Origin of the sequence: Bacillus sp. 2205SS5-2 (genome assembly GCF_037024155.1) — a bacterium.
Classification (GTDB): Bacteria; Bacillota; Bacilli; order Bacillales; family Bacillaceae_K; genus Bacillus_CI.
Genome location: NZ_JAYKTS010000001.1, coordinates 57672 through 115342 on the forward strand (window position 1 = coordinate 57672; position 57671 = coordinate 115342).

The following is a 57671-nucleotide window of genomic DNA, read 5'->3' on the forward strand; positions in this document are numbered from 1 at the left end:
ATGATTGAGTTGAGCTTAGCTCGAGTCACACTAGTGATGGGCGGGGAGATAGAAAATGGAAAATGCACAGTTTTTTTGGATTTTTTTGATGATTATGAGCTTGTTTAGTTTTTTTCATGGAATACGAATCATTCTTCAAAAAGGGGTGGTCGTCGAGCCTGTTTATCTTTTGGTTATTAGTTTTCTGTTTACCATCCTACAATTTTTGCTATTAATAAAAGAGTTTTACTCGATCTACCTGTATATTGCAATCATTATTTTTACGTTGATTTTCTCTTGGAAGAAAAAAGGGAAAACACTTAGCATACATAAAACTACGGAACTTGAACTCTTACAAAAACTAGAGCGACTTTTACATGAGAAGAATATTGAATATAAATTAATTCAGGAACCTTTTGAACAGCCCATCATTGAGCTGCCGGAAGAAAACGCAAAGATCAAAATAGAGTATCATGGAGAGAAAGAAAAAAAGAGCAGGTATCAATTAACCTTTCTACAGTGGTGGAGAATCTATTTTCTTGAAGAAATCATCTTCGAATTAAAAGAAGAATACCAAAGAGAACGTGTAAACGAAAATTTTTGGAAGTCTGGTATGATAGATATCTCATTTGCAACGGTTCTCCTGCTTGTGTCTGTGTATTTCTTTTCACAGTATTTGCAGATAACCAATTGGATATTCTAGATACAAAGTTATAAACTCGGCTAATAGGCGTAAGAATTTATCTAAACAGTCTGGCTGAGGAAATCCTACCTGATAAGGTGAAGTTAATCATACGACAAGGTTTGAACAAGTCTGGTGAGAATCCACCGAAATATAATGACACGGATAGAAAATGATCGAACTTTTTTATGAAAACCAACATTCATTCTACAAGAGAAAAAGCCATTTTGATTAATCTATATTCAAAATGGCTTCTTTTTGTTTGCAGTAATATAAAGGTTTGTCAAATGTTATTGATCACACTTCATTTCTTTGGACTCTTTTTTAATGGCTCTATTCGTATACTTTATTGCTATTGACACAAAGAAAAAACAGGTAGTAAGGTTTTTTTGACTGACTTCTTACTTTTCATCTAGAAATGGAGAAGTTTTCATGAGGAAAAGAGCACGAAGTCCTACAAACCAGGAAATATATTCCTATTCTAAAAGCCACAATCTTTGCGAAAACAACCTTATTAATCGAGGAATTAGAAAAAATACCAACTTAATAGAATTTGTCATATGATTCACATGTAAGAGCCCTCAGCAGTGGTCTGAACGGTCACTGCTGAGGGCTAATTTATAACATTACCAAACCACGGATAACCACTTTATTTTGATAATGGATTTTGAACTTTAACATATGTGTAGTTGTGTGCCTCTCCAAGCATTCTCATTGTTGTTACAGCTTTATAATCAATTTCTTTGTTAAAGAAATTGATTCGATCTTCAGCTACTCGCTCTTGCCAAACACCTTCTTCTTCAATACGATTAAAAACTATATTAAATCTTTCTTTGACTATGGCCCAAAGGGAATACTCATCTAGCTCTAATTCTTTGACCAGATGCAGAATCAATTCACCAAGATGATTTTGAACGACAGAATAAAATAATTTATTTCGAACCGATTTTAAATCTGTTGTTAAAATTCGTGATTTATTGTGGAATTTCGATAAATCAAATCCAGCTTTGGATAATCTTTCCGTATCAATACGAATTCCTTCCCAATCACGGATAAGGATCTTAACCGGGGTGCCATTTTTGTGAAATACCGGTACTGTATTTTGGAGGTGACCTTCTAAGCCTATCCCGTACTTTACAAGTAAAGGGACAACTCCATCGACTAAATTTTGTACGTATTGTTTTAAAAATAAATAGGCAGCTTCTTTTTGTGTTTTTAGCTGGTTTGTTTGCTGAAATCGTTGGATTAATTCAATTATCACTGATGTGTCCTGATCTGAATTAGAAGCTAAAAGAGCAGAACCGACAATTGGGATTTCATTTGGCTCAATATAATGATAAAGATTTTCTCTTATAACACACGCTAAATTCTCACTGCGATCTGTTTTTGATGGTTCATCATCCAGCTCATTGTAATAATGTAATCCACCTAATTCAATAATTGGAATAAATATTTTTTCATCAATAAGGGAATCATTTTTTAAAATATTTGCTAGTATTTGACTCATTAGTGGACCATTATGGATGGTTTGCTCGGATAATGTTCGAACCTCTCCAGTTAAATGTACATTTGTAGTTAATTTATAATGTGGTTTTAAATCTTCCATCTCCATCGGGAAAAGTGTTCTAAAGGACATACCAGCATAATAAAAGCACTTGTCATATGGAATCTCAATAATTTCCATCTTATTTAACTCCACGGAAAACATTAGCGGTATAGTATTTACCATTTGCCAAGGATGGATTGGTAGGACGTAGAAATCCCTAGCGTTTTTATCAAGTTGTCTTAATGTCTTTTCATAGGCTATTTGTAAATCCGGTTCTAGTGAAAAAATCAATTTATTCCAATTCCCCCCAATAGTAGCGGTACATGCCAACGTTTTATGTAAGGCAACAAAAGAGATTTTGACTGGATTTTGGAATTCTGATGAATACTGATAATTCTCAGAAGCAGAAAGACCTTTCCTCATTTTGGCTCCTGGATGGCAAGGGTGTCCCTCCGTAACGGATTGCTCTAAGATTGCATAGGAGTTTTGATTACTTTCCACCGTCTCTAGTAAGGAAACTGTATCCAATGATTGTTGATAATTTTTGTACGCATAGGCAAGTGCTAAATTAGCCGAACTGTTGGAAAGATCATTCTTAAACGATTCCAATGGCTCTGAATCTTCATCCCAATCCTCTTTTGATAGTATTTCAAGTACCTCCACAGGATGGGTAATCCACATTGGAATCCCTTGTTCAGATATGAGCGCAAAGGGACCAACTACTTCCACTCTTCCAAATGCAAACTGTTGGCTAATAGGGACTATTATAAAAGACCTTTGATTTTTAAAGGGAAGAATAGAAATCTTATTGAACTTATCATAGATTTCGTATTTGCTAAGTAAAAATTCTCGTACTGATAGTGGAAGGGAGGTTTCCCATTCCCAACTGCTCCTTGATTTAAGTAATTTAATTTGTTTTTTCCTCATCCCCAATATATTCTCACGAAAAATGGAGGATATTAAACGATTCATAATTCCGTTTCGACCCTTTTGGATACTAGCAGTATAGTAATCCAATAAATGCTGATTTTCTTCCTTTAAGTAGGCAATGATTTGTGCTTCTTCTTTATCATGACCATTGTTTTTTATTTTATTAGGACTTAATATCCCCGTCTGCTTACTCATTTTTCCACCTCGTATGTTTAGTTATTTACAAATGTACATCCCACTCGTATAATCTTAATTGATACTGATAATCATTTTCAATGATAACAAATATCAATAAAACTTCAATAGCACTTTAGGAGGTGATTTTATCGCTAAATGGTTTTTCGGCAGCTCTTTTTTCCTGTTTTTAGGGAATTGGATTGGTATTGTTGCGTTAAACTGGTATGTCTTTGAACAATATCAAAACCCGGTTTATTTAGGATGGGTAAACTTTGTAAGACTAATCCCGGTTTTAGGTTTAAGTCTATATGCAGGAAAGATGTGTGACATTTATTCCCGTTCTTTTTTAATAAAATTATGTGGCAGTCTCTCATTTATTTTAACTGTTGTATTAACAACGACTGTTCTTGCGTTTGATCAGCTGGAGTTTTGGGTTATTTTATCGTATGCATGTTTAAGAGGTTGTGTAAGTGCTTTTGAAACGCCAGTGCGAAATGCTATCCTTCCCATATTTTCAGCAAACACTAGTAAAAGTAAGGTGGTATCAAATTATTCGCTTGTGTTAAATATCTGCAGATCTATTGGACCAGCGATTGCAGGATTTTTACTTGGGTTTGGTTGGATTTCTTTAACCTTTGCGTTTCAGTCTTTTTGTTTATTTATTTCGTTAATTTTAAGTTTACCTATTAAGGTTCAACCAATTGAAGGAAGCTTAAGAAAAAAGAAATCCTTTGCTCTTAAGGAAGTTAAAAATTATTTTTCCAAAGACGTGACCGGTCGAAATTTGTTTCTTGCCTCCCTAATTGCAATGGTATTTGGTTTTTCGTATACAACGATCCTTCCAGTTTTAACTGATTTTTATTTTCCAGGTGAGGCGGAAGTGTTCGGTATAGCTATGACGCTTGCAGCGTTAGGAGCAATTGTCGCTACGTTAACTTTGCCAAAGATTTTAGTTCATGTTAAAGAAGAAGCCATGTGTTATATGAGCTTATTGTTCTTTGCTTTTAGCCTTCTTAGTGTACTTATTCCTATAAAGGCGTTTTTATTTATTTCTTTATTTTCTATTGGTTTGTTTGGACAATGGACTCGATCTTCCAATCGCATTTATTTTCAAAATAAGGTTCCTGAAGAAAAGAGGGGTAAGGTGTTAAGTGTAGTATTAATGGATCGTGGCATGATCCCATTAGGTGCGTTATTAATAAGTTTTCTAGTGGGCTGGAAAGGAGTTATCTTTGCTTTTGTAGTAATGGGAGTAGGAACTTCACTATCAACAATAAACTACTGGAAATTAAAAATACACAAATCGAAAAAGAGGGTGAATCGTCTTGCTAATTGAAAAAACTAATTGCACAACAAAAGCAGATACTGGAATTATGAATAGACTAGCAAACAGTATTGTGAGAGAAAATCTGTTGGGGGAAAAAGCAAAGATCTACATAGAGGGTATTCACGATCAAATGCCAAAACTCACTAATATTATCTTTTTCTATGTATTTGAAAATCAATTCGATCATTTAAAACTTTATCTACCCGTTAAAAGAATGGGAGCATTTAACAGAATCGAATTTGCACATGAATACCATTTGTTGAAAAACAACCAGTGGGAAAGGATTACAAAGGTCTCGACGTTTATCGATTTACTTACAGACAATTTTTATATGTCTATTACAAAGGAGCTAAAGAAAGAATTACTAAATAGCCGCAATAATTTAGTCGCTTCCTTTGAGGCACTTAATGGAAAAAAGAGATGGATGAAGCAGCAAATCCAGACCACATTTCATTTTTATCAATTGGAAACCCCAACTACTTGGCTTCAATGGATTGAACAAATTAAAAAAGTTCGAATTTTTGATGAATTAACTTATTCGGAAAGTATGGTAGTTGAGGGACATCCTTTACACCCATCCACCAAAACGAAGCTTGGTCTAACAGATGAAGAGGTTAAACAGTATGCACCTGAATTTGAACATGACATTCCATTACTAATTGTTCTTGTTAAGAAAAGTCTTGTAAACGAAACAAGATCTCGTTCTTGGGAGAGCCAATCATTGTTTGGCCTGCTACCTTCGATGGAAGAAACAAGCAAAGAAATTGTTCAGTCGATGGGCCAACCCTTAAATGAGTATAGTCCATTTATTGTTCATCCGTGGCAATATGAAAAAGTTTTACCGGAGCTATATAGTAATGAATTTTCCAAAAGTGATATTATAGCCGTTCCATATAAGGTACCATCCAAAGCAACATTATCATTTCGAACTATGAATCTACTTGAATTGGATTATCACGTAAAACTACCTATACGAGTACAGGCCACAAGTGCAGTTCGAACCGTTTCACCAGAGATCACCGTGGATGGCCCTCTATTGTCGGACTTATTTAATGAAATTTCCCTTCAAGATAAATATAAGTTAAGACAACTTATAATCTTAAAAGAACCATATGGTGCGTTTATCAACTCCAAGCATGACGACGAAAAGCAGACAAAAGGAAGAAATTTAGCGTTTATATTGCGCGAGAAACCAAATGTCCACCTAAAAGAGGGGGAGACCGGCTTTGTGGCAGCTAGTTTAACAGCTGAAAACCCTTATTCACAAGACCCAATTATTATTGAATTAATAAAAGAATATTTTAATGAGGACAAAATAACCTTAGAAATGGCACTAGATTATATGAAGCACTACGCTACTTGTTTGCTCGCTCCTTTGATTCATCTCTTACAAAAATACGGAATAGCTCTTGAAGGACACATGCAGAATACGATTGTCTGCATCAAGAATGGGCAGATTCACCGAATGATGATTCGTGATTTAGGAGGTATACGAATTCACAAAGAGACGTTACAAAGTCGGTTCCCAAATTTCCAAGTGAAAAATACCAGTGTTTTGACTGAGAATATAAAAGATGTTTCTCGCAAATTTCATCATGCGGTTATTCAAAATCACCTCGGTGAGTTAGTTTTTGTTCTTAGTGGATACTTAGCTATCGGAGAGTTGAAGTTTTGGGGATTAATCAGTGGAATCATCGAGGACTCTCTAGATAAGGAGTTAGTTAATTTCCCCCTTACTTATAGTGAACTTTTTTCAAAGAACATTGAAACGAAATCATTACTATCAATGCGGATTCATAACCAGGCAAAAACGTATTTATTCTCAAGTTTCCAAAATCCTTTACTGAAAGGTGAGGAACAATAGTGCAAATGTACCCTCTTTTAAAGGTTAATTTATCAAAGATCAAACATAATGCAGCCTTTATTTTAGCTAGATGTGAGGATCGTAGGATGGATGTTTATTTAGTAACAAAGGGTATCTCTGCTGATCTTCAAATTATTCAATCATTCATTGATTCTGGATATACGCTATTTGCAGATTCACGTATACAAAATATTGCTGAAATGAAGAACAAGTATCCAGATGCCGAGTACATGATGCTTCGAATTCCAGGGAAAAGTGAAGTGGAATCGATTGTAGACCTATGTGACATCAGTTTAAACTCAGAGTGGGAAACCATCCTGTCTTTAGATAAAGTTGCTGAGAAAAGAGGAAAAAAACACCGTATTATCTTAATGATTGAGTTAGGTGACTTAAGAGAAGGTGTTTCTCCCGATTCCGTATTAGAAATGGTAAAAAAAATAAATCGATTGAAAGCAATTAAGCTAGAAGGGGTCGGTGCAAACTTTGGATGTTTTGGTGGAGTGCTACCAAGTGAGACATCATTTCTGCTGTTAACGGATATTGCTCGTAACATTGAGAGGGTATTTGGAAGAAGCCTTCAGGTTATCTCTGGAGGGAATTCAAGCGCATTGCCGTTAATTTTTGAAAGAAAATCTATCGGTAGAATCAATCAGCTTCGAATCGGTGAATCTATTTATTTAGGTGTGAGTACAGTAGATGGTAATGCAATAAAAGGACTTTATCAAGATGCTTTTCAATTACAGGCAGAAATTGTAGAGATACAGGTGAAGTCTTCTGTGCCAAGAGGTACTCAGGGCACAGATGCATTTGGAGATAAGAAAATATTTCCTGATATTGGTTGGCGACTTAGAGCCATCCTTTCTTTAGGTAAACAAGACGTCGATTTTAATGATATTCATCCGATAAATCCATGTATAAAAAAACTGGGAGGTAGCAGTGACCACCTTATAGTGGACATTACGGAGGCGAAACCAATGGATGTAGGTGATAAAATATCTTTTAACCTTTCATATGGAGGCCTATTAAGAAGCATGTCGTCGGCGTATATCGCAAAACATTATACGAATGATGTGTTACTGGAAAGGCGTTTGGCCACTTAAATTGAAAATTGGGGTGGACAAAGTAAAAAAGCTATATTATTATTGAAATTGATAATCATTCTCATTAATAGTGAATATTATTATTAATTACATAAGGCTGTTTTCGCAAAGATTGTGGCTTTTCGAATATGAAGGAATCCCTTGACTTGTATGACTTCGTGCTCTTTTCCTAATGAAAAATTCTTCATTTCTAGATAAAAAGGAAGAAATCAATCGAAAAAACCATACTGCCTGTTTTTTCTTTGTGTCAAGAGCAACAATGTATACGAAAAGAGCCTTACATAATAACAAGGGGGAAAAAAGATGTTTATTAAAAAGAGAAACCTTGCAGTTTTCATCATGATGCTTTTGCTCATCGTTGCTGCACTAGTAGCTTGCGGATCAAAAGCTTCGGAGGAAGAAGCTACAGAAGCAAATGGAAAGGAAAAAATAGAAAAAAGTGAAGAAATCGTGATTCAACATGATTTAGGAGATACAACGATTCCGTTTAAACCTGAAAAAATTGTCGTACTTGAATACTCTTTTGTTGATGCCCTTGCCTCTTTAGGAATAACACCAGTCGGTATCGCTGATGATGGGGAAAAAGATAACATCATTAAGCCAATTGCTGAACAAATGGGTGACTTTACTTCTGTGGGTACACGCAAACAACCAAATCTTGAAGTGATTAGTTCTCTTAAGCCGGACTTAATTATAGCCGATACAAAACGTCATAAAGGAATTTACGAGGATCTTACAAAGATAGCACCGACAATTGTTCTTCCTAGCTTGGCTGGGAATTATGAAGATAATATTGAGGCATTCCCAGTTATAGCAAAGGCAGTTGGTCAACCAGATGAAGCTGAAAAACGATTAACAGAACATCAAGATAATATGGCATCATTTAGAGCAAAAATCCCTGCTGATGAAAATCGGACAGTTCTGCCTGCAGTAGTTACAGACACTGGGTTATTCGGACACTCGGATAAATCATACGTCGGGAGCTTATTTTTCAAATTAGGTTTTGAGCATGCGATTACCGCAGACAAGGCGAAAGATTTACCAGAGTACTTGGATTCCCCTTATCTAAAAATGAACTTAGAGCAGTTAGTGGAGTTTAATCCTGATATATTATTTTTAATGAAATCAGGGGATGGTACAGTGGATGAGGAATGGAAACAGGACCCACTATGGCAAAGCCTTTCGGCAGTGAAAAATGACCAAGTATATGAAGTAGATCGAAATAGATGGGCGAAATCTCGTGGATTAATTTCATCAGAGATTATTGCTGAAGACGCGATAAATGATTTGTTTAATGGAACATCGGTAGAATAATAGGTTGGTTAATCATTTTGAAAAGTGGGACAGGTCGTGTGCTCACTTTTTCTTTAAAAATATTTTTAAAGGGCTGTTTTCGCAAAGATTGTGGTTTTTCGAATAAGAAGAAATCCCTTGACTTGTATGACTTCGTGCTCTTTTCCTAATGAAAAATTCTTCATTTCTAGATAAAAAGAAAGAAATCAATCGAAAAAACCCTACTGCCTGTTTTTTCTTTGTGTCAAGAGTAACAATGAATACGAAAAGAGCCTTTTAAAAAGAAAATGAAGTTGTTTCACTAGGATGTGATTAATTGTGGATTCAGGCTATATGAACACCCGTTTGTCGTCAATAAAACATACAGGCAAAAGGGGATTTAGAGCATTTTTATTTGTGTTTAGTTTAATTTTATTACTTATTGGTATGATGGCAAGTATTTCTGTTGGTGCTGTAGATACCACTTTCAGCACAATTATTCATGCCCTTTTTTCCAATGATCAGACGAAGGAAGTCATGGTTGTCCGTTCTCTTCGTTTACCTCGTGCAATCTTGGGTGCAATAATTGGGGCAAATTTAGCCATTGCTGGTGCCCTTATGCAAGCTTTAACACGAAATCCACTTGCATCACCACAAATTTTTGGTGTCAATGCTGGTGCCTCATTAGTTGTCGTGGCTTCAGTAGTTATTTTCCCAAACATGACTCCGTCTTCCCTTGTGTATTCGGCCTTTATAGGTTCAGCTTTAGGTGGCGCAATTGTATATATGATGGCAAAAACAGGTGGTGGTGTATCAGCTGTCAAACTAGCATTGGCGGGAATGGCTGTTCACTTATTTTTTTCATCTATTACAGAAGGTATTATTCTATTTAATGAACAATCGACAGAAACGGTGTTATATTGGCTGGCTGGGGCAATTGATGGAAGCCGGTGGGAAGATGTTACCATTATCCTACCATGGACGATCATAGGTATTTTAGTTGCCTTTATTTTATCCCGTTCTATTTCAATTTTTAGTTTGGGAGAGGATATTGCAAAAGGGCTTGGGCAGAGAGTCGAATGGCTTCGATTATTAACAGGAATAACAGTAGTGATATTGGCAGGAGCTTCCGTTTCAGTTGCAGGACCAATTGGCTTTATTGGATTAATTGTCCCACATATCGTTAGACGTTTAGTTGGTGTAGACTACAAGAATATCATTCCATTTTCCGCTTTATTTGGGGCTTTACTTTTAGTGTACGCTGACGTTGTTTCTCGTTTTATCTCCTATCCTTTTGAATCTCCAGTAGGTATCGTGACAGCATTCATGGGTGCACCCTTCTTTTTATATTTAGCACGTAAAGGCGGTAAACTGTCATGATCAGGGGTCAAGCTAAAAGGTTCAAAAGAAAATTAACTCCAACTGGTTGGATTATCTTACTTGCAGTTCTAGTCGTGTTTTTCTCAGTAATCAGCATCGGGGTGGGCTCAGTTTTTATTAGTCCAGTTCGAGTTCTATCCGCATTATTTAGAACAGGTGGAGAGAGTGACTGGTTTATTATTTTTAATTTTCGATTGCCACGAATCGCTATTGCCCTTTTGGTTGGTTCTGGTCTTGCTGTGTCTGGAACAATTCTTCAGGGGATCATTCGAAATCCCTTAGCTTCACCAGATGTTTTAGGTATTACAAAAGGTGCAGGTTTGGCGGCGGTTATTGTCATTATACTATTCCCGAAATCACCTTTCATTGCATTGCCGATCTCCGCATTTATCGGGGCAGCGATAGTCGCCGTGGTACTTTATTTGTTTGCCTACAAAAGAGGAGTTCAACCCGCCACACTCGCACTCATTGGAATCGCACTTGGTGCAGTTTGTAATGCGGCAATCCAATACCTAATGATTAGATTTCCGGTTGATGCTAATGCTGCATTAACCTGGTTAACAGGTAGCTTATGGGGACGTGGTTGGGATGAAGTAATTGGAATATTGCCATGGATTATTGTTTTACTTCCTATAACTGTGATATTAGCAATCAAACTTGATATTTTAAACTTAGGTGATGATGTTGCGGAAGGTTTAGGTGAAAACATCGGTTATACGAGGTTACTCATGCTTGCTTTATCTGTTGCTCTTGCTGGAGCTAGTGTAGCTACAGTTGGTTCGATTGGATTTGTGGGATTGGTTGCTCCTCATATTGGGCGGCAGCTTGTAGGCGCAAAACATAAACATCTTCTCCCTGTTTCAGCACTAATTGGGATATTGCTGGTATTATTCGCTGATGGTTTAGGAAGAGGCTTATTACCTCCAATTGAAATACCGGCCGGGGTCTTTACAGCTGTGATAGGAGCTCCCTATTTCTTATACCTATTAAGGCGTGAAAGTAAGGTAAAGGAAATTTAATGAATATTTATAAAAGGCTATTTTCGCAAAATTTGCAGCTAGACCCATCTATTTTTGGTGGAAATCAACAGTGAAATGGAAGATTTAATCAAAAATATGATGAAATAACCACAATCTAAACGAAAAGAGCCTAAAAAAAAGGACGTGAGTATATGGTACGGTTAGCAGCGAAGGAACTATCATTAGGTTATGAATTCGTTTCTGTTGTTGAGGATTTAACAATCACCATTCCTGAAGGAAAAATAACGGTATTGATTGGTGGAAACGGGTGTGGCAAATCTACCATTCTACGATCGCTTGCTAGACTTTTAAAGCCGCAAAAGGGAACAGTTTATTTGGATGGCAAAAAAATTGATAATGAGCCGACAAAAGAAGTTGCCAAAAAGATTGCAATATTACCACAAGGCCCACAGGCACCTGAAGGTTTAACAGTAAAAGAACTATGCTACTATGGACGACATCCACATAAAGGTCTATTGTCAAAACACACAAAAATAGACCATGAAATAGTAAGTTGGGCGCTTGATGCAACACGAATGCATGACTTTGCCGAAAGACCACTTGATGCATTATCAGGAGGACAAAGGCAAAGAGCATGGATCGCCATGGCACTCAGTCAAGGAACAGACTTACTCCTTTTGGATGAGCCAACGACATATCTTGACTTAGCCCATCAAATTGAGGTACTGGAGTTATTAAGAGAATTAAATAGTGATTACGGCCGAACAATCGTAATGGTCCTCCATGATCTTAACCAGGCAGCACGGTATGCAGACTATTTAATTAGTATCTCCAACGGGAAAATATACAAAGAAGGACTTCCAAAGGATATTTTTACAGAAGAAATGATTAATGAAGTATTTGGATTAGAATGCCGTATTATTGAAAACCCTGTAGAAGGGTCACCAATGTGTGTACCGATCGGCTTAAGTCCAGGAAAAAAGAAGAAAAAAGTTACTTCCGTTTCTTGAAGGATATCAACTATGAAATGATCGATATACTCAAAAATCAGATAAGCAACAATATAGATGAAATGAGCCTTCAGAAAATAGGGCAATTGTTCAAAAAACTACTTTCATTCCTAATTTAGAGCTAGAATGTTTTGAAATGAAAAGGCGCAGCAAATTGACGTTTTCACAAGAAAAATCGAGCACATAGCCTCAAAGATAAAAGAAACACTCCCATTGCGTTCATCCGCACCGCTGGTAAATTCACTTTAGTGATGGGGACAACTCGCTTGATTATTACTAGAGTAAAAACTGCCAGAAGGAAAGAAAACACTCTAAATAGAAAACTTACCCAAGTAAAACAAGCCAAAGTAATAGCCGTCATACAAAAAAGAGGTATCGATAAGGGCTAGTTTTCCGTATCATCATTATTTGAAGATTGGACTTCGACGCAACTACCAGTAGGAACTAAAATTTCTCCATCAGATCTAGTGATGTATTTAGCAAAAATAATCCCTTACATGTATCAAGAGAGGGTTAATTATGTTCATTGAGATTCTCTAGTTATCTTTTAGCCTAGTAAACAACTAATATGGTAACTTTCTAAAGGATTCTATTTCATCATTGACACTCGACTTTGTCCATGTATACAATGAGAATAGTTATTAGTAAATAGTAAATTTTCAGATATAGAGGTTTTATATGAAGCAGAATAATAAAATTGGGAAGCAAGCCGTCTTACTAGTGACCTTAGATGAAGAGGAAATACTGATGTTTTCTTCGATGTTCACAACGGTCTCCTATTGCACAGGCAGAGTGGGATCAATGAATATGCAGAAGGTCATTTCTGCAGTGGAAACGGCAGCGAAGCGAAGTGGACTGATTCATGAGAACTACTACCGTGAAACACATGCATTATATCATGCAATTTTAGAAGCAATTGAAGGGGTGACACGAGGTCAGCTCGCAATTGGCGATATGATGAGAACGGTTGGCTTACGCTTTTCAGTTGTTAGAGGTCGTCCGTATGAACAGAAAGAAGAAGGCGAATGGATCGCCGTCTCCTTTTATGGAACGATTGGGGCTCCAGTGAAAGGCTTAGAGCATGAAACGATTGGTCTTGGAATCAATCATATATAAAAAATCATGGCCTAGAGATTTTAGTGAATAGGAGGCGATGGTGGCATTTGTGATGCCATTGTCGCCTCTTTTTGTATGGAAAAAAGGAGGAATCTTCATGATTGAGTTAACAGGAAGTTCATTAACAGTGGAAGCCATTCGGCAGGTTATTGAAGAGAATAAACTGATATCTGTTTCGCAAAAAAGTATGAAAAAAGTAGAAAAAAGCCGGATAGCTGTAGAGAAAATCGTATCAGATGGAAAAACAGTCTACGGTATTAATACCGGGTTTGGAAAGTTTTCCGATGTGACCATTGATGAAAAGGACGTCAATATGCTTCAACTTCATTTGATTCGTTCGCATGCATGTGGGGTAGGTGAACCTTTCTCGACTGACGTGGCGAAGACTATGATGATATTACGTCTAAATGCATTAATTAAAGGATATTCAGGAATTCGCAGTGAAGTCATTGAGAGACTCGTGGTGTTGATAAATGAAAACGTTATACCAGTTATACCACAGCAAGGCTCTCTAGGTGCATCTGGCGATTTAGCCCCTTTATCACATTTAGCTCTCGTCCTTGTCGGCGAAGGAACCGTATTCTATCAAGGGGAAGTAAAGCCATCATCCGTTGTATTAAAAAGCCTTAACTTAGAGCCGGTTGAGTTAAAAGCTAAAGAAGGTTTAGCTCTCATTAATGGCACACAAGCAATGACTGCAGTTGGAATAATGAATTATCTTCAAGCTGAAAAATTGGCGTATCAAAGTGAGTGGATTGCAGCGATGACGATGGAGGGACTGCAAGGAATAATCGACGCCTTCCACCCTGCAATTCATGAAGCAAGAGGCTATAAGGAACAGATGGATGTCGCTAAACGGATGCGTCATTTATTAGCGGACAGTCAACTGGTTACCTCACAAGGGGAAGTTCGTGTGCAGGACGCGTATTCCTTGCGATGTATACCTCAAGTACACGGAGCAACGTGGCAAGCGTTAGCGTACGTGAAAGAAAAACTTGAAATCGAAGCAAATGCTGCAACCGATAATCCACTCATTTTTGATGATGGAGAAACGGTGATCTCAGGAGGGAATTTTCACGGGCAGCCGATTGCGTTTGCAATGGATTTCCTAAAGATTGCGGTAGCAGAGCTCGCCAATATTTCTGAACGTCGAATTGAGCGACTGGTGAATCCGCAATTAAATGATTTACCTGCCTTCTTAAGTCCCCAACCAGGACTACAGTCGGGTGCGATGATTATGCAATATGTTGCTGCTTCTCTTGTTTCCGAAAACAAAACATTAGCACATCCCGCAAGTGTTGATTCTATTCCATCTTCAGCGAATCAAGAGGATCATGTCAGTATGGGCACGATTGGAGCACGTCATGCGAGCATGATTATAGATAATTGTCGTAGAGTGTTGTCCATTGAAGGGATTTGTTCATTAGAAGCAACGGAGTATAGAGGTCTAAACAAAATGTCTTCAAAAACTAAAGGATTTTGGAATCAGGCGAGAAACATTGTGCCAAGCATTAAAGAGGATCGCGTTTTTTCTGATGATATTGAACGGTTAACAGAATGGTTAAAAATGGCGAATTTCCCATGGGATTCCGCAGCTAATTTTCAAGATACTAAAGGAGGAATAAATCATGACAACAAACACCAACCGCAATATTAGAGCAAAAAAAGGACTAAGCTTAGAATGTAAAGGCTGGGAGCAAGAAGCCGTTCTTCGCATGCTGTATAACAACTTAGATCCCGAAGTAGCGGAAAAACCAGAAGAATTAGTCGTCTACGGGGGAATCGGTAAAGCCGCACGAAACTGGGAGGCGTTTGATAGCATCGTCGCAACGCTTCGACGTTTAGAGAATGATGAAACTATGCTTATTCAATCAGGTAAGCCAGTTGCTGTTTTTCGCACTCATGAAGCGGCTCCACGTGTGTTGCTTTCTAATTCTGTTCTTGTTCCAAAATGGGCCAATTGGGAACATTTCCATGAATTAGATCAAAAAGGGTTAATGATGTATGGCCAAATGACCGCTGGTAGCTGGATTTATATTGGCACACAAGGAATCCTGCAAGGAACGTATGAAACGTTTTCAGCACTCGCTAAGCAACATTTCAATGAAAGTCTAACAGGAACATTGACATTAACGGCAGGTCTTGGGGGCATGGGTGGCGCTCAGCCACTGGCCGTTACGATGAACGGCGGAGTTGTCATTGCCGTAGATGTTGATGAGACGCGGATACAAAAACGTCTTGACACAAAGTATCTAGACAAAATGACTGATTCGCTTGATGAAGCCGTTTCAATGGCTTTACTAGCGAAAGAAAAAGGAGAGGCATTGTCCATCGGTCTCGTTGGCAATGCAGCCCAAACGCATCATGAACTCCTAAAACGAGGAGTTCCGATCGATATCGTTACAGACCAAACATCCGCTCATGACCCACTCAATGGCTATGTGCCTGAGGGAATGAGCTTATTGGAAGCAGATAAGTTACGCGAGAAAGATTCTGCCTTATATGTAAAGCGCTCGTCACTATCAATGGCCAAGCATGTAGAAGCGATGTTGAAATTCCAAGAAAATGGGAGCATTGTGTTTGATTACGGAAACAACATCCGCCAAGTGGCCAAGGATGAAGGCGTTGAGAATGCGTTTGATTTCCCCGGCTTTGTTCCTGCCTATATTCGCCCGTTATTTTGCGAAGGCAAAGGTCCCTTTAGATGGGTCGCACTATCAGGTGATCCAGAGGATATTTATAGAACGGATCGCTTAATCAAGGAGTTATTTCCTGATAATGAACCTTTGCAGCGTTGGATTGAGATGGCAGCAGAAAACGTGGCGTTTCAAGGTTTACCTTCAAGAATTTGTTGGTTAGGTTACGGTGAACGAGTCAAAATGGGCTTAGCAATTAATGAATTGGTGAAAAACGGTGAATTAAAAGCCCCAATTGTCATCGGACGTGATCATTTGGATTGTGGTTCCGTTGCTTCCCCTAACCGGGAAACCGAAAGTATGAAAGACGGAAGTGATGCGGTCGGTGATTGGGCTATTTTGAATGCACTTGTTAATACGGCAGCAGGTGGATCTTGGATTTCCGTTCATCATGGTGGAGGAGTCGGTATGGGGTATTCCCTTCATGCAGGAATGGTTGTTGTCGCAGACGGAACGGAGTTAGCCCAATCTCGTTTAGAAAGAGTGTTAACGACGGACCCAGGAATGGGCATTGTTCGTCACGCGGATGCGGGGTACGAAAAAGCAGAAGAGATGGCAAAAGAGCAGGGTGTCGATATTCCAATGTTATAAGCTGGTGAGGGTGAATCGAGTACAAATAAAACATTAGTCTTTATATAGACTCTTTTTGTATATATTGTGGCTATTTCATCTGATTTTCGATTAAATCGCCCATTTCCCTGTTGATTTCCATTAAAAATAGACGAAATGATGCTCGAAACAAAGCTATATAACCGTCTATAAACTGGTGCGAAACAGCCTTATAAAGAAACAGCATCCGATTATATACTCTTCTTGAAATAATAATTCTCGGTTTATATCTCACTTTCCGCACATCGTTATTCTATTGAAAAATAATATATACTACTTAGTCATCCATTCACGAAATAAAGTGAATAGTAAAACATAATGACTTGAAATAGCCTTATGTTTTCATGAAAAAATGGATTCTTTTTGTCAATCGTGATTCAAAATTTATAAAAGAATGTTGAATAGGTGCACGTGCGGAAAGTGAGTTATATTAATCGGTCGTTTGATTTTTTTTCATACCCACAGGCTGTTATTTTAAAGATTTTGGTTTTTCTCATAGGCTGTTTTCGCAAAGTTTGTTGTTTTTCGAATTAGTCTCTATTTCATGATAAAAAATGATATCGGGCATCTTTTCGTATTTTTCTTTAGTCGAAATGAGGAAAGAAAAGTGTGTTTCTATCCCTTTTTATATGCTAGAGCCACAAAGAATACGAAAAGAGCCTTCTCATAAGAGTGAAACCCTTTGCTGGTAAGACCTCGTGCTCATTTCCAAACGAAAAACTTTTTATCACTAGACAAAGTGTATGAAAACAAACACAAAAAGAGCTTACCTTTACCATAACTTAGGTTAATCAATGAATTATAAAAAGAAAAAACGCAATAATCGTTATCAATAAATGAACTTTCATTAAAAAATTCAGCTTCTAAAATCATCAAAATCTATTATGTCGAACAAAACCAAAAATGGAAAGTGGATTAATCCGCTTTCCAACGCTTAAATTTATAAAAAAGGTTGTTTTCGCAAAATTTGTGGTTTTTCGAATCAGTTTATCATCTATGTTGTAGCTTTTCACGTAAAGCGAAAGTGGCTCGCCTTGAGGCATCAGGCAAATGAACCAACAAAGAGGAAATCCTGATTTCCGGCGGGTTGTGGCATTTGACCCGAGCCTCAAGCCACTACAGCTAGATCCGTCTATTTTTGATGGAATTCTACTTTGAAATTGAAAATTTAATCAATAATATGATGAAATAGCCACAATGTATACGAAAACAGCCATTAAAAAAGGAGACCCATTATGCAGTGTGATGTACTTTTTACAAATATCGGACAACTTATTTTACCAAAAGAGTCAACTTCTCCGTTAAAAGGCGAAGACATGAAAACGTTAACCATTCTACACGATGCTGCGATTGCCATCCGCAACGGCATCGTGTGTTGGATCGGGTCTACAAACGATATCGCAATGATGGAAGCTAATGAAATCGTGGATGTCAAAGGGCGACTTGTTTCACCAGGGTTGATTGATCCACATACTCATCTCGTATTTGGTGGATCACGTGAAGAGGAAATGAGCTTAAAGCAAGCAGGAGTTCCTTATTTGGAAATATTAAATAGAGGCGGCGGGATTCATTCGACCGTATCCGCAACAAAAGCTACGTCAGAAGAAGAGCTACGCCGGAAAGGTCGTTTTCATCTTGAACGAAGTTTATCCTATGGTGTGACAACACTTGAAGCAAAAAGTGGATATGGACTTGACCGAGAGACAGAATTGAAACAGCTTCGTGTGATCAAACAATTACAGCAAGAGTCACATAGTACAATTGTAGCCACTTTTTTAGGTGCTCATGCGGTACCGAAAGAATTCAAAGGAAAAGAGGATACTTTCTTAGATGAGATGCTTTCTCTACTCGATCAAATTCAAGACGAAGAGTTGGCTCAGTTTGTTGATATTTTTTGTGAAACAGGTGTTTTCACCCCAGAGCAATCCAAACGCTTTTTACAAGTAGCCAAAAATCGAGGTTTTTCATTAAAAATTCATGCGGATGAGATTGACTCGCTTGGTGGAACGGAGTTAGCTGTTTCCTTAGGAGCTGCTAGCGCTGATCATTTAGTGGCGGCAAGTGACGAAGGGATTCGAGCTCTGGCTCAATCTGATACTGTCGCCGTTTTACTACCAGGTACGACGTTTTATTTAGGGAAAGATGCTTATGCAAGGGGAAGAGAAATGATTGATGCTGGAGCTGCTGTTGCTCTTGCGACAGATTTTAACCCAGGAAGCTGTGTGACGGAGAATCTCCAATTGATTATGTCACTGGCTGCACTGAAATTAAAACTATCTCCTGAAGAAATTTGGAATGCAGTCACCATAAATGCAGCTTGTGCCATCCACCAACAGCATGAAGCTGGTGTTCTCGCTGTGGGACGTAAGGCGGACCTTGTGATATGGGAAGCAAAGAATTACAAGTACATCCCATATCATTTTGGCGTGAACCATACAAAAACGGTGTATAAAGAAGGCAAAATTGTATGGGAAAGAGAGAAAGCGTATGAATTTTCCTTATCTTAATCCAGGTAAATCAGCAAAATTTACTGATCGTCATGTGAAGAAAGTCGCAGAGTTGTTCACACCTTATCAAGCTGGAAGCGAAGGAGAGATTGGCGTCATCGGTCTTCCTTCTTCTCGCTCTTCCATAACGATGAGCATGGCTAGTGATGCCCCGGTGGTGATACGTGAATGTTTTCAATCGTTTACGACCTACTCCCATGATCAGCAGCAGCAATATAACAGTACTCGCTTTATTGATTTTGGGGATGTAACCATTCATCCTACATCTGTGGAAGAAACTCTTCAGCGGCTTTATGTGAGCGTAAAAGGCATGCTGAGTGTAAATTCATGTCCAAAATACTTAATGCTCGGTGGGGATCACGGTGTTAGCTTTCCTTCTATTCGGGCATTTTCTGAAAAGTTCGGTCGCATCGGTGTCATTCAATGGGATGCACATCATGACGTTCGGAACTTAGAAGACGGTGGTAGAACAAACGGGACGCCTTTTCGCAGTTTAATTGAAGGGGGACACATACGAGGTGAAGATCTGATTCAAATTGGAATTCGAGATTTTAGCAATGCGAAAGCGTACGATGAGTATTGCTCAGAGCAAGGAATCACTATTCACTCCATGAATGACGTTGATGAAAGAGGCATTCGTTCGATCATTGAGGAAGCACTTACGGAACTGCAAGATCGGGTAGATATGATTTATTTATCCGTGGACATGGATGTCGTTGATCAAGCATTTGCACCAGGTTGTCCAGCGATTGGGCCAGGTGGTATCACCAGTAGAGAATTGCTATCGAGTGTGAAACTTGCCAGTGCTCATCCGAAAGTAAAAGCGATGGATATCGTCGAAATTGATCCTAGTCAAGATTTTCGAAAAATGACGAGTCGTCTAGCCGCTAATACTGTCCTTCAATATGCCTTTAGATGAGAAAATCGCCAATTAAGATTAGGAGTAAATAGTGATATGTAGGTAGTTTGGTTGTGAAGTAAAAAGAAAATCCGCACTCCCCTTAACAAGAATTATCACGTCGAAAAACGCAGAGGGATTTAAGGAAACCTTTGCGTTTTTTTGTATTTATTAGGCACTTTGTAATGAAAAAATAATATTAAGTCATCGTAATATTATTTAGCTTGTTCTAAATAGATCGTATTTTAATCAACAGTTGGATAAAAATAGATTTCTTCCGTATTAGCCGTTGGCGGTGGTGGCGCGACATGGGGGTTTTTCTTTTACATTGTGGACATTTCATCTCCTATTTAATTGACTCCTTAATTTTCTTTTGATTTTCATCAAAAATAGACAAAAAAAGACCAGAAACAAAGCTATATAAAAGATTTTAAACCGTACGAAAAGCAACAATCTTTGTGAAAACAACCATTAAATGGCTCGTTCTTCAATTAACGGTCCGAGATGCAAAATAAAAGGAGTTATATTCTGTTGGGACTAAAAATTGCAAACTTTTTATGTACTAATAAATTGTATTACTTTAGGTCGACTATTTACTTTGTATCAGCAAAATATTTGAACGAAACGGCTACTTCACCTTTCCTTGCTACACGTCACACTACCACATCAAAGAAAATTCAAAAACGTATTGTTCGAAGGAGAAAAATTTGAAATAATTGGTACTAATCCGTTCAAAAGATAGAAAGAAGTTTGGTCCACAATAATTAGTCACAAATGTTTTTAGGAGGGAAAGTCGTTGTGAACATAGGGAATGCGAATGCCATTTCGGTAAGAAAGAATAAAGTTAAAGACATAAACTCATTCGTAAATTGGTTTGATGAAAGGAAAAAGACCTTTTATAAAATGGCTTTAGCCTACTTAGACACCCCTCAAGATATCGAAGAAGTGTATTACCAAACGATTATTAAGGTACACGAGGAGCTTCACTTTTTAACGGAGGATGTATCCATAGAGCCACGGGTTCTATCCATTTTTATTGAAAACTGTCGGAGGGTAGTTAAAAATAAGCAAATTACAAAATTAAAAATTTCAGAGGGAAGTAGCGATATTGAATTACAGCAAACTATATTTCATTCCCTTCAGCTACTAGAATTCACCTATAAAGATCCAATTGTATTAACCTATCTTATTGAATTACCTCAGGATGAAGTAGTTCACCTTCTTCAAATTTCAGAAGAGACATTAAAAATGCGATTACTTACCGGAATTCAATTTTTATGTAAAGAAAAGAATGTTGATAACCATCTTCACGGCTGTGATGGTTATCATGAAAAATTTTTGGATCATTTAGGAAGAAAACTAAGCCGGTCTGAAAAAATTGATTTAGAAATGCATTTACATAATTGTCAAGCCTGTCAAAATCAGTTGACATCCATTCAAGATGTCATTTTTTCTCTTATTAGTAATTTGGACAATGAGAAAATCCCCCCTCAGTTTATGGAGAGAATCAAAAATAAGGTTATTGAAACAGAAAGAATCATAAGAAAGACTAAACTGAAGCGCAGAAAATTGGTGGTTGGTGTTATAGGTATTTTGAGTCTCATCGTTTATTTAGGAGTAGTCACAAATAGTTTTACAAACCTCTACTATTCTTGGCTTGGATGGGTCGAAAATGAAGATGAACAACTGATTGCATATCTCAAAAGTGGCTTGGGTGAACCGTTAAACTTAGAGTCGGAAAGCAACGGGGTGAAGGTAACCATTAAGAGTGCAATAGCTGATGAAGTTCAGACTTTAATTTACTATGAAATCGAAAATGAAGTTAATGAAAATCTATATAAAATAGATTATTTTAAAGGGGTAGTAATAGAAAATATGCTTGATATTTTACATCATGATCCACTGTACATCCCCCCATACAGTGAAGTTCCGAAAAAGAAGGAAGAGAAGGAAGTGTATAAAGGTCGCATCAGTTTGCCACCTACTATAGCAAATACTGAGACTATCAAACTTAGACTAACGCAACTCGAAAAATTGATACTGAATGAGCCAGATTCTAAAAAAGTTGCCAACGAACTTCCACATTTTATTCAAGGAGATTGGCATTTCAACATTCCTGTAACGAAGCACCCATCCACTGTGCATTCATTGGATTTAGAAACTGAAATTGACGGGATTCCAATAAAATTTGATAAACTAACGATTGCCCCAACAGCAACTCTCATTCAATATAGTTATCAGAATACGCTAAAAGATAAGCGGATTGATTTTATCAATATGGCAATTATTGATAAAGAAAAGGAGAAAGTAAAGACCGACATCTATAGAGAGAGGATGTATTACGAACCATCCTATGAAAATTGGATTACCTATCAATCAATCTTTGAACCGATAAATTCAGAAGAGCCGAAAGAGATTAAGGTTCAATTCGGATCCCTAAAAATGTTTATTGGAGATGAAAAAATTGTTGACATCGAAAAGTCGAGTAACTTTCCTCAAACTTTCAACTACCAAGGAAGTAGCCTATCCATAAAGGAGGTAAAGATTGGGAATCCAACAGAAATCTCGATTAGTGATGAATTAACAAAAGATAGAGAGTATGAAAGATTAGATATTCAAGTTAGTCCTTTTAATGAATCAGAAGAAATTTCAACAAGATCTGACGGAATTGGAGTTCTATTTGATCAAAGTGGTAAGAAAATTGATACGGATAGTTATCATTTCGACCAAACAGATCAACTAAATCAGCCACGTCATTTCTATACAAATTACAATCTGAAAGTCCGTAATGTGACTTCGAATGAAAAGATAATTCCGAATAAAATAAAGATTCTAGGCTATTTTACAACAAAATACCTTGAAGAAATAATCGACATACCTTTGGATTAAGTGTCCCGAACCACCTGAAAATATCTTTTTGTCAATCCAAGGGGAGTAAATAACTATATTCTAGTCTAACAAACTTTTGTTCAAAACCGACTTCTAACTTTTTTTATAGAGAATTGTTATGAAAAGCAACAAAATTTCCGAAAACAGCCTCGACAAAAATCAAAGACGATTGTGAAAACGCTGAAATTATAGCACAGACGGCGATTCTCCTTGAATATAGTTTTCAACATGTACAACAAGACATGATGTTGATTTTATTAACTTGGCAACAATTAAAACAAATTCAAACTTCTAAAGCGGGCAAATGTTTATCCACACATTCTTAGACAACGTAGATTTTGGTCAACGAACAAAAATTTAAATAACTGATGAATAGTATGAAAACAGAGTGTATAAAGTTATGCAATTTCTAATCGAAGCAGAAAATCACGGATCAGATTATCCACTGTGTATGAGTAGGGAAGGGAGGGTGTTCGATAAACAAGGGGAAGAATATTAATTGAATGATGTCTATTCCAATTTATTACAATAATTTAGTGACCACCCATTATGTAAATGAAAAGCCCCGAAACTAAGTTATATCAGCGGGTATAGACGGGTACTAAAAGTAATAAACTTTGCTGAAACATCCCTATTTAATGCGGTTTAAATACAATAAATAAATCTCGATCGAAAAAAGTAACTTTACATCTCTTCGGTTTTGTTTCAAAATAAGATGATCAGGATTAAACTTATTTTTTTAAGTATCGTTCTTCTTCAGATAAGTTGTTGTGAGAGTACGAGGTGAATGTATATGGGAGAGAAGGTATCAAGCACAAGGTGGTTTGGAGTTGCACTTCAAGCATTAATTGTTTTAGCAAGTACCGAGGAAGTATGTCCAAGTGGGGTATTAGCTGACAAGTTGAACTCAAAATCTGCTTTTTTGCGTAAAGTACTAACTCATTTAGTCAAGGCAGACTTGATCCAGGCAAAAGAAGGACGCGATGGAGGGTATTATTTATTAAAAGATCCCTCTGATATCACGTTAGAAAAAGTATATGATGCGATGAAAGCAGAGCCATTTCCAAAAGGATTTTTCGATGTAGAAAGTAATGAGTGCTTTGCTCCAACCACACGAGAAGCATTATTTGATTTACGAGATGATTTGGAAAATTGGGTAGTGGAAGGGCTAAAACAAAAAACGATCGCTGATTTATTAAACAAAAAAGAGTAAGGACGGAACTTTATGTTTCGTTCTTTTTTTAGATTATATATCCGCGGGTCGAGCATATTCTACATTTCGTCAAAGCAACTGTTCTTGACATCCGAACAGTTCTGGGGTTATACTGTTCTTGTAAACAGTACAGTTTAAGGGAGAGAATACAATTGACTAAAAAAACAATGACTAAAGAAGAATATTTAACCAAAGTGAAGAGTTTAGATACAACGACTGAAAAACCGAAACAACTACAAGATTCAGATTTTCTAACCGTTGCCACTGAACGTCGCTCAGTTCGTTCTTATGACCCAACATATAAGATGGAAGAAAGTGAAATTCGTGAGTTATTAGAAACAGCTACTTTAGCTCCGTCTTCTTCAAATCTTCAACCTTGGCGCTTTTTAGTGATTCAAGACCAAAAAGACAAAGAAACATTGTTACCTATAGCTAATAACCAACAACAAGTTGTCGAGGCATCAGCTATCATCGCTGTACTTGGCGATCTAAATGCATATAAAAATGCTGAAACTATTTATGGAGCGCTTGTGAAAAAAGGCCGTATGACTGAAGAAATCAAAGAGATGTACGTGAATAGTGTAATCGAGGGGTATAGTAATTTCCCTAAAGAACGTTTATCTAAAATTGCCATGATTGATGGCGGACTCGTGTCTATGCAACTGATGCTTGCCGCGAAGGCAAAAGGCTTGGATACCGTCCCAATGGGTGGTTACGAAGTCGACCAATTTATCGAAGCATTTAACGTTCCAGAAAACTTGGAACCGGTGATGTTGATCGCTTTAGGTAAGGGTGAGAAAGCTGGATTTGAAAAAACTCGCTTACCTTTAGACGATATTCTTCAATGGAACAAGTACTAGGATAATGTAGAAAGATGCGTCATTGCAGTTATGCAGTGGCGCTTCTTTTTTTAGGGATCGATGTTTTCGTTAGGCTCTTTGTATGAAAAAAGGTATTTTTAAGCATCTCTAAATTAGTAAGTTTGATCCGAATTTATCAGGGTTATACCAATGAAGAGGTTGAATTTGCTTTTTTTCATGATAGGCGGTGGTGGCGTAACGTGAGCGCTGCCATCGAGTTTTCCGTATACATTGTGGCTATTTTTGGGAAAACACCCTTTCTTAATGATTGTAGATTTTCATAATAAAAGATAATTCTTGATGAATTAGACATAGGGGGTTACTTTCGAATCATTATTAATCCGAAAATATGGAAAAGGAAGGTGTTTCCATTCGTTTTATATCCTAGAGCACCAAACTATGTGAAAAGAGCCTTATGAATTAGAGTAATTTCGCTATTTCAGTCATAGGGGCAAAAAAAAAATACGAGTCCTTTAGGCTCGCTTAGTTAAGCTTCATCATCAAATATTCCTTGCATTCGAATACACGTAGATTGAGGTTGATTCATACATCTTTCTTTCTTAATATACACCTCCAGCCAATCACCTTGGTACTTCGCATTGATGTGATGCTGTTTAAGCGAAAAGGGGAAAGGGATGCTTCGTTTTCTTGCTTCTTGTTCTTTTTCACATTTCAGAGAAATGTTCAAATTAGCATCACTTTTACTTATTTCAATCTCTTCAATTTCCATTTCACTCGTGAAAATCTCTACGATATACTCATCGGTTGTATCAAATAAATCTATTCGAAATTGATTTTCATCTAAATAGTTCGTAAAAGGATCCAGTAAAACTCCCTTTAGTAATTGCTCCCATTTCTCTAGATTGTCATCACTTGATTTACTCATGTTCATAAGACCCCCATTTCTTTTTCTTAGTATATTCTGGAGAAAAAGTAAAGGTGAACTTAGTGATAGGCAAGAGGATAGTCGCATATCTCAAAGTGGGTTGAATTTTTTTTATTATTTTGGTCTATCACTTCTTTATTATCTTAAAAATAGTATAGTTCAATAAACTGAATCTTATGATAACTACAATAAAGAAACTATACTTTATTATCTTGGACTAAATTGAAGACGAGAATATGAATTCCTTGAAATAAAAAAACATACAAATGGAAGTTGATGATAAATTGAGCAGATGAGAGATTTCGTCGCTAATATTAAATACAGGAAAGATTTATTAACAAGAAGTTGCTTTCGAAGAAAAACAACCCAAAAGCAAGATGGCTTTTAGGTTGTTTTGAAATAGTCCTTCTTCATTATTTCATGTAAATTCACTGCACCCTACATATCGTGAGAGCTATTATGCTTAGCACGACTATGCTTACTGTTTTTCACTTTATGAGAACCACTTAGCGGTGCTGGTTGTCCAGGATTAGCTCCTTTAGGTGCATTTTTACGAATATCCTTCGCATCATTTTTGTTCATATCATCCCTCCTACCAAGTAAAATGCGCAAATTTTTCAAAAACATACAGAATAAAAAGAAAATAATTGGGCATGATAAATTTACGAATGCGAAAAGGAGTGACAACTATGCCCTATCATAAGGATAAACAACAAGCATTCCAAGCAGCACAACAAGGGTTTGTAGAAGCCCAAAATGCAGTAAATGAATTAGTACTTGACGGATCAAGCTATGGACAGCAGCTATCTCATTTGAAAACTGAAGTAAATGAAGCCTATCAACAAATTGAAAATGCTCTTGAGGTCGCCTCCGAGCACCAGCGTGGCCAATTAGAACAGTTCAAAGCTGATCTTGGTTCCATTTTAACCGACGTCAATAACTATCAATAATTGCTTGGAATGTTTAAACCCGCCAGTTGTGTGGGTTTTTTTATGTTTAAAAAACGCATTCAATCAAGGATTTCATTCACTTTGTTCTGCTGATGCCACATTAAATATATAAGGGCTGTTTTCGCAAAGATTGTTGCTTTTCGAACCAGTCTATAAACTGTGATACAGCTTTCTTTCGGGCATCATTTCGTATATATTTGATGGAAATCAACGTGAAATCGGAGATTTCCATCAAATATAAGGTGAAATAGCCACAATGTATACGAAAAGAGCCTACAAAAAAGAAGTTGCATTGACAAATCTAGGGTAGAGAGAAGTGGGAAAGAGTCGTTTACTGGAAATGTTTTTATGCATTAGGTAGAACAGCTCGACAGACACATGTTTTTTTGAAATAATGTAATAGCAGTTATAATCTATTTTAATATTCGATACAACTTGGAAGTGACAAGGGTTTAAAGAAAATTTGGACAATAATATTATTTTACATAAGTAATACTTATCAAAAACCATAACTTTCTTGTTATTTACTTATGTAATCGCTTGTATTAAGATGGTATTGTGAGAAAAGTGAGAGTAGTAGAAAATTCGAGCTTTTTGGCGATTATTAATTGCACATTCTCAAAAGAGGGGGAATCGCGATGGCAAAGAACGATTTTTTTAATTCACGTTCTTCATTCGATTTGAACGGAAAGCGTTATCATTATTATCGATTAAATGCATTAAAAGATGCGGGTGTAGCAGATGTTAGTCGTTTACCTTATTCGGTAAAGGTACTTCTTGAATCTGTTTTACGTCAATATGATGGAAAAGTCATTACAAAAGAACATGTAGAAAATTTAGCAAACTGGGGGTCAACTTCTGTAAAGGATGCGGAAGTGCCATTCAAACCATCTCGTGTTATTCTCCAAGATTTCACTGGAGTACCTGCAGTAGTCGATCTTGCTTCATTACGTAAAGCAATGGCTGATATGGGTGGAGATCCAGACAAAATAAATCCTGAAATTCCAGTTGATCTTGTTATAGATCATTCCGTACAAGTTGATAAATACGGAACATCTGATGCCTTAGCAGCTAATATGGATTTGGAATTTGAACGTAATGCCGAGCGTTATCAATTTTTAAGCTGGGCCCAAAAAGCATTTGAAAACTATCGTGCTGTCCCACCTGCAACTGGAATCGTTCACCAAGTGAACCTTGAGTATTTAGCAAGTGTTGTTCATGCGATTGAAACGCCAGATGGTGACATAGAAACCTATCCTGATACATTAGTTGGTACGGATTCTCATACTACCATGATCAATGGTATCGGTGTTCTAGGTTGGGGTGTTGGTGGAATTGAAGCAGAAGCTGGAATGCTCGGACAACCTTCCTATTTCCCAATCCCTGAAGTAATCGGGGTTAAACTAACTGGTGAACTTCCAAACGGAGCAACAGCAACGGATCTTGCATTAAAAGTAACTCAAGTATTACGTCAAAAAGGTGTTGTCGGAAAATTTGTTGAGTTCTTCGGTGAAGGTGTAGCTTCACTTCCATTAGCTGATCGTGCAACGATTGCCAATATGGCTCCTGAATACGGCGCAACATGTGGATTCTTCCCGGTAGACGCTGAGTCATTGGACTATTTACGTTTAACGGGTCGTGAAGAAGATCATATTAAAGTTGTTGAAACGTATTTAAAAGAAAATGATATGTTCTTCACACCTGAAAATGTCGATCCAGTCTACACAGATGTTGTTGAAATTGACTTATCGATTATTGAACCAAATCTTTCTGGACCAAAACGTCCACAAGATTTAATTCCCTTATCCGATATGAAAAAATCATTCCATGAAGCGCTTCATGCACCAGCAGGTAATCAAGGCTTTGGTGTCAATGAAAAAGATCGTGTGAAGGAAGCAGTAGTCAAGTTCTCAAATGGTGAAGAAGTAACCATGAAAACAGGCGCAATTGCAATCGCAGCCATTACGAGCTGTACAAACACTTCGAATCCTTATGTTATGTTAGGTGCAGGTTTAGTCGCAAAAAAAGCCGTTGAACTTGGTATGGAAGTGCCTAAATATGTAAAAACCTCACTAGCACCAGGATCCAAAGTTGTAACAAGCTACCTAGAAGATTCGGGATTACTTCCTTATCTTAATGGGTTAGGATTCAATATTGTTGGTTATGGTTGTACAACGTGTATCGGAAACTCAGGTCCTTTATCTGAAGAGATTGACAAAGCCATTTTTGATAATGATCTTTTAGTCACTTCAGTATTATCGGGTAACCGAAATTTTGAAGGCCGTATTCATCCATTAGTCCGAGGAAACTATTTAGCATCTCCACCTCTAGTAGTGGCGTACGCTTTAGCAGGTACTGTGGATATCGATCTTCAAAATGACCCTATTGGGAAAGATAAAGACGGAAAAGATGTCTTCTTCAATGATATCTGGCCAACTACGGAAGAAGTTAGGGATGCAGTTAAACAAAGCGTGACTCCAGAGATCTTCCGAAAAGAATATGAAAATGTCTTCACTGATAATGCCCGTTGGAATGAAATACAAACCTCAAATGAGCCTTTGTATTCTTTTGACGACAATTCAACCTATATTCAAAATCCTCCATTCTTTGAAGGATTAGCAAAAACTCCAGAAGATATTACACCACTTAGTGGATTACGTATCGTCGGTAAATTTGGAGATTCAATTACAACAGACCACATTTCTCCTGCAGGGGCAATTGGTAAAGACACACCAGCTGGAAAGTACCTGCGTTCTAAAGGTGTAGAACCTCGTGATTTCAACTCATATGGTTCTCGTCGAGGAAACCATGAAGTCATGATGCGTGGAACTTTTGCGAATGTTCGTATTCGTAACCAGGTTGCACCAAACACGGAAGGTGGTTTCACGACCTATTGGCCTGAAGATGAATTAACTTCAATCTATGAAGGTTGTATGAGCTATAAAGAAGATGGAACTGGTTTAGCGGTCCTCGCTGGAAAAGACTATGGAATGGGCTCTTCACGTGACTGGGCTGCTAAAGGAACGAATCTGTTAGGAATCAAAACCGTTATTGCTGAAAGCTATGAGCGTATTCATCGTTCTAATCTTGTGATGATGGGTGTTTTACCGCTCCAATTCAAACAAGGCGAAAGCGCCGTTACTTTAGGATTATCAGGCAGAGAAAGTATAGCTGTCGACCTACAAGAAGGCGTAAAACCTCGTGATATCGTAAAAGTAACAGCGACAGACGAAAGTGGAAAAGTGACTGAATTTGATGCACTCGTACGCTTCGACTCTGACATTGAAGTAGATTACTACCGACATGGTGGGATCTTGCAAATGGTCCTACGTAAAAAATTACACGGTTAATAACCAACTAGGATTTATTAAGTACCTAGTTATCATTCTTAAGCAACGATAATCGGTAATTCTTAAAATTAAGTTCATAAGAAAGGAAAAACGCAAAGAGTAGCTACTCTTTGCGTTTTTCCTTTTTTATAAGGGCTCTCTCGTAAGCATTCTTCCTATTATGTATTATCATTCGTCACAATTCTTCATTCTGGGAATAATACCGATCGAAAAAATAAAAAGATAGCTGCCCTTATCTGAACGAGGAAATTTTTTTGCTGCAACAACCTCCACATATGATCCTTAATCTGGTGGAAATATGGTAGTAAAATTTCACCAGATTTTGGTTTCAAGCTCAACTGTTCAAAGGCTTGAGGCCATAAACCAATGGTGCCAGAAATGTTTATTAGGGATGGGCGGAATATTATACTTAATTTTACATAAACACAATACTTTCTACCTGATTATGAAGAATTATGACATTTTTCTACCTAAAAGGGAAGAAAACGACGGTTTGTATACGAAGTATATGAGACAAGGAGGACCAAAACATTTATTGCAAAGGCTCTTTTCGTATAGTTTGTTGCTATTTGCACAAAGAAAAAACAGGCAGTAAAATTTTTTCGACTGATTTCTTACTTTTTATCTAAGGCTCTTTTCGTATACATTGTGGCTATTTCATCATATTTTTGATTAAATTTTCCATTTTACGGTTGATTTCCTTCACAAATAGACGAAATGATGCCCGAAACAAAGCTATATCATAGATGATCAACTGATTCGAAAAGCCACAAACTTTGCGAAAACAGCCTTATCTAAAAATGGAGAAGTCTTCATGAGGAAAAGAGCACGAAGTCATGCAAATCAGGAGATATGTACCTATTCGAAAAGCCACAGTCTTTGCGAAAACAGCGAGAGAAAAGAAACTTACATCTTCAGGAGGAATAATTATGGAAAAAAAGTTATGTATGATGTTGATATTGGTGTTATTGGGTTTATCCCCGTTATTTAATAATAATAATATTGCAGCTGCGGAATACTGGCATGAAGTAAAAGAACTATCAGGAAACATGTTTCAAGTTGAATTCAACTCTAACGTACAAACAGATTGGGTTGATATTCATTTCAGGGTAGCTAACGGTGCACAACAAAATATTCGGATGGATCGAAGTCAGGAAGCATTTATTCAAAAACTAGAGGGCTTAAAACAAGGAGAAGCAATTACCTATTCATTTACTTACAACAATGGAGCGGTAGCGTATGATACTCCTTGGTTCACGAATTCACTTGATCATAGCTCCTCTGAGCCTCTACCTGCAACCATCAATCCAATTGCAGACGATGCATATAGGCAAATCGAAGCAGAAAATTTTGATTCAATGAAAGGTATTGACACAGAACCTACGATTGATACAAATGGAGGGAGAAATGTAGGTTGGATAGAAAACGAAGATTATATTGCTTTTCATAATCTTGATTTTGCCGAGGGTGGCGTTAAAGAGATTCAAGCTAGAGTAGCATCCAATACCGCTGGTGGAGAAATTGAGGTCCGATTAGACAGTGTAACAGGACCCATCCTTGCTACCGTCGCCGTTAGTCATACAGGTGGTTGGCAATCGTGGAACTCCATTACAACGGAGATTGCTAATATTGCAGGAATTCATGACGTCTATCTTAGTTTCAAAGGGTCAGGTGAAGGCCTAATGAATCTTAATTGGATAAAATTCACAAAAAATACTTCTCCCTCTATAGAAACTAATCCTGATCAAGTCCCAACATATCCAACGGGGAAAGGTGTAATGACATTTCAACTTCAAAATGGAACAGGAGGAGAATATTCAGACGAAGATATCTATTGGGCGATTCTTGGTTATAACAAAGAGTCCTCTGAACTTAGTTATGTGAATCAAGATGGTGAATTGATTCAAAGCTCAATTAGTGATAATGATGCACCAGGTCATTTAACGAAAAACGGAGAAAACTATCCGGATTATTTTCATAAAATTAGTGAAAAGGATTGGACGTCTTTGCCTGAAATCGACTCTGGAAGATTGTTTATTAGTCTAGGTACCCCAATGTACATTAAATTAAATGAAGCAGCAAATGGAAAAGTTGGTTTTGCAGGACCAAATTTAAAAAATCCAACTGATCCAAATCATGATATATATTTTGAGTGGATTGAATTTACGATTGATCAATGGGGCTATCATGGTAATACGACCAGGGTAGATCAATTTAGCTTCCCTCTAACTACAAGACTGATTGGGGAAGATGGTTATGATGAAATCGTAGGGGAATTAGCTTCTCGGGAAACACTATTTCAAGCTTTTGAAGCAGAGGTACCTGCACCTTTTAAGACTCTTATCCAGGCACCGTATAGAATCGTCGCACCGGGAAAAGGGGAATTTGGAGAAGGAAAATTATATCAATCCTATTTTGATGAGCAGGTTAATAATGTGTGGAAATATTACCAATCAAATGAATTAATATTTACTACAGAAGCAGGGGCCTTCAGTGGTCATGTGGAAGGAGATGATTTTATTTTTTCTAAAAATGGAGGTCCTTATAATATATACATCAAAGGAAAACCATCGACTCTTGAAGTGTTCGAATGCTCAGGGAATATGGACACAGGAAGTTCAGTAGAAAAAGTTGTAGAAGCTCAAGTATGTGCTGCAATTAATAGAGGGGTTATGTATGAACCGGAGCAATGGGGAAATTCAGAATTTTTCTATTTGAATAATACCCCAGCGAACTATTACGCCGATTTTTGGCATAACTATGGCATTAATGGGCGTGCCTACGGATTTGCTTATGATGATGTAAGAAACTTTAGTACCTTGCTCGAACATTCAAATCCTAAGGCGCTAATATTGAATATTGGCTGGTAAAGAATTCTTAAACTCAAATAAATGAGAATATTATTATAATTTTTCTAATTGTTGTCCATAATATTGATAATAATTAGAAAAGAGGGATAACATTGAGAAAACCTAGAAAACGATCATTTTCGGATCTTGTTCAAGAAAATAAACGAGCTTTAATGAAGGACGACGTAGCAATGAATGCAATTGAAGAACGAATTGATGCACGGTATGAAATCAAACGAGTAAAAAAGGCAGAATAAGTCATTCATATTCCCTTCCAATTTGGTAAAACTGATACATAGAGGGGGGATTTTAATGAGTAATCCAAAAAAAAATGGCAAAGACTTTGTTCCAAATCATATCGGAACTCAATCTAGAGCAGCTGGGGGCAACAAAGGAAAGCAGATGCAAGATAAGTCTGGTTTACATGCTCAAGTAATGCAAACAAAAGGAGAATGATAAGTTAACATAACATTATTATGTTAACTTAATTTGTTTGATTATCAATAACCTAGGAGGAGATTGAATATGGCTTGGGAAGATGCAAAACCAGATGACCGTAGTGATAACGTAGAGAAGCTTCAGAGTAATATATTTCACACCATTCAGAACATGGAACAAGCTGAAGAGTCGATGGCCAACACTGATAGTGAAGAGCAGCTCCAACAAATTCAAGCGAAAAATGAGCGTAGACGAGAAAGTATTGAAGGATTTCGAAGTGAGATTAAAGATGAATATGCCCAGCAACATCGAGATGAATAAAGGGAAGGGTGCTGGAATTCCGGCACCCTTTCACTTTGTTTAATTTGAAGGGTGTTTTCGCAGAGTTTGTAGCTTTTCGTATCAGTTTATTATTTATGATTTGGCTTTGTTTCGGGCATCATATTGTCTGTTTTGATGGAACTCAACAGTGAAATGGTGGATGTAGTCAATGATCAGATGAAACAGCCACAATGGAAACGAAAAGAGCCCAATAGAAAAGGTTGTCTTGTTCTTTCTGTCCATTCGTTGCAATTCTATGATAGTATAGAATGGTGAAAATTATAGGGTTTTGAGGTGAAAAAATGCTAATCGCAAAAAATACGATTGATGTTCGCTACGCAGAAACGGACCAAATGGGCGTTGTTTATCATGCAAATTATTTAGTGTGGATGGAGCTTGGTCGGACAAAGCTCTCAGAGGAATCAGGATATCGCTACGCTGAAATGGAAGCGGCTGGTGTTTTTTGTCCGGTAGTTGATTTACGTATCTCCTATAAGAAGCCATTACGTTATGGTGAGCAAGCCATCGTGAAAACATGGATTGAAGCATATAATGGGATTCGGTTGACGTATGGATATGAGATTTACACCAGTAAAGATGAACTGGCCATTGTCGCTTTTTCTGAACATATTTGTGTATTAAAAGACAACTTCCGACCAGTTTCAATAAAAAAGAAATTTCCTGAGTGGCACGCTGTTTATGAACAAATAAAAAAATAATCTGTATGAATGAATGGAACTGTACATATTGTCGATATTGTTATTCTGAAGCGAAAACACCTGATGAATGATCCATAGTACCAGGTGCTTTTTGTCGTGAATAAAAACATACACTCACAAAAATGAGCCATACTAATGGAAACAAGTAAAGGAGGTGGTAGAGGGTGGGACGAATTTGTTTACTTCTCTTTATCATGTTCTTATCGCTTTCATTCTGTACCTCTGATCTGTTTGCTCATGCCGACGAAAAAGAGAATTGGTATCAACTTGCGCAAATATTTATCCCAGCTAACGCTAAATTGGTCAAGCCTGCCAGACCCTATGGCTCCCCTTCTATATTAGAATATGATTTCAACCAAGATAATCAGAATGAACTAATCATCACCTATCAAATCAAAAATAAACTGCATCATTCACCCCCTCAATTTTGCGCGATGGTACTTTCCAAGCAGAATGCTGAATGGATAAAGGTGTGGGAAACATGCAAACAAGGAGTGGAACTAGATTTTTCTGGTTTGGTTGATATGACTGGAGATGGAATAAAAGAATATTTATTTAGCAGGACTATCGGTGCATCTGCTGGGAGTGAGCTTGAAGTGTATAACTGGAAGCAAGATTCACTGAAACAGGTAACTATCATTCCCTATCACAGAATGGATTTTGTAATGGGAGATCAAAGAATCGGTATCGCCGCTTGGATGCGGAAATTGGCAGATGCTTATACAGTTGATGTCGTAAGCTGGGACGGAGAGAATATGGTTTTGGATGATGCATTGTATGCTCATTACTATCCAGTGATAAAACAGTTTTTCAAAAAGAAAATCTCAGCAAGAAATGCGTGGTACTATTGGTACTGTCTAGCAGATTCTCAAATAAAAGCCAACCATTTAACCGATGCAACCATGTCCATTGAAAAGGGAATGAAAGTTACTGAGAAAGAATCCTGGATTGAGGCACAAAACGAATTTAAAAAGCTAAAACATATGCTTGAAAATAAAAAAAAACGAGTTTGGGATAATGACCAAACTCATTTCTTTCTTATTTTTTATATTCATAACGAGGTTCATCTAATTCTTCATTGAATTCTACGTAAAGATCATGACCATCAAAGTACCAGACGTCTTTTTCATCAATAAAGTATGTAACACCATCGTCCGCCTTTTTCACACTTAAATCAAGTGGCTCCTCTTTTGATAAACCTAATGAAAATCCTTCATGTAGGGGACTCGACCCACCGTAGCGGACGTAAAAGCGAATATAGTCCCCATCAGATAGTTCCATTTCGCGTTTAAACCATTTCTTAGCATCTGTTGAAATATAAATATCCAATTTAAAGCACCATCCTCATTTCACTTGTTGCACCTTCTATTACTATGGCTCTTTTCGTATACATTGTGGCTATTTTATCATATTTTTGATTTAATCTTCCATTTCACTGCTGAATTCCATCAAAAACAGACGAAGTGATGCCCGAAACAAAGCTACATCATAGATGAAAAACTGATTCGAAAAGCCACAATCTTTGCGAAAACAGCCATTATTAATTATACCTTTAATATTTGTAGAACTCGAAGATTTTGATTGTGCTTTTTCTTTATAGGCTGATATCATATGTATTGTTGCTCTGTTTCTACTTTTAGATTCGATCTTTCATCAAAACTAGACGAATAGCTGCACTGAATAAGCTATCAAAAAGTTTATAGACTGGTTGGAAAAGCAGTATTTTTGCGAAAACAGTTTCTTTAAAGAAGGGTCTTTTCGTATACATTGTGGCTATTTCATCTGATTTTTGACTAAATCCTCCATTTCATTGTTGATCTCTATCAAAAACAGACGGATCTAGCTGCAGTGGCTAGGGACTCGGGCATTTGTCAGCCCACTGCGTGAAGCAGGCTTCACTGCGTGTACTGCCAGATGCCTGCCGTCCCTGGGCAGCCACTTCCGCTTTTCGTGATCTAGCTGCAGTGGCTAGAGACTCGGGCATTTGTCAGCCCACTGCGTGAATCGGGATTCACTACGTGTTCTGCCAGATGCCTGCCGTCCCTGTGCAGCCACTTCCGCTTTTCGTAAATGATGCCCGAAACAAAGCTATATCACAGATAATTAACTGATACAAAAGCCACAATCTTTGCGAAAACAGCCTTAAAGAATGAATTTCTAGTAGGCCTAATTTAGCAATTTTCTTCAACTCTAGAGAGTTTATGAAAACCAAATGTAACCAAGGTTGCACCAACGACGACAATCCCATAAGCGATGACTAGTTTAAAATAATTCATATCATCACTCATCCAAAACAAATCAAAGAAGCGAAGTGTAGGTTTTAACAGAAAGGAAAAGAAGAAAACCCCTAGTATACAGGTTAAGAAATACACTCGAAATTTATGATACGTATACTGATAAATCAGCATGAAAATCACTGGTATCATCGCAGAATCTAAAGCGAAATTCGATGCAACTCTGCTCGAGATTTGGAAGGGATAGCCCCACAAACCTTCTTTTACCCCATAAATATCCACATAGATGCTTAAGGCGTGAATAGCAAATCCATAAAACCCAATCTCAAATATTCGTTTGCGGTCGAGTAAAAAGTAAAGCAATACAATTGGAAGGAGTAGCATCAATAGGTTGACCCAATATTCCCAAACATCAAAGCTCGAATACTGATATAAATATTGTTGGATTTCAGTATTTAGTTTGACAGTCTTTTCAACTAATTGCTCGAAGCGGACTAATTGATTCATTTGAACCCTCCGGTAGGCTTGAATGATGATTTATTGCCTATTTAGATATAATATTATGAAAGTAACTATTTATCTCTCAATGGTTAGTGTGACCTATTTACCGGAAAAAATTATTATAGTCGTTTTTGTTTATCTGTCTCTGCTTCAATTACTTCTTAATAAATTGAAATTGGGGGTGATTGGTGTGAAATTATTAAAGGGATCATACCAACAATAAGCTTTATTGGCGGGACCCTTTTAAAAGACCAAATTTGTTTTTTATTAGATAAAAGCTGTCTTTGTATAAAATATCGATACTTCTTCTATTTTCAGAGGGAATTCTATATTTCGCTATAGGTTTCTAGTGAAATATCGACAAAAAAAGACCCAAGCGCATTCATAATTAATGGTTTATATACGCTTGTAAATACAATATTTTTTTGTGAAAACAGTCTAAAAAGAAGACCTATTTCTAGGTCTTCTTCGATCAACATTTATCGTAATGCCATGTTCATATACTTACTCATATGGGTGTTGATTTCCGCAACAGTATGATAAGTCAAACCAAGTTGTTTCGCTTGATCTAAAGAATACATTTTGTAAAAATAAGTTGGGTCTTTTGCTACAAAAGTGGATTGGAATTCAATATCTGGATAGGTGATGGTTGTCCCCTCTTGAGTGATATTTTTTTCAACCGTTAATGATAAGATCCCACCTATGTCTTTGTAATCCCCAGTTTGACCTGAAATGAAATTTCCAAGTGAATAAACAATTACCGCATCTCTACCGTCCGCCGTTTTACGGGTTTCTATTGGTTGAAGAACATGGGGATGATGGCCAAATATTATGTCTGCCCCGACATCAGTTAGAGAATGAGCAAGATTTTGTTGAAAATCAGTTGGAAGCAATTGATATTCAAGGCCCCAATGAATGCCCAATATGACTAAATCAACTTCTGCTTCTTTTTTCACTCGTTGAATATCTTGAATCATTTTTTGCTCGTCTATCAAATTCACCATATAGTCTTTACCGGCTGGAACCGGTATTCCATTTGTTCCGTAAGTGTAAGATAGGACAGCAAACGAGATGCCATTTACATTAAATTTTCGAATCGTTTGCTGGTCTTCAGGACTTTTAAACGCCCCGGTATATGGCATATTAACTTTTTCATAATAATCTATGGCACTATTTAAGGCCTTTTCCCCACGATCAAGAGAATGGTTATTAGCATTAGTAACCATATCGACGCCTGCATCCTGTAGAGCATCAATGATTTCATGAGGACTGTTAAATGAAGGATAGCTTGACAAGCCAAGCTCAACTCCTCCTGGCATCGATTCTTGATTAGCAATTAAAAAATCGGGTTTTTGTAAATGTTCTTTTACGTTTTCTAACATTGGACGAAAATCATAGCCACTAGAAGTTTTCGCTCCATCATAAACTCGGTCGTGAATTAAAATATCTCCAATAGCACCGATTGTTGCATTTGTTGAAAATGGTTTTTCAACAAGCTGATGAACTCTGAGTCCTAATGAAGATGCTGTTCGTGTATCGGGTGCTGAAGAATAATCATCAAGCTGACCTTTCATTAATAATCCAATCGTAAATAGGAAAAATAGAGCAAATAATATTGGAATAATACGAAGTTTTCGTTTCATTGAGTAACCTTCCTTTGTTTGACAATTTTCTTTTCTTTTATTTTAACTGAAAACGTCCAGGAGAGGGGATGTTTTTATTAATTTGTCTTGAATTTCCTTATAGTTATCGGAGTGCAAACAATGGAATAAAAAAAAGCTTAGTTTCCCAAGCTTTCCCAAATTAAATCGATTAAATCCATTTAATTTTTGGTTCTGTTTTGTTTTTAATGCGAATTATATTGGCTTTATGGCGGTAGATCACGAAAAATGCCAATGTTCCTACGACAAGAATTAGGGGCAAGTCTTTTTCCCCAATGAACAAGGTGTACAATATGGCTGTTACGGAAGCCAGTATTGATGATAGAGAAACATACTTGGTTAAAAATAAAAACAGAAAGAAGGAGACAAATAAAACAAGGAAAAGAATCGGCGAATATGCGAGCAAGACCCCACCGGATGTTGCGACTGCTTTTCCTCCTCTAAATCCTGCGAAAATTGGAAAAATATGACCGAAGACAGCTAGTAACCCTGCTATCAACAAATGCAGTTCATCTACGACTCCAAATAAAACGGGGAGTATGGTTGCAACCGTTCCTTTTAAAATGTCCATGATGGTCACAACAAGTCCTGCTTTTACACCAAGCGTACGGAAAGTATTCGTACCCCCTAAATTTCCGCTTCCATGTTCGCGAATATCCTTGTTAAAAAAGATTTTTCCGATCAGTAAACCTGAGGGAATGGAACCTAATAAATAGGCCAATATTAAAATAATGGCAATAATCATTTACATTACTCCTTTTCATCGTTAAAGAACTTATATGTTTGAAATTAAAAACATCTCAGTAGCGGTTTTGAGAAAAATAGAGTTACTTTGCAAAGTTCCCCAGCTTATTCGTGAACGAATTTTTTCCTCTGTTGTTGACCACTTCCGCTTTTCTTTGATCCAGCTGCAGTGGCTAGCAGCTATGGGACAAATAACATCCAACTCCAAAGGTCAGGACCTTCTCCGTTGGATAACATTTGCCCGCCGCTGCTGGGCGAGCCACTTCCGCTTTTCTTTGATCCAGCTGCAGTGGCTAGCAGCTATGGGACAAATAACATCCAACTCCAAAGGTCAGGACCTTCTCCGTTGGATAACATTTGCCCGCCGCTGCTGGGCGAGCCACTTCCGCTTTTCTTTGATCTAGCTGCAGTGGCTAGGGACTCGGGCATTTGTCAGCCCACTATGTGAAGCAGGCTTCACTTCGTGTTCTGCCAGATGCCTGCCGTCCCTGGGCGAGCCACTTCCGCTTTTCTTTGATCTAGCTGCAGTGGCTAGGGACTCGGGCATTTGTCAGCCCACTACGTGAAGCAGGCTTCACTTCGTGTTCTGCCAGATGCCTGCCGTCCCTGGGCGAGCCACTTCCGCTTTTCTGGAGTCATCTTAGTTTATTTTAGCATGAATAATAATAGAGAAGAAATACTAAATATTAATGTGCGTTTTTTAGTAGATTGAAGGGGTTTAGTATTGATGTACGATTTTTATACAGTTCTTGTTCTATTTGGAACGATATTAAGGAGGATTTCATATGAAGAATGAAACACATCCCGATACTCAACCCGTCATATTCCATGACGTGAATAGTGGTTTCAAATTTTTAAGTTCATCTACCAAGGCTTCAAATGAAATGATGCAGTGGGAAGATGGAAATGAGTACCCTGTCATCAAAGTAGAAGTGAGTTCTGACACGCATCCATTTTACACAGGTCGTCAGAAGTTTGCTGATAAGGACGGGAGAGCAGAATGCTTTAACAAGAAATATAATATGGAGTAAGAACCTCTCCTCGTAGCGATTTGATACGGGGGGTTCTTATGTACAGAAGAAAAAAACTCGCTTATACTGGAATAAACAAACAATTTCAATAGAAAGGTGAAGTTTATGAAGCAATCGTTAGGAGGATTTCAATGGATGGCCTTTATGATTGCTGCTGCAATTGTGGCTCCTATTGCCATTGGAGATCTATATGGATTTGAAGGAGTAGAAAAAGCGGCATTTGTTCAACGAACAATGTTTGTATTAGGTGTGGCAGGCTTATTACAAGGATTGATAGGACATCGCTATCCCATCAACGAAGGTCCTGCCGGATTGTGGTGGGGAATATTTGTGATTTATGCGGGTTTTGCCGGGACAATATATGGGTCAACTCAAGAAGTTCTCCAATATTTACAATCAGGGATGCTCATTAGTGGTGTTTTATTTATCTTCCTCTCACTGTTTGGTGTGATTGGTAGATTAACAAAGTTATTTACCCCTAGTGTGACATTTGTGTATTTATTTTTATTAATTCTCCAGTTAAGTGGACCCTTCATGAATGGAATGATGGGTATATCTCAACAAAATAAGTCAGTAGATGGAGTAGTCATATTAGCTAGTTTGAGTTTGTTAGTGTTAACCTTTTATCTTTCTAATCATCAGATAAAATGGATCAAAAGATATTCTATTCTTTTTTCTCTTGGTATAGGCTGGCTATTATTTATTCTATTAGGAAAAAACCCACCACTAGCTGTAGGGAAGTTGAACTGGATTTCCGTTCCGGAGCTTTTTGTATGGGGTACTCCAAAATGGGATTCAGGTATACTGGCAACCGGCTTTTTTATCACCTTATTGTTAACTACAAACATGATCGCATCGATTCGAATTATGGAATCTGTCATCGATAATAAAGACAATGATCTATTGTCCCGCTCTCGAAAAGGTGGCTTTGTATCAGGTGTAAATCAACTTCTTGCTGGCTCCTTTTCAGCAATAGGATCTGTTCCAATCTCTGGTGCGGCGGGATTTGTTGCGACAACAGGGATGAGAAATCTTTTTCCGTTTTTACTTGGAAGTGGCTTTGTCATTCTCGTCAGTTTCTTTCCACGAATCATGACTGTATTATCAACACTGCCACCAGCAGTTGGTTATACGGTCACGTTTGTTATTTTCACAAAAATGGTAGCGATGGCCTTCACTGAGTGGTCAAAAGAGTCTGATTTGGACCGGGCGTATAGAGTCGCTGGACCGGCACTGTTAGCTGGAGCGGGGGCCATGTTTGTCCCTGCTTCGGCATTTGTTGGAATGCCGGCTTTCGCTGTTTCCATCCTGAACAATGGCTTGATACTCGGAACATTGATCGCCATAGTCATCGAACAAGGACTCCTAGTTACGTCAAGAAGTAATAAGAAAAGATCCTCATAATGAGGGTCTTTTCTTATTACTAGGCTGTTTTCGCAAAGTTTGTTGCTTTTCGCACCAGTCTATAAACGGTGTTGTTGCTTTGTTTCGGGCATCATTTCGTCTATTTTTAATGGAAATCAACAGTGAAATGGCGATTTAATCTAAAATCAGATGAAATAGCCACATTGAATACGAAAATAGCCTATTACTAAGGCTCTTTTACCAAATATCGCTATTTTATCCGGTTTACTTTTAATTCCCATCAAAAATAACCCAAATAATGTCCCAAAACATAGCAACATTACAGATTATTCACGGATTCGATTAGCAACAAACTGGGCGAAAACAGCCTAAATAAAAACTTGCCTACTTCTAAGAAAAAATGAATTCACCCTCTTTTATCTAACTACCATGTTTCTGGGTGAATTAGCGCCAACACTCTCCAAATGAGAACGAATATTTTCTTTTTCGTGAAAAATTGTTTAACATAGAGAGTAAGGGGGAAAAATTTCCGTATCCTATCTAGACAAAGAAAAGTAGGTGAAGAAGACTTGATTACATTTAAAAATGTTACTAAATCATTTCAAGAGGGTACAATAGCGGTGAAAAACCTCAACCTTCATATTGAGAAAGGGGAACTAGTCGCTCTAATTGGACCTTCAGGTTGCGGGAAAACCACGACGATGAAGATGATTAACAAACTACTCCATCCGAATGAGGGATCGATCTTAATAGACGGTGAAGACATTGCTCATGTGAATGACGTAGAATTGCGCCGAAATATTGGGTATGTCATTCAACGAATTGGTTTACTCCCACATATGACGATAGAGGAAAACATCGCTCTTATTCCCAAACTGAAAGGCTGGGCAAAAGAGAAATGGAAGAAACGCGTAAAGGAATTACTGGAAATGGTCGATCTTGACCCAAATACATATTCTCACCGTTTTCCATTAGAATTAAGTGGAGGTCAACAACAGCGAGTAGGTGTGATTCGTGCCCTAGCCGCAGAACCACCAGTAATTTTAATGGACGAGCCATTTAGTGCGCTAGATCCCATTAGTCGCGAACAATTGCAAGACGAATTAAAACTAATTCAGGAAAAAATTCAAAAAACGATTGTCTTTGTCACACATGATATTGACGAAGCGTTGAAAATTGCCGATAGAATCGCAATAATGAAGGATGGTGTCATTCAACAAATAGCCACACCCACAGAGCTTATTTCTAACCCGAAAAATGAATTTATTACTCAATTTATCGGAGAGCACCGGCTAAAGAAAACACCGATACATAAAAGCGTTTCGTCACTGCAAATCTTAAAAACGATCCCCCACTCTAGCGTACCTTCCTCGGTTTCAATTCAGGAAGACGAGTCTATACAACGTGCGGCATCACTAATATTAACTGAAGATATCCCGTTTCTCCCCGTTAAAAGAAAAGAGGATACACTTGGTTACATCACAAAAGAGATTCTTCTTCGTGAGTTCGCTGATTTAGAGAAAGAAGGTGTGAGAGGATGAGTAATAACGTCTTCACCACTTTTTGGCAAACGGTTACCACCAGGCAGGATGACATTGTTGAAAACTTGATCGAACACCTGTATTTATCCTTCACATCCGTATTTATTGCCATATTAATTTCCATTCCACTCGGAATTTTTATATCTAGAAAAGAAAAATTTGCCGAGTTTTTTATTGGTGTTACCGCTGTGTTTCAAACGATACCTAGTTTAGCATTTTTCGGATTTCTAGTCCCTATTTTTGGGATTGGCAGTGTGACTGCTATTATTGCTTTAACACTATACGCATTACTTCCAATTCTTCGGAACACTTATACCGGAATCATTGGTGTTGATCAAGCTATAATTGAAGCCGGCAGAGGGATGGGAATGACAGGAATGCAAATTTTAAGGAAAATTGAGCTACCACTTGCATTACCTTTTGTCATGGCCGGCGTGCGAACAGCCACTGTTTTAACTGTTGGAGTCGCCACCCTCGCAACGTTTGTCGGTGCTGGTGGCTTAGGAGAACTTATTTATCGTGGTTTAACTTCATGGAATAATTACTTGGTGCTAGCAGGAGCTCTACCTGCTGCTTTACTTGCGATTTTCTTTGATTTCATCTTAAAGATGTTAGAAAAATCCGCAACACCAAAAGGGCTAAAAAATAAAAATATTTAAGGAGTGTCTTGGATGAAAAAACAAATTATTGCTGTCATCTCTGTATTTGTCATGATCTTTCTAGCAGGTTGTGGAAATGGAGAAGGTGATGAAAAAGATCCCATTGTTGTATCAGGGAAAAATTGGACAGAACAATACATTTTATCTCATATTCTCGCTCAATATATTGAAGGGAATTCTGACTATAAAGTGGACCTACAAGATGGTTTAGGGGAAGTTGCAGTACTAACTCCTGCTCTAGAAAAAGGGGATATTGACGTATATGTAGAATACACAGGTACAGGTCTTGAAGCGGTATTGAAGGAAACGACCGAGGAAGGCGAAACAGCAGAAGATGTTCTGAAGCGTGTAAATGAAGGCTATCAAGATAAATTTAAGGCAAAATGGTTAAAGCCACTAGGATTTGAAAATACCTACACTCTTGCATACCGAAAAGATGAAAACATAGATGCTGATACGTATTCGGATCTCGTTAACTTTTCAAGCGAATTGACATTTGGTGCTCCTCATCCGTTTTATGAGCGAACAGACGGATATGACGCATTAGTGAACCATTACGGCTTCGATTTTAAAGATACAGAGAGTTTTGACCCGAATATCATGTACGAAGCAGTAAAAAATGGCGATGTCGATGTCATTACTGCCTTTACGACGGACGCCCGAATCGATCGCTATGACTTAATATCAACAAAAGATGACAAAGGGTTATTTCCTCCGTACTATGCTGCACCGGTCGTGAGAGAAGAAACATTAGAAGCCTATCCTGAGTTAGAAGATTTACTGAATGACTTAGCGGGTCAGATTTCGGAAGAGGATATGCGTGAAATGAATGCAAAAGTCGATTTAGATAAAGAAACCTATGAATCTGTAGCAAAAGCGTTTCTTACCAATAAAGGACTAATAAAAGAATAAAAAACAGGAGTGAGACGATGATGGAGAATCCTTCAAGAGATGAGATAAAAACGATTTTACAAAAGGCGAAAACAATTGCGGTTGTTGGGCTAAGTGACAACCCAGAACGTACGTCATATATGATTTCAGAAGCCATGCAAAAAGCGGGCTATACAATCATCCCCGTCAATCCGATGGTCGACAAAGTTCTAGGTGAGAAAAGCCTTTCCTCCTTAAAAGAACTTACTCATCCAGTGGACATCGTCAATATTTTCCGTCGTTCTGAGTATTTACCTCAACTTGCAAAAGAATTTGACGAAATTGAGGCAGATGTATTTTGGTCACAGTTAGGTGTGATGAATGAAGAAGCCTATCAGTTTTTATCCAAAAAAGGGTATACCGTTATTATGGACCGCTGTATTAAAGTGGAGCATGCACTTACAAAATGAAGAAAAAAACAAGGGAATGTGGATTCTATCCCTTGTTTTTTTTGTGTATTTTTATTAAAAAAGGAATGTAAAGTCCATGCTATTAAAGAAATTGCATTTGCCAAATTCAAATAAAGCAGTAAAATAAAGCATAGACCGTTGCAGATTTTATGGTAAGATGAGTTAGCGAACAATTGTTCTTATATTGTACTTTTTATACTTTACGCTAACTAAACTGCACACCAGAGAAGGTTGAAAGGGGAATGTTCGTGGCCAAAGAAAAAGAAACCATGGATTATAATGATGATGCCATACAAGTGCTTGAAGGCTTAGAAGCTGTCAGAAAAAGACCAGGAATGTATATAGGGTCAACTGATACAAGAGGACTTCACCATCTTGTGTATGAAATTGTAGATAATTCAGTTGACGAAGCACTTGCCGGACACGGGAATCACATACGTGTCATCATACATAAAGATAATAGTATTTCCGTAAAAGATGATGGTCGAGGAATGCCGACTGGAATGCATAAAATGGGCAAACCAACACCTGAAATAATTTTAACTGTCCTTCACGCGGGCGGGAAATTTGGCCAGGGTGGCTATAAAACAAGTGGAGGTCTGCACGGAGTCGGTGCCTCAGTTGTGAATGCATTATCTGAATGGTTAACCGTGACCATCCAAAGAGATGGCTTTCAATATGAACAGCGATTTGAACATGGAGGAAAGCCAGTTACTACGCTCGAAAAAATCGGGAAGGCTAAACAATCGGGGACAACTCTCCACTTTAAACCCGATCCAATCATCTTTAGTACAACCACTTATAATTACGATACTCTTTGTGAAAGGCTCCGGGAATCTGCTTTCCTTTTAAAGGGGTTAAAAATTGAAATCATCGATGAACGACACACTGCTCAAGAGGTATTTCACTATGAGAATGGCATTGAAGCATTCGTTCAATATTTAAATGAAGGCAAAGATTCGTTACATCCAGTTGTCTCATTTGAAGGAGAGAACATTAATATTGAAGTCGATTATGCTTTCCAGTTTAATGATGGATTCTCTGAAAATGTTCTTTCGTTTGTTAATAATGTTCGAACCAAAGATGGTGGAACTCATGAATCTGGAGCAAAAGCGGCGATGACTAGGGTTATCAACGAATACGCACGAAAAGTCAGTTTGCTGAAAGACCGTGATAAAAACTTAGAAGGTGCCGATATCCGTGAAGGACTTGCTGCCGTAATTTCTGTTCGAATTCCAGAAGAACTCCTTCAATTTGAGGGACAAACAAAAGGGAAGCTTGGGACAAGTGAAGCACGATCAGCCGTTGACGCTGTAGTGAGTGAGCATTTGCAATATTTCTTAGAAGAAAATCCAGATATGAGTAACTTGCTAATTAAGAAATCGGTCAAAGCGGCACAAGCAAGAGAAGCTGCACGAAAAGCACGGGAAGAAGCTAGAAGCGGAAAGAAACGGAAGCGCTCGGAAACGGTGTTATCAGGAAAGCTTACACCAGCCCAATCTCGTAATCCTCAGCGAAATGAATTATATTTAGTTGAAGGTGATTCCGCCGGAGGCTCAGCCAAACAAGGAAGAGACCGAAAATTCCAAGCCATTTTGCCTCTACGTGGAAAAGTTATCAATACGGAAAAAGCCAAGCTCCAAGATATTTTCAAAAATGAAGAGATTAACACGATTATTCATGCTATTGGTGCGGGTGTTGGACATGATTTTAATTTAGAAGATACGAATTACGATAAAATTGTCATTATGACAGATGCCGATACAGATGGTGCTCATATACAAGTGTTATTGCTCACCTTTTTTTATAAATATATGAGACCTTTATTAGAAGCAGGAAAAATCTTTATCGCACTTCCACCTTTATTTAAAGTTAGTAAAGGAACCGGAAAAAAAGAAATTATTGAATATGCCTGGACCGAAGATGAGTTGCAATCAGCCATAAAGAAAGTCGGACGTGGTTATATCATTCAGCGATATAAAGGACTAGGTGAGATGAACGCCGATCAATTATGGGAAACCACCATGGATCCATCTACACGAACCTTAATTCGAGTCAGAATTGACGATGCAGCCCGTGCTGAAAAACGGATAACCACCTTGATGGGTGATAAAGTTGAACCGCGACGGAAATGGATCGAAAGCAATGTAGCTTTTGGTTTAGAAGATGATGCAAGTATATTAGAAAATGAAACAGTTACGGTCGCAGAGGAGGAATAGAACATGTCACAACAAGAGATATATCAAGACATGCCGCTAGAGGAAGTGCTTGGCGACCGGTTTGGGCGTTATAGTAAATATATTATTCAAGATCGAGCTTTACCTGATGCTCGAGACGGATTGAAACCGGTTCAGCGAAGAATTCTTTATGCCATGCATTTTGAAGGCAATACACATGAAAAAGGCTTCCGAAAATCTGCCAAAACGGTCGGAAACGTTATTGGTAATTACCATCCTCATGGAGATACATCTGTCTATGATGCTATGGTTCGAATGAGCCAAGACTGGAAAGTACGTAAATACTTAGTTGAAATGCACGGTAATAACGGAAGTATTGACGGGGATCCACCCGCAGCCATGCGTTATACAGAAGCGCGTTTATCTGCCATTTCAACGGAACTTCTACGAGACATTGAAAAAGACACCGTAGAATTTATTCCGAATTTCGATGATACCGCAAAAGAGCCGACTGTTCTTCCTGCGCGTTTCCCGAACTTATTGGTAAATGGATCGACCGGAATCTCGGCAGGTTATGCAACCGATATCCCTCCTCACCAACTGGGGGAGGTCATTGACGGAGCCATTATGAGAATGGACAACCCCTTCTGTACGGTGGACGAGTTAATGAAGGTTATATCAGGCCCTGACTTTCCAACCGGTGGCATCATTCAGGGAACAGACGGAATTAAAAAAGCGTATGAAACAGGGAAAGGAAAGTTTATCATTCGTGGAAAAGCCGCTATTGAAGATATGCGAGGTGGAAAACAACAAATTGTGATTACAGAAATTCCCTTTGAAGTAAACAAAGCCAATCTCGTAAAAAGAATCGATGAGTACCGTGTCGACCGCAAAGTAGAAGGCATGGCAGAGGTCCGAGATGAGACGGACCGAACTGGACTTCGAATCGTAGTCGAACTAAAACGTGAAGCGGATGCGACTGGAGTCCTCAATTACCTCTATAAAAACACGGATTTGCAAATAGCGTACAATTTTAACATGGTAGCCATTCATAAACGCCGCCCGATGTTAATGGGGCTGAGAGAACTATTAGATGCCTATATTGCCCACCAAAAAGAAGTGGTCACTAAACGATCTCAGCATGATTTACAAAAAGCGAAAGACCGCGATCACATTGTAGCAGGCCTAATGAAAGCCTTATCGATTTTAGATGAAGTCATCACCACAATTCGGGCTTCTAAAGATAAAAAAGATGCAAAGAACAACCTTCAATTACAATTTGACTTTACGGAAGCACAATCTGAAGCCATTGTTTCTTTACAACTTTATCGATTAACAAATACTGATATCACGGCTCTCCAACAAGAGGCAGATGAACTTGCAAAAATTATCGAAGAGCTTTCAACAATTCTTCAAAGCGAGAAAAAATTGGCTTCGGTGATCAAAAGTGAATTAAGAGCGATCAAAAAGAAATTTAATGATGAACGTCGAACCAAAATTCAAGCTGAAATTGAAGAACTGAAAATTAACTTAGAAGTCCTCGTAGCATCTGAGGATGTTATGGTTTCTATTACAAAGGAAGGGTATATCAAGCGTACTAGTCTCCGTTCCTATGCCGCTTCAAATGGACAAGACTTGGCGATGAAGGAAGCTGACCGCTTATTGACTCAATTCGAAATCAATACAACGAATAAACTTCTTGTATTCACGAATAAAGGTAATTACCTCTTCTTTCCAGTCCATGAATTACCTGATATTCGCTGGAAAGACCTCGGCCAACACGTAGCAAGTCTCATTAGCATCGACCGAGATGAACAGATTGTGAAAGCTATTCCGGTAAAAGATTTTAACACGCCACACTTTTTATTATTCGTCACGAAAAACGGAATGACCAAGAAAACAGAATTAAGCTCTTACCAAGCACAACGCTACTCAAAACCCCTTGTTGCGATTAATTTAAAGGGTGATGATGAAGTTATTGACGTGCACGTTACAACAGGTGAGGAGGATATATTCTTAGCTACCCAGAATGGATATGGGCTTTGGTTCTCAGAGGAAGAAATCACCACTGTAGGACCTCGTGCAGCGGGGGTAAAAGGAATTAATTTAAAAGAAGATGATTTCGTTGTCGCCGGGAAGATGATATCGAAGGATGATACCCCTTCAATATTTATTGTCACACAGCGTGGAGCGGTTAAGAAAATGAAGTTAGCTGAATTTGAAAAATCGACTCGAGCAAAACGTGGACTCATCATGCTACGAGAATTGAAAGCGAATCCGCATCGCATAACGGGGGTGCAACTCGTTCATCTAGGCGACACCGTGTGCATCGCAACTACCAAGGGCATCATAGAAGAAATAAGGATGTCTGAACTGAGAAACAACGACCGCTACAGCAACGGGTCTTTTGTTCTTGATGAAGACGATGCTGGCAAAACGATCGAATCTTGGATTAAATTAAATCCCGGTGAACATAAGAAATAACTATTATGTAATCATAAATGAATAGGTAACTTACCATTATTCACAAAGGCTGTTTTCGCTAAGATTGTCGCTTTTGGAATAAAAAGGAATCCCTTGACTTGTATGATTTCGTTCTCGTTTCAAATGAAAAATTCTACATTTTTAGCTAAAAAAGAAGAAATCAATCGAAAAAATCCTACTGCCTTTTTTTTCTTTGTGTCAGGAGTAACCATATATACGAAAAGAGCCTTCAAAAAAAACGCTTGAACATCTTCCAAGCGTTTTTTTTGTTAGTTGAAAATTAAATCAAACATAGTGAGCGCTAACAAAAACATATTTTCATTTAGGTTATAAAAACCCTCACAAAGACGCTTAATGCCGAAATTAATTTCATTAGTATAGTTATACCTACTATTACGGAAAACCGTTTACATTAGCGGTACAGTCGCTTTTATGCGATAATAGGTAGGTCAATAGATTTATCTTCAAGGAAAAATGTTATTCTTGAAAAAGATTATGATACTATAGATATAAATACTAAAATTTCATTGCTTTTAGGAGATGAGTCAATATGGATGATTTATTTTTTTCAGCTAGTCACCCGATTAAGACGAAAGACTTTTTTATTTCTTCCTTTAACGATACGCCCCAGAAAGCGATATTAACCATACTTGACCTCAAAGGAAACATTACCTATGTTTCTCCGAATGTCGAATCTATTCTTGGTTATCCTAGTCATTATTTTACTGGTCAAAATTGCAAGAAATTGATTCACAAAGAGGATTGGGAAGGCTGGATCGATCATGAAAAGGACACCTATAAGCGTTATTCTTTTATACAATATCGAATGGTCACCATGGATGGAAAGGAGATCTGGTTAGAATCGGTATTTGTCATTGTACCTACTAAAGAAGGCTCTCAACCCTTCGATGAGTATGTATTGCTGTCTCGTGATATATCCGATCGAAAGCGAATGGAAGAAGCCCTCATTGCGAATGAAAAACTGGCAGCTGTCGGCAAATTAGCAGCTGGAATTGCCCATGACATCCGCAACCCGTTAACAACGATCAAAGGATTCTTAGATTTAATGATCTCAGGTACATATGATCCTGTTTATTTAGAGATAATGAAAACAGAAGTGGAGAGAATGAATTTAATTACCAATGAATTGATGCTCTTAGCCAAGCCAACTAAAAAAGAAATTGTCACCTTTGATATTCAACAAATTATTCGGGAAACATTAATGTTGCTAGACACAGAAGCATTCAAACAGCATGTTCAGTTTTCAACTGAGTTCACCGAAAACCCCGTCATAATTTCTGGGGATCCTTATCAAATAAAACAAGCCTTGATAAATATTATTAAAAATGCCATCGAGGCCATCCCTCTTAAAGGCTTTATTTACATAAGAGTCCGACATACCCATTCAGTCTGCTTGATTGAAATAGAAGATGAAGGTTGCGGCGTATCAAAAGAAGTGATCAATCTTCTTGGAAAGCCATTTTTTACGTCAAAAGAAACAGGCAATGGGCTTGGACTAATGATGTGTCATCATATTATCCAACATCATAAAGGCAATATAAACTTCTCAAGTCAGGAAGGCCATGGAACAACAGTGACCATTCAATTGCCACTTACTACATAAAAAAGATTCCCTCTACTACATAAAAATTCCTTTCCTGGAGAAAGTACAAGTATCGTACTATTTCAAAAAGGAGAGAGCTGTATGCATAAAGAGTTGCTGTATGCTTTTATGGCATTTTTTGTCCTATCACTTAATGTTGTCGTCGTTGCGTATGCCGTTGAAAATCAATCGGAAAAAGGATCTTTTATTGATTCTTGGGAGATAGACGTGACGGGAGATGGTGTGAACAACAAAGTAACCTTATATGGTTTACCGTATGATGAAGATAGTCCATATTTTAAAGAAGTATGGTCAACGGTTCAAACAGCATCAGGAGAAAACCTACAGATTGACTATAAACCGGGGTATGAGCCCACTCTTCAATTTGAAGATTTAAATCATGATTTGGTGCTTGACATCTTTTATTCAAGTCCAACTGGAGGGAGCGGGGGATTATCAAATTATGCCCTTCATACCACGAAAGATAATGAAATTACTGACATAACTATTCCAAAACCATTACATATTTCAGGGGAATTCCAAGAAAACTATCAGGCTCAGATTGACTTTTTAGATACCGAGCAATCGTTTCAAGTTGATTTGTCAAAGCGAAAAGAAGATTATGGGCGACTGGGTATTTATAAAAATGGAAAACTTCTCAAACCAACTAAATTAATGATTGCGCCCTATTCTTTCCTTGAAATCGTTGAGATAAAAGACAAAAAAGGAAAAGGACTTAAAGGATCTCAACAAATCAGCGGAGCATACAATGCTGATTCAATTGGTTTAGCACAATCATTTTGGTTTTATGAGGAAGATAGCTGGTCGCTACAAAAAGCGAAATGGAAACCATATAAAGCAGATTAATATTTTGATTTTTTTCATTAATTGAATAGCAAGATAGGGAATAGGAAGTCTTCAGTAGGCTTTCTATTTTTTATATAAGGGTGTTTTCGCAAAGATTGTGGCTATTCGAATAGGAAGATACCACCTGATTTGTATGACTTCATGCTCTTTTCCTAATGAAAACTTTTCCATCTCTAGATAAAAAGTAAAAAATCAGTCAAAAAACCTTACTGCCTGTTTTTTCTTTGTGCCATTAGCAACAAAGTATACGAAATGAGCCTTATATAAAGATAGCTGATAGCTAGTTTAAAATAGTACCTAATAGCAAACAACTAAATTTTCAAAGCTGCTAATAGAAAGAGTAAATCCCGAAGATAGTATGATCTATTTAAATCGCTAGTTATTAAACTACTCGAAAATCAAGTAATAGCGTACTATAGATAACGATATTTATATAATAGATAATAGATAAGTCAAGATATTTCAGTACTATCTATTATCTATCATTTGCTAGGAAAGAGTAGTTACCAAGTATTATCTCGTTAGTTCGATAAGAGTGTTTTCGCAAAGATTGTGGCTTTACGAACCCGTTTATTTTTGATAGAACTCAACAGTGAAATGGGAGATATAATGAAATAGCCACGATATATATCAAACGAGCCTTCGATAAAAAGCAAGGAGATGACTTTTTTGTCTAAGATTGTTTTCTTAAAAAATATTACTATTTAACCCAGTCAAGAATCTATTAGATTGCTTTTTTTCAATTACGAAATACTTTTTTAAAATAGAGGATTAAAGAGTAAAGAGACTATTTACAAAATGGAGGTAGACACATGAAAATGGAGGTAGACACATGAAACGAGTCGATGTAGCAAGCACGTTTATTTTAGATGAATCTAGAACGAAGGTTTTAATTGTCAAGAACGTTCGCGGGGAATCTTTTGACTACAGCTTACCCGGTGGAGCGGTAGAAGTAGGTGAAACATTAGCGGAAGCAGCGATAAGGGAAACAAAAGAAGAGAGCGGTTATGATGTAAGGGTCAATGGTGTACTTTCTATACACGAAGCTTTCTTTCAGGAAAAAAATCATCATGTGGTCTTTTTCACTTTTACTGCGGAAGTATCTGGTGGGGCAATCGAGATTTCGCAGCCAGATGAAATTCTCGATGTCCGTTGGGTTACGATTGAAGAAGCTCATTCTATGTTAATAGATAGGCAAATTGATATAAAAAAATATGCGCATCAACAAGGTAGAGCTGAACATGTGATCCGAAACCAGCTAAAAATAGACAAGAATGGGTGATTTAGGCACTGAGAATCTGTAGCGCAAATTCAGAGTGATACTTTCCCCAATGATATTTCACTTTTGGAATTCATAAATAGAACATGATCTGTTTAAGAGGAATGATATTTTCATATCAGAACAAATGTTCTCGTTTTGTAAAATGAGCATATTTTAGTAAGGTACTTGTCGTAGATAGAGTGGCTATTTCATATTGATTTTTGATAAAATCGTCTATTTCACTGTTGAATTCCATCAAGAGTAGACGTATTGATGCCCGAAACAAAGCTATATGACCGTTTATAGACTGGTTCGAAAAGCCAAAAACGTTGTGAAAACAACCTTAAATAAAATCAAAACAGTAATAGGATAGGTGTCTAGTTGTGTAAAACATAATGCCCAAACACATGGTAGGTGTCCTAACGGAAATGTTGAATATATGGATAAAATTCTTATTTTAATACTAATTACAGGTATTTCCGCAAATACACAGGTGTTGGGGAGATTTTACAAAGAAAAGATGAATAGAATTAGTGTTGTGGTCTGGACAGTCGTGCTGATTCCTTTCATAGGTCTGTACTTTTCCACATCCCGAGATCACCTTGATCATAAGTGAGAAGCGGTGTAGAGATGTATTTACATCTGCTGACAACCTCGATGAGAAGAAAGCATTTATTTCTAAATAGAACAAACGTTCTCAAGAGGGAAAAAGGGCACTTTTCTGTACTTATAGGCTAAAAAACTGCTGAAAAAAATATCGTTTAATCATTTTCTTGAGCGGTGAGACGTTAAACATGTTTATAAAGCATTTAAATAAAGGTTGATTTCGCAAAAATTGTGCCTTTGAATAAAACTAAATCCCATGAATTGCGTGACTTCGCGGTCTATTTCAATTAAGGTTTTTTTGATTTCTAAATCAAAGGTAAGAAAAAGCCTTATTGTCTGTTTTTCTTTGTGCCAAGACTCACAATGTACCCGAACAGAGCAAAATAAAAAGGAAATGAAGTCAAATAATGCCTCATTTCCTTTTTTCTTGAAAATTTTATCCTTTATTTTGATTGCTTCGGGACCAAATAACAACGGGGATAAGTAGGAGTGAAAGGGTTGCTCCGACAAATGAGAGGATCTCATAACTCGATTGAGCAACAATCAACCCTGAAAGCACTCCACCAGATGCACCAGCCAACGCGATCAAGACATCAACTGCTCCTTGCGTCTTAGCTCGGGTGGTTGGATGAGTTGAATCCACTATGAGGGCTGTACCACTAATTAATCCAAAGTTCCAACCAAGTCCTAGCAAAATAAGTGCGAAAATCAATACTATTAAAGAATCAGAAGGTGCAACTGCTGCTATCACCCCGGCAGCTAGTAGAATGACTCCAGAAGCGATTGCCATTATTGTCCGTCCAATCTTGTCCACGAGGATACCAGTCACGAGTGAAGGGAGGTACATAGCACCTATATGGAACCCGATTACAAGTCCTACTTCTTTTAAGCTATGTCCATAATGGCCCATATGTACAGGGGTCATTGTCATTATGGCTACCATAACAATTTGAGTTAAGACCATGATCGTGGCCCCAACAACGACTCCGCGACTATTTAGTGGTAAGATTTCAGAATCCGATTCAAATACATTTACCTCATCTTCTTTTTTTATAGTTGCAATAGCTTTTGCAACTATAAGCGGGTCAGGTCGAAGTAAAATTATTAGTATCAAACCAGCAGAAATATAGGCTGCTGCTGCAAGAATGAAAGGACCTGCTAGAGCAGGAACACCGATGGACAAAGCAAATCGGCCCATGACCCCAACCAAGTTTGGACCGGCAACAGCACCAAATGTGGTTGAAACCATCGCAATACTGATTGCTGTTGCTCGCTGAGTAGGTTGAGCTAAGTCTGTACCCGCATAACGTGCTTGTAAGTTCGTTGCAGTTCCTGCACCATATATTAATAAGGAGGCAAAAAGCAGAAAAACATTTCCGTTTAAGGAAGAAATCACAACTCCAATCGCTCCAATACCCCCGGTTAAAAATCCCGTTGCAAGACCTGAACGACGTCCAAAACGTTGGGATAGGCGACCAACTAGTAGAGCAGCTCCAGCAGAACCGAGAGTAAATAGTGCTACTGGAACCCCGGCAAAACTATCTGTACCTAACATATCTTGAGCGAGGAGGGCTCCAACCGTTACTCCCGCTGCAAGACCAGCTCCTCCAAAAATTTGAGAAAGGACAACGATGAACAGCGTCTTTCGATATAGTTGTTTCTGCTTTTCTGGAGAATCAATGTAACTTTGTATCAAAGCTGCTTGATATTCCATCCCTTTTGTTCCAGCAAATTTATTTGATAACACTCAGACCTCTTTCCGAAGGTGCTAAATTATGACATATGTTGAATTCTACCATAACTATGTCCTCCTAAACGTTGTAGTTTACATTAGATTTGATTTGAAGGAAAGCCCCTGTTCACCTAGAACTGGCATTCAATAAAAAATTCTTAATTTCTCTCTTCCTGCATATTAAATTGCTTCCAATCTTGAACACTTTTATCTAATCGAAATGCATTAATCCCTTTTGTTTTCAATAACTCAACAGCTACAACTGACATTAAACAATAGGGCCCTCTGCAATAAGCGATGACATCTTTGTTAGATGGCAGAGATGCTAGCTTTTTTTGAAGCTCTTCAATCGGAATGGATATTGCACCTGGAATATGAGCTTGTTCATATTCATCTTTTGGTCGTACATCTAATAGCAAAACTTCTCCATATTCCATCCGAATTTTTAAATCTGATAGCGATAGCCTCTCCATCTCTAATTGCGGATTGAGAAATTCTTTTTTAATAGATTGTACTTGAACCAATTGTTTCTCAGATAAACTATGAAAAGAACTCATAAAATCTGATACCTTAGAATCGGCAAGTTCATAGATAACGAAATTCCCTTGTTTAGTGTAATTAACTAATCTGGCGTTATGGAGCGTCTGCAAATGTTGTGACACATTGGCAGCAGTCATGCCTGTACTTTTAGCTAATCGTTCAACTGATTTTGGACTTTGTGATAAGAGATCTATTATTTCTAACCTTTTCGGACTTGAGAGACTTTTTCCGATACGAGCGAACTCTTGATATAACCGGTCCTTTAATATTCTTTCATCAACCAATTTACTATCACCTCAACTATTCAATAGAGTTATTGAATAGTTTTATTGTATTCGTTCCGTATTCTTGGGTCAATGTCATAGTTTCATTTTCAAACAATGCCAACTATTCTTGACTTGTCCTAGATTAATAAATTCGTTAAAAAATGTAGGGCTTCACGTCCTAGACGAGAAGTACTGGTGTAGGGAGATTATCCTAAGTTGACCGTAAATTTTCTCTCGTCATAATAACAATCAAACAAAACGTCAATTCAATTCTATGTTCAAAGTAAATTCCATGATCGATGACGAAGAAGAATGACATAGCGCGGGGATTTATACAAATTCCGTATTCAAAAACAACGAAAAGCGGATGTCTTTAAGCAAAACGAAAACTCTTTGAGACTAGTTATTTCTTTTTGTAAATACTTCAGAAATTCTCCATTGATTAAAGTCTGAATTGAGAAAGAAACGCCAAAAATTCGCTTTGCTTCTGATGTCGATACTTCATAATTGC

47 protein-coding genes (1 of these 47 only partly in view) are annotated in these 57671 nt (G+C 37.7%); 35 read left to right on the forward strand and 12 right to left on the reverse strand.

Annotated features, from left to right (window positions below; translation table 11 throughout):
• Nucleotides 1-55: 55 nt before the first annotated feature.
• Nucleotides 56-682: a hypothetical protein gene (locus U8D43_RS00280; protein WP_335868938.1), complete on the forward strand. Its 627-nt coding sequence runs from the start codon at nt 56-58 to the stop codon at nt 680-682.
• Nucleotides 683-1310: 628 nt separating this feature from the next.
• Here U8D43_RS00280 and U8D43_RS00285 read toward each other — a convergent pair.
• The gene (locus tag U8D43_RS00285; protein ID WP_335868939.1) at nt 1311-3332 is read right to left on the reverse strand and encodes an IucA/IucC family protein; all 2022 of its coding nucleotides are present in this window, start codon (nt 3330-3332) and stop codon (nt 1311-1313) included.
• 130 nt (nt 3333-3462) lie between these two features.
• Here U8D43_RS00285 and U8D43_RS00290 point away from each other — a divergent pair, with 130 nt between their 5' ends.
• The 15 genes from U8D43_RS00290 (at nt 3463) to U8D43_RS00360 (ending at nt 25035) form a co-directional block, all read left to right on the forward strand.
• Nucleotides 3463-4650, forward strand: a complete 1188-nt coding sequence (locus U8D43_RS00290) for an MFS transporter (protein WP_335869131.1) — start codon at nt 3463-3465, stop codon at nt 4648-4650.
• Nucleotides 4640-6505 (forward strand): IucA/IucC family protein, encoded by a 1866-nt coding sequence (locus U8D43_RS00295; protein WP_335868941.1) that lies wholly within the window; start codon nt 4640-4642, stop codon nt 6503-6505. Before U8D43_RS00290 ends, U8D43_RS00295 begins: the two co-directional genes overlap by 11 nt.
• Before the next feature lie 5 nt (nt 6506-6510).
• Nucleotides 6511-7605, forward strand: a complete 1095-nt coding sequence (locus U8D43_RS00300; RefSeq protein WP_335869132.1) for an alanine/ornithine racemase family PLP-dependent enzyme — start codon at nt 6511-6513, stop codon at nt 7603-7605.
• Between the two features lie 303 nt (nt 7606-7908).
• Nucleotides 7909-8919, forward strand: a complete 1011-nt coding sequence (locus U8D43_RS00305) for an ABC transporter substrate-binding protein (RefSeq protein WP_335868942.1) — start codon at nt 7909-7911, stop codon at nt 8917-8919.
• A 333-nt stretch (nt 8920-9252) separates the two neighbouring features.
• Nucleotides 9253-10257: a FecCD family ABC transporter permease gene (locus U8D43_RS00310; RefSeq protein ID WP_442893532.1), complete on the forward strand. Its 1005-nt coding sequence runs from the start codon at nt 9253-9255 to the stop codon at nt 10255-10257.
• Entirely contained in the window at nt 10254-11276 is a 1023-nt protein-coding gene (locus U8D43_RS00315) for a FecCD family ABC transporter permease (protein ID WP_335868943.1), read from the forward strand. The genes U8D43_RS00310 and U8D43_RS00315 overlap by 4 nt, the downstream gene beginning before the upstream one ends.
• Nucleotides 11277-11428: 152 nt before the next feature.
• Complete coding sequence (locus U8D43_RS00320; protein ID WP_335868944.1) at nt 11429-12247, forward strand: ABC transporter ATP-binding protein; 819 nt, start codon at nt 11429-11431, stop codon at nt 12245-12247.
• A 678-nt stretch (nt 12248-12925) separates the two neighbouring features.
• Nucleotides 12926-13363: a histidine utilization transcription antiterminator HutP gene (gene hutP, locus U8D43_RS00325; protein ID WP_335868945.1), complete on the forward strand. Its 438-nt coding sequence runs from the start codon at nt 12926-12928 to the stop codon at nt 13361-13363.
• Nucleotides 13364-13460: 97 nt separating this feature from the next.
• A complete protein-coding gene (gene hutH / locus U8D43_RS00330; RefSeq protein ID WP_335868946.1) occupies nt 13461-15020 on the forward strand; it encodes a histidine ammonia-lyase in 1560 nt (519 codons plus the stop codon).
• Nucleotides 14992-16650 carry a urocanate hydratase gene (gene hutU / locus U8D43_RS00335; RefSeq protein WP_335868947.1) on the forward strand — a complete coding sequence of 553 codons (1659 nt, stop codon included), beginning with the start codon at nt 14992-14994 and terminating at the stop codon, nt 16648-16650. The genes hutH and hutU overlap by 29 nt, the downstream gene beginning before the upstream one ends.
• A gap of 1253 nt (nt 16651-17903) precedes the next feature.
• Nucleotides 17904-19175: an imidazolonepropionase gene (gene hutI / locus U8D43_RS00340; protein WP_335868948.1), complete on the forward strand. Its 1272-nt coding sequence runs from the start codon at nt 17904-17906 to the stop codon at nt 19173-19175.
• Nucleotides 19156-20094: a formimidoylglutamase gene (gene hutG, locus U8D43_RS00345; RefSeq protein WP_335868949.1), complete on the forward strand. Its 939-nt coding sequence runs from the start codon at nt 19156-19158 to the stop codon at nt 20092-20094. The genes hutI and hutG overlap by 20 nt, the downstream gene beginning before the upstream one ends.
• A 777-nt stretch (nt 20095-20871) precedes the next feature.
• A complete protein-coding gene (locus tag U8D43_RS00350) occupies nt 20872-22962 on the forward strand; it encodes a DUF4179 domain-containing protein (protein ID WP_335868950.1) in 2091 nt (696 codons plus the stop codon).
• 793 nt (nt 22963-23755) lie between these two features.
• A complete protein-coding gene (locus tag U8D43_RS00355; RefSeq protein ID WP_335868951.1) occupies nt 23756-24175 on the forward strand; it encodes an RrF2 family transcriptional regulator in 420 nt (139 codons plus the stop codon).
• A gap of 152 nt (nt 24176-24327) precedes the next feature.
• Nucleotides 24328-25035, forward strand: a complete 708-nt coding sequence (locus U8D43_RS00360; RefSeq protein ID WP_335868952.1) for a nitroreductase family protein — start codon at nt 24328-24330, stop codon at nt 25033-25035.
• Nucleotides 25036-25522: 487 nt separating this feature from the next.
• On the opposite strand, the gene U8D43_RS00365 is transcribed toward U8D43_RS00360, so the two are convergent.
• Nucleotides 25523-25921 (reverse strand): hypothetical protein, encoded by a 399-nt coding sequence (locus U8D43_RS00365; protein WP_335868953.1) that lies wholly within the window; start codon nt 25919-25921, stop codon nt 25523-25525.
• 438 nt (nt 25922-26359) lie between these two features.
• Nucleotides 26360-26503 (reverse strand): small acid-soluble spore protein P, encoded by a 144-nt coding sequence (locus U8D43_RS00370; protein ID WP_335868954.1) that lies wholly within the window; start codon nt 26501-26503, stop codon nt 26360-26362.
• Nucleotides 26504-26610: 107 nt separating this feature from the next.
• On the opposite strand from U8D43_RS00370, the gene U8D43_RS00375 reads away from it, so the two are divergent.
• From U8D43_RS00375 to U8D43_RS00410, 8 genes are all read left to right on the forward strand, one after another.
• On the forward strand, nt 26611-26871 hold the full coding sequence (locus tag U8D43_RS00375) for a hypothetical protein (RefSeq protein WP_335868955.1): 261 nt from the start codon (nt 26611-26613) through the stop codon (nt 26869-26871).
• A 638-nt stretch (nt 26872-27509) separates the two neighbouring features.
• Entirely contained in the window at nt 27510-30221 is a 2712-nt protein-coding gene (gene acnA, locus U8D43_RS00380) for an aconitate hydratase AcnA (RefSeq protein ID WP_335868956.1), read from the forward strand.
• A 929-nt stretch (nt 30222-31150) separates the two neighbouring features.
• Nucleotides 31151-33091, forward strand: a complete 1941-nt coding sequence (locus U8D43_RS00385; RefSeq protein ID WP_335868957.1) for a beta-1,3-glucanase family protein — start codon at nt 31151-31153, stop codon at nt 33089-33091.
• A gap of 92 nt (nt 33092-33183) precedes the next feature.
• A complete protein-coding gene (locus tag U8D43_RS00390) occupies nt 33184-33327 on the forward strand; it encodes an FbpB family small basic protein (protein ID WP_335868958.1) in 144 nt (47 codons plus the stop codon).
• Between the two features lie 55 nt (nt 33328-33382).
• Nucleotides 33383-33526, forward strand: a complete 144-nt coding sequence (locus tag U8D43_RS00395; protein ID WP_335868959.1) for an acid-soluble spore protein N — start codon at nt 33383-33385, stop codon at nt 33524-33526.
• Between the two features lie 69 nt (nt 33527-33595).
• Nucleotides 33596-33829 carry a small acid-soluble spore protein Tlp gene (tlp, locus tag U8D43_RS00400; RefSeq protein WP_335868960.1) on the forward strand — a complete coding sequence of 78 codons (234 nt, stop codon included), beginning with the start codon at nt 33596-33598 and terminating at the stop codon, nt 33827-33829.
• A gap of 302 nt (nt 33830-34131) precedes the next feature.
• Nucleotides 34132-34548, forward strand: a complete 417-nt coding sequence (locus tag U8D43_RS00405) for an acyl-CoA thioesterase (protein WP_335868961.1) — start codon at nt 34132-34134, stop codon at nt 34546-34548.
• Between the two features lie 164 nt (nt 34549-34712).
• The gene (locus U8D43_RS00410; RefSeq protein WP_335868962.1) at nt 34713-35630 is read left to right on the forward strand and encodes a hypothetical protein; all 918 of its coding nucleotides are present in this window, start codon (nt 34713-34715) and stop codon (nt 35628-35630) included.
• On the opposite strand, the gene U8D43_RS00415 is transcribed toward U8D43_RS00410, so the two are convergent.
• The 6 genes from U8D43_RS00415 to U8D43_RS00440 form a co-directional block, all read right to left on the reverse strand.
• The gene (locus tag U8D43_RS00415; protein WP_335868963.1) at nt 35587-35877 is read right to left on the reverse strand and encodes a HesB/YadR/YfhF family protein; all 291 of its coding nucleotides are present in this window, start codon (nt 35875-35877) and stop codon (nt 35587-35589) included. The genes U8D43_RS00410 and U8D43_RS00415 overlap by 44 nt on opposite strands.
• A 523-nt stretch (nt 35878-36400) precedes the next feature.
• Entirely contained in the window at nt 36401-36532 is a 132-nt protein-coding gene (locus tag U8D43_RS00420; RefSeq protein ID WP_335868964.1) for a hypothetical protein, read from the reverse strand.
• Between the two features lie 187 nt (nt 36533-36719).
• Nucleotides 36720-37289, reverse strand: coding sequence for a CBO0543 family protein (locus U8D43_RS00425; protein WP_335868965.1), 570 nt, complete (start codon nt 37287-37289; stop codon nt 36720-36722).
• A gap of 473 nt (nt 37290-37762) precedes the next feature.
• Complete coding sequence (locus U8D43_RS00430) at nt 37763-38926, reverse strand: CapA family protein (protein ID WP_335868966.1); 1164 nt, start codon at nt 38924-38926, stop codon at nt 37763-37765.
• Nucleotides 38927-39095: 169 nt separating this feature from the next.
• Nucleotides 39096-39689 (reverse strand): glycerol-3-phosphate 1-O-acyltransferase PlsY, encoded by a 594-nt coding sequence (gene plsY, locus U8D43_RS00435; RefSeq protein ID WP_335868967.1) that lies wholly within the window; start codon nt 39687-39689, stop codon nt 39096-39098.
• A 299-nt stretch (nt 39690-39988) separates the two neighbouring features.
• Nucleotides 39989-40117 (reverse strand): hypothetical protein, encoded by a 129-nt coding sequence (locus tag U8D43_RS00440; protein WP_335868968.1) that lies wholly within the window; start codon nt 40115-40117, stop codon nt 39989-39991.
• 356 nt (nt 40118-40473) lie between these two features.
• Between U8D43_RS00440 and U8D43_RS00445 the strand changes: the two genes are divergently transcribed.
• From U8D43_RS00445 to U8D43_RS00495, 11 genes are all read left to right on the forward strand, one after another.
• Nucleotides 40474-40719, forward strand: coding sequence for a type B 50S ribosomal protein L31 (locus U8D43_RS00445; RefSeq protein WP_335868969.1), 246 nt, complete (start codon nt 40474-40476; stop codon nt 40717-40719).
• 105 nt (nt 40720-40824) lie between these two features.
• Nucleotides 40825-42123, forward strand: coding sequence for a purine/pyrimidine permease (locus tag U8D43_RS00450; protein WP_335868970.1), 1299 nt, complete (start codon nt 40825-40827; stop codon nt 42121-42123).
• A 530-nt stretch (nt 42124-42653) separates the two neighbouring features.
• Entirely contained in the window at nt 42654-43625 is a 972-nt protein-coding gene (locus U8D43_RS00455; RefSeq protein ID WP_335868971.1) for an ABC transporter ATP-binding protein, read from the forward strand.
• Complete coding sequence (locus tag U8D43_RS00460) at nt 43622-44284, forward strand: ABC transporter permease (RefSeq protein WP_335868972.1); 663 nt, start codon at nt 43622-43624, stop codon at nt 44282-44284. Before U8D43_RS00455 ends, U8D43_RS00460 begins: the two co-directional genes overlap by 4 nt.
• Before the next feature lie 12 nt (nt 44285-44296).
• Nucleotides 44297-45196 carry an ABC transporter substrate-binding protein gene (locus tag U8D43_RS00465; RefSeq protein WP_335868973.1) on the forward strand — a complete coding sequence of 300 codons (900 nt, stop codon included), beginning with the start codon at nt 44297-44299 and terminating at the stop codon, nt 45194-45196.
• Between the two features lie 20 nt (nt 45197-45216).
• The gene (locus tag U8D43_RS00470; protein ID WP_442893533.1) at nt 45217-45624 is read left to right on the forward strand and encodes a CoA-binding protein; all 408 of its coding nucleotides are present in this window, start codon (nt 45217-45219) and stop codon (nt 45622-45624) included.
• Nucleotides 45625-45872: 248 nt separating this feature from the next.
• Nucleotides 45873-47843, forward strand: coding sequence for a DNA topoisomerase IV subunit B (gene parE, locus U8D43_RS00475; protein WP_335868975.1), 1971 nt, complete (start codon nt 45873-45875; stop codon nt 47841-47843).
• Nucleotides 47844-47846: 3 nt separating this feature from the next.
• Nucleotides 47847-50285: a DNA topoisomerase IV subunit A gene (parC, locus tag U8D43_RS00480; RefSeq protein WP_335868976.1), complete on the forward strand. Its 2439-nt coding sequence runs from the start codon at nt 47847-47849 to the stop codon at nt 50283-50285.
• Nucleotides 50286-50835: 550 nt separating this feature from the next.
• Nucleotides 50836-51909, forward strand: coding sequence for an ATP-binding protein (locus U8D43_RS00485; RefSeq protein WP_335868977.1), 1074 nt, complete (start codon nt 50836-50838; stop codon nt 51907-51909).
• Nucleotides 51910-51990: 81 nt separating this feature from the next.
• Nucleotides 51991-52755: a YybI family spore inner coat protein gene (locus tag U8D43_RS00490; RefSeq protein ID WP_335868978.1), complete on the forward strand. Its 765-nt coding sequence runs from the start codon at nt 51991-51993 to the stop codon at nt 52753-52755.
• Nucleotides 52756-53587: 832 nt separating this feature from the next.
• Nucleotides 53588-54037: an NUDIX hydrolase gene (locus tag U8D43_RS00495; protein ID WP_335868979.1), complete on the forward strand. Its 450-nt coding sequence runs from the start codon at nt 53588-53590 to the stop codon at nt 54035-54037.
• Nucleotides 54038-55058: 1021 nt separating this feature from the next.
• On the opposite strand, the gene U8D43_RS00500 is transcribed toward U8D43_RS00495, so the two are convergent.
• The 3 genes from U8D43_RS00500 to U8D43_RS00510 all read right to left on the reverse strand — a co-directional run.
• Nucleotides 55059-56336, reverse strand: coding sequence for an MFS transporter (locus tag U8D43_RS00500; RefSeq protein WP_335869134.1), 1278 nt, complete (start codon nt 56334-56336; stop codon nt 55059-55061).
• A gap of 176 nt (nt 56337-56512) precedes the next feature.
• Nucleotides 56513-57178: an ArsR/SmtB family transcription factor gene (locus U8D43_RS00505; RefSeq protein WP_335868980.1), complete on the reverse strand. Its 666-nt coding sequence runs from the start codon at nt 57176-57178 to the stop codon at nt 56513-56515.
• Nucleotides 57179-57602: 424 nt separating this feature from the next.
• Nucleotides 57603-57671, reverse strand: the 3' end of a protein-coding gene (locus tag U8D43_RS00510) for a LysR family transcriptional regulator (RefSeq protein WP_335868981.1). The gene runs 810 nt beyond the window's last position; the window shows 69 of its 879 coding nt (coding positions 811-879); the start codon falls outside the window, past its right edge — the gene reads right to left on this strand; its stop codon occupies nt 57603-57605.

Excerpts from the sequence above, each read along its gene's own strand:
- U8D43_RS00280 (WP_335868938.1), top strand. The coding sequence starts at position 56 with ATGGAAAATGCACAGTTTTTTTGGATTTTTTTGATGATTATGAGCTTG.
- U8D43_RS00285 (WP_335868939.1), bottom strand. The coding sequence starts at position 3,332 with ATGAGTAAGCAGACGGGGATATTAAGTCCTAATAAAATAAAAAACAAT.
- U8D43_RS00300 (WP_335869132.1), top strand. The coding sequence starts at position 6,511 with ATGTACCCTCTTTTAAAGGTTAATTTATCAAAGATCAAACATAATGCA.
- U8D43_RS00305 (WP_335868942.1), top strand. The coding sequence starts at position 7,909 with ATGTTTATTAAAAAGAGAAACCTTGCAGTTTTCATCATGATGCTTTTG.
- U8D43_RS00315 (WP_335868943.1), top strand. The coding sequence starts at position 10,254 with ATGATCAGGGGTCAAGCTAAAAGGTTCAAAAGAAAATTAACTCCAACT.
- U8D43_RS00320 (WP_335868944.1), top strand. The coding sequence starts at position 11,429 with ATGGTACGGTTAGCAGCGAAGGAACTATCATTAGGTTATGAATTCGTT.
- hutP (WP_335868945.1), top strand. The coding sequence starts at position 12,926 with ATGAAGCAGAATAATAAAATTGGGAAGCAAGCCGTCTTACTAGTGACC.
- hutH (WP_335868946.1), top strand. The coding sequence starts at position 13,461 with ATGATTGAGTTAACAGGAAGTTCATTAACAGTGGAAGCCATTCGGCAG.
- hutU (WP_335868947.1), top strand. The coding sequence starts at position 14,992 with ATGACAACAAACACCAACCGCAATATTAGAGCAAAAAAAGGACTAAGC.
- hutI (WP_335868948.1), top strand. The coding sequence starts at position 17,904 with ATGCAGTGTGATGTACTTTTTACAAATATCGGACAACTTATTTTACCA.
- hutG (WP_335868949.1), top strand. The coding sequence starts at position 19,156 with ATGAATTTTCCTTATCTTAATCCAGGTAAATCAGCAAAATTTACTGAT.
- U8D43_RS00355 (WP_335868951.1), top strand. The coding sequence starts at position 23,756 with ATGGGAGAGAAGGTATCAAGCACAAGGTGGTTTGGAGTTGCACTTCAA.
- U8D43_RS00365 (WP_335868953.1), bottom strand. The coding sequence starts at position 25,921 with ATGAGTAAATCAAGTGATGACAATCTAGAGAAATGGGAGCAATTACTA.
- U8D43_RS00370 (WP_335868954.1), bottom strand. The coding sequence starts at position 26,503 with ATGAACAAAAATGATGCGAAGGATATTCGTAAAAATGCACCTAAAGGA.
- U8D43_RS00375 (WP_335868955.1), top strand. The coding sequence starts at position 26,611 with ATGCCCTATCATAAGGATAAACAACAAGCATTCCAAGCAGCACAACAA.
- acnA (WP_335868956.1), top strand. The coding sequence starts at position 27,510 with ATGGCAAAGAACGATTTTTTTAATTCACGTTCTTCATTCGATTTGAAC.
- U8D43_RS00385 (WP_335868957.1), top strand. The coding sequence starts at position 31,151 with ATGGAAAAAAAGTTATGTATGATGTTGATATTGGTGTTATTGGGTTTA.
- U8D43_RS00395 (WP_335868959.1), top strand. The coding sequence starts at position 33,383 with ATGAGTAATCCAAAAAAAAATGGCAAAGACTTTGTTCCAAATCATATC.
- tlp (WP_335868960.1), top strand. The coding sequence starts at position 33,596 with ATGGCTTGGGAAGATGCAAAACCAGATGACCGTAGTGATAACGTAGAG.
- U8D43_RS00405 (WP_335868961.1), top strand. The coding sequence starts at position 34,132 with ATGCTAATCGCAAAAAATACGATTGATGTTCGCTACGCAGAAACGGAC.
- U8D43_RS00420 (WP_335868964.1), bottom strand. The coding sequence starts at position 36,532 with ATGCCCGAGTCTCTAGCCACTGCAGCTAGATCACGAAAAGCGGAAGTG.
- U8D43_RS00425 (WP_335868965.1), bottom strand. The coding sequence starts at position 37,289 with ATGAATCAATTAGTCCGCTTCGAGCAATTAGTTGAAAAGACTGTCAAA.
- U8D43_RS00430 (WP_335868966.1), bottom strand. The coding sequence starts at position 38,926 with ATGAAACGAAAACTTCGTATTATTCCAATATTATTTGCTCTATTTTTC.
- plsY (WP_335868967.1), bottom strand. The coding sequence starts at position 39,689 with ATGATTATTGCCATTATTTTAATATTGGCCTATTTATTAGGTTCCATT.
- U8D43_RS00440 (WP_335868968.1), bottom strand. The coding sequence starts at position 40,117 with ATGCCCGAGTCCCTAGCCACTGCAGCTAGATCAAAGAAAAGCGGAAGT.
- U8D43_RS00445 (WP_335868969.1), top strand. The coding sequence starts at position 40,474 with ATGAAGAATGAAACACATCCCGATACTCAACCCGTCATATTCCATGAC.
- U8D43_RS00450 (WP_335868970.1), top strand. The coding sequence starts at position 40,825 with ATGAAGCAATCGTTAGGAGGATTTCAATGGATGGCCTTTATGATTGCT.
- U8D43_RS00460 (WP_335868972.1), top strand. The coding sequence starts at position 43,622 with ATGAGTAATAACGTCTTCACCACTTTTTGGCAAACGGTTACCACCAGG.
- U8D43_RS00465 (WP_335868973.1), top strand. The coding sequence starts at position 44,297 with ATGAAAAAACAAATTATTGCTGTCATCTCTGTATTTGTCATGATCTTT.
- U8D43_RS00470 (WP_442893533.1), top strand. The coding sequence starts at position 45,217 with ATGGAGAATCCTTCAAGAGATGAGATAAAAACGATTTTACAAAAGGCG.
- parC (WP_335868976.1), top strand. The coding sequence starts at position 47,847 with ATGTCACAACAAGAGATATATCAAGACATGCCGCTAGAGGAAGTGCTT.
- U8D43_RS00485 (WP_335868977.1), top strand. The coding sequence starts at position 50,836 with ATGGATGATTTATTTTTTTCAGCTAGTCACCCGATTAAGACGAAAGAC.
- U8D43_RS00490 (WP_335868978.1), top strand. The coding sequence starts at position 51,991 with ATGCATAAAGAGTTGCTGTATGCTTTTATGGCATTTTTTGTCCTATCA.
- U8D43_RS00495 (WP_335868979.1), top strand. The coding sequence starts at position 53,588 with ATGAAACGAGTCGATGTAGCAAGCACGTTTATTTTAGATGAATCTAGA.
- U8D43_RS00500 (WP_335869134.1), bottom strand. The coding sequence starts at position 56,336 with ATGGAATATCAAGCAGCTTTGATACAAAGTTACATTGATTCTCCAGAA.